The sequence below is a fragment of the Pseudomonas sp. FYR_2 genome (assembly GCF_043106425.1).
Lineage (GTDB): Bacteria > Pseudomonadota > Gammaproteobacteria > Pseudomonadales > Pseudomonadaceae > Aquipseudomonas > Aquipseudomonas monteilii.
This window is the reverse complement of sequence record NZ_JBICMM010000015.1, coordinates 1-55,892: the sequence shown is the minus strand read 5'-3', so window position 1 is coordinate 55,892 and position 55,892 is coordinate 1. Positions and strand designations below refer to the sequence as shown.

The window sequence follows — 55,892 nt, the reverse complement described above, 5'->3', positions numbered from 1 at the left end:
CATCGACCAAGCGTTCCAGTTGGCTGCGGCGCTCGTGCTGCGGCCGGTTGCGCCAGTCTTCGCCTTGCCACTCCAGCAGGTCGTAGGCCTGCAACACCACCGGCGCGTCGGTCAGCAATTTCTTGCCCAGCGTTTTGCGCCCCAGGCGCTGCTGTAGCAGGGCAAAAGGCTGCACGGCCAGTTCAGCCCCCGTATCACCTGGTTTCCAGACCAGAATCTCGCCGTCGAGCACCACGCCATCGGGGAGCGTCTGCGCCAGGGTGTGCAGTTCGGGGAAGCGCTCGGTCACCAACTCTTCGCCGCGCGACCACACCCACAGCTGGCCCTCGCGCTTGACCACCTGGGCGCGAATGCCGTCCCACTTCCACTCGATTTGCCAGTTGCCTGGCGGCCCGAGCAGGGTATCGAACTGATCGGTAGAGGCTTGTAGCGGGTGGGCCAGGAAGAATGGGTAGGGCTGGCCGCCGCGCTGGCGATGCTCATCGGCGGACTCCGGGGCGATCAGCTTCTGGTAGCTGGCTGCGGTAGGGCGATGGCCAATGTCGGTGTAACCGACCAGGCGCTGGGCCACGCGCTTGGCGTCCAGCCCGGCCAGTTGCGCCAGGGCGCGGGTGACCAGCAACTTCGATACGCCCACGCGAAAACTGCCGGTGATCAGCTTCAGGCACAGCATCAGGCTGGGGCGATCCAGCTGCGCCCAGAGCGGCTGCAGGCGCTGCTGCACCTGCTCAGGCGGTAGCCCGCGCAGGGGCAGCAAATGCTGCTCCACCCAGGTGGCAAGGCCTTCATCGCTGCCATCGGCGTGTATGGGTAGCAACAGCGAAATGGTTTCGGCCAGGTCACCCACTGCCTGATAGCTTTCTTCGAAGAGCCAGTCCGGCAACCCGGCCTGAGCCGTTGCCTGTGCGCGCAACACGCGAGTGGGCACCAGCTGGCGCGGGCGCCCGCCGGCCAGAAAGTACACGGCCCAGGCGGCATCCTCGGCGGGGGCATTGGCGAAATAGTCGCGCAGGGCCTCAAGTTTGGCGTTGCTGGACGTGGTCGCATCCAGGCGCAGGTACAACGTGGCGAAGGCTTTCATGGTGTGGGTTCGGCCGTGACGACGTCGTCTTCGTCGCCGTATTCGGTGGCGAAGGCGCGGGCATCGAGGCCTTGTTCGTTGAGGTAGCGCACCAGCACGTTGACCGAGCCGTGGGTGACCATCACCCGTTCGGCGCCGGTCTGGCCGATTGCCCACAGCAGGCCGGGCCAGTCGGCATGGTCCGAGAGGACGAAGCCCCGGTCCACACCGCGCCGCCGGCGGGTGCCGCGCAGCAGCATCCAGCCACTGGCGAAGGCATCGCTGTACTCGCCGAAGCGGCGCATCCAGCTACTGCCGCTGGCCGACGGGGGGGCCAGGACCAGCGCTTGGCGCAGCAGTGGGTCGTTGCGCGGTATATCCCCGGCGTAGAGGGTTTTGGGCAGGTGGATACCGGCGTCCCGGTACACCCGGTTGAGCGGCTCGACGGCGCCATGTACAAGGATTGACCCGATGCTGGCGTCCAGCCCATGCAAAATCCGCTGGGCCTTGCCGAAGGCATAGCAGAACAGCACGCTGGCCTTGCCCTGGTTGCTGTTGGCCCGCCACCAGGCGTTTATGTCGGCAAAGACCTCAGCCTGGCTGGGCCAGCGATAAATGGGCAGGCCGAACGTCGACTCGGTGATGAAGGTGTGGCACGGCACGGGTTCGAAAGGCGTACAGGTGCCATCGGGCTCTACCTTGTAGTCACCGGACGCGACCCAGACTTCACCTTGGTACTCCAGGCGCACCTGTGCCGAACCCAGCACGTGCCCGGCCGGGTGCAGGCTCAGGGTCACCCCATGGTGAAGCAGGCGCTCACCGTAGGGCAGGGTCTGCAAATCGATGCCCTGGCCCAACCGACTACGCAGAATGCCTGCACCTGGGCTGGCGGTCAGATAATGGCCATTGCCGGTACGTGCATGGTCACCGTGGCCATGGGTGATCACGGCGCGGTCCACGGGCCGCCAAGGGTCGATGTAGAAATCACCGGGCGGGCAGTAGAGGCCTTCGGGGCGGGCGATGACAAGGTCCATGGCGCGGGCGCTGGTTTGGAGTTACCAGTTATGAGCCATGCAGGAGGAAGGAAGTTCGACCGGAAATGGCTGGGGCTGCAATGCAGCCCCAAAACAGGCGATGCCCGTTATTTGCCAGGTACCAGCGTGAGCCGCTGGCTGCCATACGCCCGCCCGAAGTTCTGCTGCTGCAGCGGCAGGCTCATGAACCGGCCTTTGAACCAGGCATCCAGCCCGTCGCTGTAGTGCGTGCTTGCCGGGTTACCGGACTGGCCGCTGCTGGTCAGCACCTGCAAGGGTTCGGCCTGGCCGAAGTCGACGATCATCCGCGCCGAGGCCGGCAGGCGGGTGTCGAAGTCGCTGCCCCAGGCGTATGGCGTCAGGGCCAGGGTGGTGAAGTCGCCACCTGCAGCCAGCGGTGAGCGGCTGATGGCTTCGCCCAGGCCATGGTAGGCCGGTGCTGGCCAGCGGTACTGGTGCAGCTTGCCCCATTGCCAGGCGCGGCGGTCGGCGCCCAGTTGCGCGATCCCGGCGTCCATTGCTCCCGCCAGGCTGCGGGCGAGAATGGCAGGCTTGTCTTCTTTTTGTGGGGTGTTGCGGTCATCCCAGAACGGGCTGTCGTCGCGGCCCAGCAGGTGATCGGCCTGGGCCGAGAACGACAAGCGGGCATTGCTCACGAACGCCTGCCAGGCCGGGCCGGATTCCGGACCCAGGTCGTCTAGGAAGGTTTGCCGCGTTACCTCCTGCAGAAACAGCTCGTACAGCGCTGCATCCGCCGACACCGGGCTCAGGCGGCCATCGAAGGCCTTGAGACGGGCCAGCGTGTCGCGGGCTTTGTCCCGTTGGGCGGCGGGCAGGGCATCAATCGCCTGCTTCAAGGGCTGGGCCATGCCGGGGGCGTCGAACATCTGCTTGAGCTTGTCGGCCAGCAGGGTTACCTGGTCGTTCTGCAGGGCCATCAGGCTGCGGCTGTCGTGACGGCCATTGCCGGCCAACTGGGCCAGGCGTTCGGCGCGTTCGGGGTAGTACCAGGTGCTGGACAGCTGCATGCCGTAGCCGCGCGGCAGGCTGCGCTGGTTGGCGTGGCCGATCCAGCCAGCGGTGGGGTCCTGGTCGTACGGGTGCAGCATCGGGTCGGCATAGCCGTCCCAGTCGTAGCGCCCGTCCCAGCCCGGCGAGGGCAGCAGGCCCTGGCCTTCGCGGCGGTTGGGGTAGCGGCCACTGACTTGCCAGCCGATGTGCTCCGGCTCGGCGAAGACAAAGTTGAGGGCCGCAGCGGTCACTTCGCGGGTGCTGTCGAAGGCGCGTTCCACATTCCTGGCCCGGGTCAGGTCGAACAGCGCATCCAGGCTGCGGTCGCCCTTGAACTGCGGCAGGTTCAGCGCCAGGCCCAGGCTGGCGTTGTCTGGCTGGGACAGCAGGGTGCCGTGGCGGGTGTCATACATCACCTCGCGCAGCGGGCGCTGGCCTCGGATGAAGAACGTTTCGCTACGGGCGCGGGCCGGCAGCCATTTGCCGTCGGCCAGGTAGCTCAGCTGGCTGCCTTGACGACGCAGTTGTTCCAGGAACAGGTCTTGGTTGTCGGCCATCACGGCGCTGCTGCTCCAGGCCAGTTTGCCGTTGTAACCGGCCAGCACGATCGGCAAACCCGGCAACGACAGGCCGGCAACCTGGTATTTGCTGGTGTGGATCTGTATCGGGCTCAGGGCCCAGGCAGCGCGGCTGTCGCTGGCCAGCAGGCTCTTGCCACTGCGGCTGCGCTGCGGGGCCAGGGCCAGGTTGGCCGAGCCCGGGCTGCCGAGCAGGTCGAGGTCGGCCAGTTTCTGGCTGGCGGCTGCCAGCGCTGGCAGGCCAGGCAGCTGACTGGCCAGGTTCAGGCCCTTGAGCTTGTCCACCTCGCCTTCGGCCAATGGCTCGTCCGGGGCGCCTGGCAGCAGCCAGGCCAGCTTGTCGCTGCCGGCTTTCTGCGCCAGGGTCAGGGCACTCAATTCTTCCTGCAGGTTCACTGATTGGCTGAACGCGTACAGGTTGAAGATCAGCGCCGAGTCTTCGGGCTTCCAGTATTCCGGGCGATAGCCACTGCTGGCCAGGCCGGCCGGCAGCTTGTCGCGATAGCGGAACAGGTAGGCGTTGACCCCGCGTGCGTACACTTCGAAAAAGCGCTTGAGCCGTGGCGAGGCGTCGGCGTACTGCTGGGCGGCGCTTTGCTTGAGGTTGGCCGCGCGCATCAGGCGGTCGATGTCCAGCGCTTCGCTGCCGGCCAGTTCGGCCAGGCGGCCTTGGGCCAGCAGGCGCATGGCGACCATCTGCTCGATGCGGTCTCCGGCATGCACATAGCCCAGGCTGAAGAGCGCATCATGGAAGCTGCTGCTTTCGATCAGTGGCGCACCCATGGCATTGCGGCGTACTGAAACATTCTGCGCCAGGCCCTTGAGCGGTTGCACGCCACGGGTCGGTGGCACGCTGTCCTGGTAGCCGCCCGTCTGGCAGCCGGCCAGCCCGAGCATGCCGAGCAGCGTGGCAGCGGTTGCGAACCGCGGGCGGAAGGGAGGAAAGGCGGGGGCGGCCATGACAAGGGCTCCTGCAAGGCGTGGCGGGTTTCGAAAGGCGCTAAGGTAGTAAGCGCGCAGGCGCCATGCAAGGTCCCAGGTCGGTTTATTTGCCAGCGCTGCCTCAAACGTTGAAGTGGTCTGCCAACGTCTCGGAAAAGTGCGTGCAATTGATGCGGGCATAGCGCCGGTAGTCACGGGTAACGGCGAACGCCGAGCCGGGCATCAGCAGGATCTTGTTTTGTTCCAGTTTGCGCACCAGCGGTTGCAGGTCTGGCAGGTCCGGGTGGTAGACCCAGAGGAACATCCCCCCTTGCGGTGCGATTTCAAACTGCCAGCCTCGCTCGATCAGAAGCCGCTGGGTCTGGACCTGCTGCCTGATCAGGCGCTGCTGCACATCATTCATGTGCCGGGCATAGGTGCCATCCGACAATATGGTGTTGACGAAGCGTTCGCAAAACGCCGGTACGGCAACACAGGTCAGCAGTTTCAGGCGTGTCAGCGGTTCGATCAGGTCTTGGGAGCAGGCGATGAAACCCACGCGCAGCGATGCTGACAGGCATTTGGAGAAACTGCCGATGTAGATAACCCGGTCAAGGTTGTCCAGTTCGGCAAAGGTCTGGCGTACGGCCGGGCTGAAGTCGCCATACACATCGTCCTCGACCACGAAGAACTCGTGCTCTACCGCCAGGCGCAGGACGCTGAAGGCGTTGTGCGGGCTGATGTTGCTGCCGGTCGGGTTGTGGAAGGTGCTGTTGCAGAAAAATGCCTTGACCTTGTGCCTGGCCAAGTAGGTTTTCATCTCTTCCACGTCCGGCCCGTCCTGGGTTCGCCGTATGCCGACAACGTGCCCGCCCGCCAGCTGGATCAGCTTGATCAGGTTGCCGTTACCCGGCTCGTCGACGAAAACGTGGTCGCCTGGCTTGATCAGCAGCCGCGCAACCAGGTCCAGGCCTTGTGTAGCGCCCAGTGTGGTCAGCAACTGGTTGGGGCGAACATCGACACGGGTCAGCCGTTTCATGTGTACGCACAGCTGTTTGCGCATGGGCAAGTAGCCCTGGATGTCGCCGTATTCGGCCAGCGAACTTTGCTCCAGCCGCGCCGTGCGGCGAATGGCCTTGGCCAGCAGCTCGGTGTCACGCCAGGCGGGGGGGAGCCAGCCGCTGCCCAGCTTGGTGTAGTGCTGGCCACCTTGCAGCAGCTTGAAGAGCGGGTCGCCCGCCATGCAGTCGGGCTCGTGGATCACACTGGTTTGCCGTGACCGGGTCGCGACGAAGTAGCCCCTGCCCGGTGAAGCCGTCAACACACCTTCGCTGACCAGCTGGGCGTAGGCCGAAACAACGTCGTGGTAACTGAAGTCGACCGCAGCCGTCAGTTTCCGGATGGAGGGCATGCGCTGCCCGGGCAGCCACTCCCCTGCATCCAGGCGTTGTCTTAACTGGTGATGAAGGCTGCTGGCGTTCATGGCAGGTCTCAAACCGTTAGAAAAAAAAGCCTAACAGTTAACGGAAATGCTTGTCGACTGTTCGTTTTCAAATGGCCAGTACATGCCACTATTCCCTTGTCGGAAGTGTTGGTTGCCCGCAAAGGCAACACCTTAAGCGTCTGTTCAACCAGACAACTGGATATCGAGCCCATGCACTCTATGGATATGCAATCAGCCGTCATTGCCAGGCTACCTGTGCCTGATGAACCGGAAACATTCAAGGTTGTAAGGAACCTTGTTACATCGGCGCTGTTGGAGTGTTGTTCAGTTGAAGAATTCGAAGCGTTAAAAGAAACTTCGGTTATTCAGTGTGTCACCGAACAAGCCCATGCCGATTTGCAGGCCTTTGCCCTGAAAGATCCGGCAGCTGGCCGCGACCTGGTATTCATTGCAAGAACGTACACCTCTTATTCTGCCGTTCTGCATTATCGGCTCGCCCATTGGATCTACACCAATACCGCTGCTGCCTATGGTGCCGGCGGTCAATGCCTGGCGGCCATGATCTCCAGGCGCGGCAAAATGCTCTCCGGGGCGGAGATCCACTTCCGCAGCCGTATTGGCGCGCGCTTCATCATCGATCACGGCATGGGCACCGTCATAGGCGAGACCTCGACCATTGGTGACGATTGCTACGTGCTGGGCGGCGTCACCCTGGGCGCCCGTGGTATCAGCGGCAACCCTTCAAGCCCCAGGCACCCGACCTTGGGCAACCGGGTACAAATCGGCGCGTTCGCCAGTGTGCTGGGCGCTATCCATGTGGGTGACGGCGCATTTATCGGGCCGGGCTGCATTATTACCAAAGATGTTCCCGCTGCTGCCCGGGTACAGGTTAAAACATCATTGCAGGTGGTACTGGAATCATGAGCGCTCTGAACTATGAAGTGTTACGCAATACCGAAAAGCTGTATTACAAAGACCAGTACCTGGCCGGCGTTGATACGCAAGTAGCACGCGTGCACAGTGATGGCATTGAATTGCAGAGTACCGTGGCTTACCCGGAAGGTGGCGGCCAGGAAGCGGACTTCGGCACCATTGAATTACCGGTGGGAACTGTGCGGTTTGTCTGGGTGAAAAAACTGTATGGCAGCCCGATTCGCCTCGAAGGTTTCAAGGGCGGGAAACTGGGCGGCATCATTATTCACAGCCTGCACCCTGATGACCTGCACTTGCTGGATGACGTCACGCCAGGCATGCCGGCCCGCATCACCATCGATATCGAACGGCGCGAACGGCTGACGCTGTCTCACAGTGCCAGTCACTTTCTGTATGCCGCTGCTATCGGGCTGCGTGAAGAGCTGCAGCAATGGACCATCGGCTGCCACATCAAAGAGGATTCGGCACGTTTCGACTTCCTGGTCGAGGACGCTTTCACGGCCGAAGAGGTGGATGAAATAGAGCGGCGGGCCAACGAACTGATCGGCTGCGATGCACCCATCGAGCACTACGCGGTCGAGGGCCTGGAAGACGCACGTTTGTGGACCTACAACGGCATCGAAATTCCGTGCGGTGGCACACACCTCGATTCACCAGGGCGTATCGGGCGCCTGAGCGTCAGGCGCAAACGCCTGGGCAAAGGTAAGGAACGACTGATCTGCGCGTTCCCCGATGCCGAAATCGACCTGTCCACCTACCACGGGCACGCACTATGAACAGCACGTTACCGCGGCGCACGTACCTCTATTTCACCGCACAGTCGATCAACCTGACCACCGCGGTCATGTCCGTGACCATGGCCGCCATTGTCGGCGCGGCGCTGGCGCCTGATGTCGCGTGGTCCACGGTGCCGTACGGGTTTCAGTTTCTGAGCCTGATGCTGGCAACCTACCCGGTCTCCAGGCTGATGAGCCGCATCGGCCGCAAGAAGGCTTTCATGCTGGGCGCGATTCCTTTGGCATTGTCGGGCGTCAGCGGCTTTCTGGCTGTGGAGCACCAGCATTTTGCAACCCTGGTCCTTAGCCATTCTGCGTTGGGTGTGTATATCGCCTTCGCCAACTTCAACCGCTTCGCGGCCACCGACAATCTGTCTCAGGCCCTGAAACCCAAAGCCCTTTCCCTGGTTGTGGCGGGGGGCGTCATCGCCGCGGTGGTCGGGCCGACGCTTACCGAGTGGCTGCGAGATGTGGGCGGCTATCCACTGTTTTCGCTCTGTTATGCCGCGTTTGTCGGCCTGGCGCTGCTGTCACTGCTGATTGCCCTTTGCCTGCCAGACGATGGCGGTGTGACCACCACGGTCAACGGCGCCGCCCAGTCGGCCCGCCCACGCACCGAGCCGTTAAGCCCGAGTGTGGTGGTAGCAATGGGCGTTGCTGCACTGAGCTACGGGATCATGAACCTGCTGATGATCCAGGCCTCGATGCACATGAAGCACATGCACGAGGACTTCTCGGACGTACGCCTGGCGATCCAGTGGCATGTGATTGCCATGTTTGCTCCGTCGTTCTTCACCGGTGCGATCATCCAGCGGTTGGGTATCAGGACCACCATTTGCGCGGGCCTGGCCCTGCTGATCGGCTGCTCGGCCCTGAATATCTGGTCGCACAGCTACGCCATGATGACCCTGGCACTGATTGCCCTCGGGCTGGGTTGGAACCTGACGTATGTAGGCGGCGGCGCCTTGCTGGCCCAGTCGCTGCAGAACAGCCCGGCAGCGATGCAGATGCAGGGCAAGAACGACCTGGCCATTGCCATCTTCGCCACCCTCGGCGCGTTCAGCCCTTCGCTGTTGCTGAGCACGGTCGGCTGGGATGGCACCAACGCCATCTGCATGGCCCTGTGCATCGGGCTGCTGGTTGCCACTGCCGGCCTGCTGCAGAACAAGGCCTGCCTGCATACTTCAATGGAAGGTAGCCGCAAATGAGCGAGCTCATCAGTGTCAGCGATCGCATCTACACCAAGCTGGAAATGAACAACCCGGGGGGAAGCCACAAATACCGGGCGGCCCGGCGCATTGTCGAGCATGCCGTAAGCAACGGCGACATCATTCCCGGTGTGACAACCGTCATCGAGAAAACCGGTGGCAGTTTCGGCTTCGGCTTGCTGGCGGCCTGTCACAAGTACCAGGTCGCGGTGGAGCTGGCGGTCGGGCTGAGCTTCAGCCAGACCAAGCGGGATCTGCTCGAGTGTTTCGGTGCCCGGCTGATCGGCAAGGAAATGCTGATGGCCGGTGCCACCCCCAAGGATGTGGTCATGCACCACCTGGATAACCAGGTCGCGTTGGGCAAGTCATACTTCTACACCGACCAGTTCAACAACCCGGTGGGTATCGAGGCCCACCGTTACCAGACGGCCAGCGAGCTGGCCGTGCAACTGACCAACGCTGGGGCAGGGCGGGAAGTCCTGTTTGTTGGCTGTGCGGGTACGGGTGCAAGCTTCACGGGCATTACGCTGGGGCTGAAAGATCACGGTTTCGAGGTGTCGACGGTGTTGGTCGACCCCTGTGGGTGTGACTCAAGGACAGGTGTGTTTGCCGACCATCGCTTCGAAGGCATGGCGGTGGGGGTTTGCCCGCCCTTCATGGACTGGTCGCTGGTGGACGAGCGGGCCCAGGTACAACACGCAGAGATGCTGGCTGCGCAGCGCTGGTTCTACATGCAAAGTGGCATTTTCGTGGGCAATACCGCTGCCGCCTGCCTGGCTGTTGCTCAGCGCATGGCCCAGCATCCGCGGTATGCCGGGACCACTGTGGTGACCATCGCCTATGACGCCGGCCTGTGGTACCAGGACCTGCTGGGGGCGACCCGGCGCAAGGCCGCATAGGCCAAGGCCCTCAGCAGGGGGCAACGTCAGATCAGGCGCCGTGGCACTTCTTGAACTTCTTCTCGCTACCGCATGGGCACGGGTCGTTACGGCCAACGTCCTTCAGGGCGTTACGTACCGGCTCCTGGTGGCCGTGGTTGCAGTGCGGGCCGTGAACATGGCCATGGTCATGGTGGTGATCATGGTCGTGGTTGCAGTCAGGGCCATGAACGTGGGGTTGCTGGGACATTGCAGGGTTACTCCGGGATGTTATCGCCGGGGATTATCTCACCACTGCGCGATAAGTGCAGGTCCCGCTGGATAAGCAGCCCGGTCGCTAGTTCGCCCTGCAGGGTGTAGTGCAGCGGTTGCTTGCTTCTGAGCAGCTTGGCCAGCGGCTTGAGGTGCTGCCATAGGTTGGTACGCGCGGTGATCTTGAAGGTACGCTGGGCATGCCCGCCCACGCTGCGCCATACGCTGGTTTCATCCTGCACCAGCAGCAAGTCGTTCAGGCGCACGGCATACGACAGGTTGCGGATGAACAGACGGCTGTCATTGGGGTTGTCGACTTGCAGGTGCAGCACGAACTCCTGTTCCAGCAACCTGGCCTTGACCGTTTCGACTTCGACCAGGCGCACCTCGGGTTCGCGCCAGTCTTCACCGCCCCAACTGCTGCAGCCCGCCAGCCATGCCATCAGTGTACCGAGCAGCAGCAGACGGGCGCGGGCGTTCATGTTCAGCTCCCGACGTAACTGGCGCAGCATTTCTTGAACTTCTGCCCGCTGGCGCAGGGGCAGGGGTCGTTGCGCCCGGCCTTCAACCCGACCGTAGGGTCGATGAAGTACCAGCGCCCGGCATGCTGGACGAACGCCGAGCGTTCACGCTGCTGGTGGTCGCCCTCCTGGTCGTGCCAGCGTGCGGTGAAGGTGACAAAGCCGTGTTCCGGTTGGCCGCCGAGTACTTCAGCGCTTTCTACCTCCAGGCCCAGCCAGGTGCTCTGGGCGCTCCAGGCGGCCATGGCGGCACGGTCCAGGTCGGCTTGTTGCGCGGGCAAAGTGGTGGCCACCAGGTAGTCGACCAGGCCCAGCACGTAGGCACTGTAGCGTGAGCGCATCAGCGCCTGGGCATCGGGTGCCGGGGTGCCGGCATGGTAATGCCCACAGCAGGCATCAAGCAGGTTGCCACTGCCACAAGGGCAGACCGAGACACTCATCATCACCACCAGTACTTGCCGAAGTTTTCAGGGTTGGCCCAGAACTGAGTGGGGTATGGCGGCAGGCCAAGCGTAGCGGGCTTCATAGAGGACCTCAAGGAGTTTGGTGACAAAGCTGGTGACAGTGTTGGTGACAGACAGCAAGACCGCAAGGGTGAATTAACCGGGGTCCTTAACGCGCCCACCGGCACCCATGCGAGGGCCTACGGGGGAGCCAGCGCGGGAAGTCTTGTAATGGTGACCTTTCAGATTTTTCTGTCAGATTCTCAAAGGGCCTTAGGGTGGTCTATGCGACCACAACCAGAACCCCAGTTGCACGGCCAGACAGACCCAGTAGAGGGCCTGTAGGTGGTCCATGGGGTTCTCCTTGAGGGATTAGAGTGACTTGTGAAAGCGAACGTCTGTGAGTTCGTGTTGCAGGGCTACCTCAAGGAGGCGCTCATATGAATGCGGCCAGCTCCCTTGGGATTGGTCGTCAGAGGCGCCTGATTGAAGCAAGGCATAGCATAGCGCCGCATGTGGTGTCAGAGACTCGACAGGCACCTTAGTGACTACCCGTTTGCCCTTGTAGGTGTAGCACAGTGTGACACTCATCGCGGGACCTTTTTGTGGGCAACTTAGCTATTGAGCATAGCCCGTCACGCTTCGTTTGAGGAAGTATCAATCAACGGCCTCAGCGGGCCTTGAGACGCCTTGCAGCGGTCCTGATGTCCCTCATTGCGATTCGATAGTTGTCCTTCTCACGCTCGATCAGGTGGACCACAGCGGCCTGTACCGACACACGTTCAAAGCCTGAGCCTTCCAGTTCAAGCCAGCGCTTGACGATCATATTGGACAGCTTGAAGGAATACCGGGAGAGCAGCGTAAAGGTCAGCTCCTTGTCGAGGATGGTCAGCGGCTGGAAACGACCATAGCCATCTGGTGCCTTGGTCTCGACATACTGACATTGGTCCAAATCTGGGCCGATCTCGTTGAGCATCTTTCGGATGTCCCGAAGGACGTGCTTGTGGTTCTTCCCGGTGATCTCCGCGATCTCCAAGGACGACATACCGGGTAAGCCGTTGAGGGTCGTTGGGGAGACCGCTCCAGTCTTGGAGATTTTCTCGAAGATGGTTGCGGTGCTGTTGATCATGTTCATAGTGTCGATTTCCTTTTGGTAGTGCCCTTCAGGTCGCACCCACAGCCGAGCATCCAGACCCCGACAAAGGGACCCGGCGTGGCATGAAAGGCACTATCAGAAAGACTGGATTGGGTGATGCCCAGCGACGGGCGAATAGGTCTCCCCAGATTTGGGGCGTCCTCTTTAAGGAGAAGCTTCACGAAATTTCGGGAAGGTGGAGCGATATGCAAATCTGCACATCGTCTGATAGTGCCCCTGCCGGTCCCTCTTGGATCGGCCTTACGGGGCTCACAGAGGTGCCCTCAGATCTGAGGAGTCCTCCTTAGGTCAGCTTGATGTTGGTGATCATCGGGAACGCCACCATCTCGGTCTGGAGACCATCGGCGGTCAGCTTCACCTTGACCTTGCCGTTAGCCACGATGTCCACCACGGTCATGATCTCAAGGTCCCATGCCTGACGGCCAGCGTTACGGGTCGCTTCGATCTTCCACACGTTGCCATCACGGCCTTCGCGGTAGCTCAGCGAGGTGAAGTGTTTGGGCAGCAGGAAGATACCGTAGTCAGTCCCGCTGTAAGGCTGCACAGAGGTCCCAATGAGGTCCTCAATGTCACCCACGCCAGCCCGTTGAGCAGCACGGTTGAGCACTCCCACGAGGCTCACAGGCAGCAGGACCACGAAGTCGGAAAGCTCGTGACCTACGGTCTGGTTAATGTGAGCCGTCAAGATGTCGATAAGATCCTCAGCGATCTCCATGGGCTTGCCAGTTGGCTTGGCCTCAGAGACCGGCTCAGTGCTCGGAGCAGTCGAGAGGATTCCGGCGATCTTACCCGCAGCGCTCAATTGGATGTCCTCAAGCATCTTGTCAGCGGTCTGAGCCAAAGATCCTACTGTCCAGCCTGCTTGAATGTTGTGATCAAGGATGGTGGCACGGTGGCTAATGACCAGAGCGGTATCGGTCGCCTCAGTGAAGATCACAGACCCGGCCAGGACTTCGCCTTTGCTGATCTTCTGGTTGTCCCAGTTCTTGCGAGGGTCGAACTTAACGGTACGGTCTGCCATGGTGATGATCTGTTGACCAGTGGCCTCAGAGCCAGCCGGGCGGAACTCACAAGGGGTTGCCTCCATGGCAGCCTCTCGCCACTCATCGCCGTTCAAATAGTCCTCAGCGGCCTCCACGAGGGCAGCCACGTAGACAGACGGATCGGTGGCCGCTTCGGTCTCACTGCGAATATCGCCAGTGTTGAAGCGGATGGACCCAGCCTCGTGGCCCGGAGTAGTGTTGAAGATGGATGTGGTGTAGTCGGTAGGCTTAGTGTACTGATTCGGTTTCATGGGTAATGGTCTCCTGAATTGGATTGAATGAAGTAGGGATTGACGGTGCGTGATTACCAGCCAGAATTGCCACGAGAGGCAGCGCGTACTCGCATACCGTGCTCCTTAATGGCAGCCGCTCGGGCTTCCTTGTCGGCTTTCGCTTGGGCAAGTTCACGAGGGGTAGGCTCACGGAAGCGCTCGGCGCGCTCATTGGCCTCACGTTGCTCACGGGCCTTACGCTCGACCTCTTGGCGCTTGGTCTCGAAGTAGGTCAGAGCGTCCTCTTGGATGGCCTTGAGGGACAGACCGGCTTCGTCGAAAGCCTTGACCACTCCGAACTTAGCGCCGTTGTTCCGGCCACATTGGGCCATCAGCAAGGGCAGCATTACGTTCTCGACGTACTCACGGCTGAGGGTCTGGCCCGACACAGTTACTTCGTTCTTCAGGACTTTGGTGATGGTGATGTTCATGGGTTTGGATCTCCTATAGGCGACCCTTTGATTCGACCTTGGCGCCATAGACGCGCACGACCAGACGGCCAAGGAGGGAGCCTCATGGGCATCTTCCAAGGTCGATCAAAAGGTTCTGGGGTTTGGGTATTGGTGATGCTGGATCACAGGACATGGCAAGCCTGAGAGGGCATCTTTAAGGACAACCGTGGCGACGGTCGTTTGTAGCTGGGAGGGAATCTTTTGCAGGTGATTCGGTGTGGTCCCAATAGTGAGGGGTTTTAACGTCACCTTGACGATGGAGCTAAAGCCTGATCGAAATTGGTTCTTTTCCGGCCATTGGGATGCTCAAAGGCGTCTTGGCGAGAGCTTGAAGGCTGACCCCAAGCGAGACCAGTTCGGAGACCCTTGAGGCCGTCCTTGGGGAGCCTCGAAAGGACACCTCTTTGATCAAAGCGTCAACGTCAAAGCAGACCATTCCATTCTCATAGGTTCTGTAGGTGGCGTGTCGATCATTGAGCAGGTTCTTAACGATGACCAACTGGGGACGTGAAGGCGTGGGGAAGACACGAGACAGGGCAATCAGGTCGTCTTCAGTGAGCGTATCGGTGGCTTGATAGCAGGTCATGTAGGTTCTCCTTAATGATGTCTATGAGATGGATGAAAGGGAGGGGTGATTATTATCACTACCCCTCTCACTCTGAGGCTGGTCGATCAGGTGTCGATAAGCTGAAAGGGTCGTTAAGATTTATCTTTATATTATCCGGCGTTAAGTCGAAGAAGCCCGGAATAGGGCCTCCAAGCCAATCTCAGCACCAATCTCTGCCTTGATCCCAGGATGTCTATCCACATACAAAGCGATCCCATGGGCAGCATGTCGGGCAGCCTTGGCAATGCGCTGGGCGGTCCTCAAGCTGATCTCACTGGTCTTACAGGCTTCCGCTGTGATCTCCGAAAGGAACAGCGCACCGATGACCGCTCGGGCCTTGACGTTTATCTTCCCGTTGGTGACTCCGGCACTGGTGATGATCGACCCAGTAACGATGTCGTCTATCCATGGCAGAGGATCGGGAATCGCAAGGAGGTGCATGTAGGCAGCGACCGGATTCACATAGCTGGTCTTGGGACGCCCACGGCCTCGCTTGGGGGCTTCGATAGGGGGATCGCTGGGCTTGGCTCGGGCTGCCTTTTCGGCTGCCGTTTGGTGGTCCTTAGAGAGGGACTCATCGGCTCGGCGTTCGGCTGCCCATGCTTGATACTGCGCTTCAGGATTTTTGAGTCGGACCATCTCTTTGCGAGTAACGGCCTCGCCAGTGATTGGGTCGATATGAAGGATGTGGCCCGTCTCGTGATCGACGTGGCGGTGCAGCGGTCCCGGTTGGGTAAGTAGGGTCATTGGATCGGTCCTCATGTTGTTGGTCGCAACAGTGAGGGGTTTTAACGACACCGATCCAATGACCAGCAAACACAGCGCTTTATAGCAGCCTTCAGGTTGCCTCAATAGGCTCGCCAGACCTTCGCCACAACATAAAGGATGAACCCTAAGGCCATGAATAGATTCCTGAACGTGTAATTAGACACAGTACGGTTCGCATACTTTTCCGCAAGCTGCTTGCCTCCGAGGTAGGAGACTGGATCACCATCATTACGTCCTTGTAGAAACGTGGTATTGAATTTCAGGACTTGGATCGTATTTTCAATGCGCTTATGAGCGAAAAACGCAGCCAAGCCAAGCACGATAAGGTCGATTAGGAAAAGGGTTTCTGGATTGAGACCGATCTTTCCATATGGGTTGCTTTGCGCGAGATACGCGCATGCTGCTGCTATTGCACCCAATAAGAAATGGTCCGATTTGGATGACGCATCGAGATATGCCTTGTGTAGCTCCGTGACTTGCCCCATTTCTAATCCCTTACAGAGTTTGTGGATGTGGTGATACCGATCATTTTGTTCATATTATCCAGCCACTAAACGCCTTAACGAGCGCCTCATGGAGTGTCCCCACAGGAAGCCTCTGAGACCCCGCATACAGGTCATATGTGATGTTCCCTGCACTGTGTCCAGTGATGCCCTGCGCGATTACCTCAGGGGTCGCAGCGGCCTTCAGAAGACCCGACAACGAGTGTCTCAGGGAGTGAAACGATTGGTCGCCCCCAGAGGCCAGCCCCAGAGGTTCCCTTAGAGCCTCATTGAGCGGCTTGTTGAAATAATGTTCCTTTGCCTTGAACAGACGGCCTTCGTTGGCATTGACCCACTCAAGGAAGGTCTGAAGGGAGAACCCATAGGCCCCATCAACCAGAGGGACTTGTCTCACAGAGAAGCTATTCTTCAGGGTCTTGCCACCGTTCTCATCTTTGTTGATGTCGATAACGGTGATTCCGTCCACCTGCTTGATGTCCTCTTTGTTCAACTGGTAGATCTCGCCAATACGGGCACCTGTAAGAACCCCAAGGGACAACGCCCAGCGCTTCCAGTCGTCAATAGCCAGACCATTCGCGTGATCCATGATTGTGATCACCTGATCCTGAGTCAGGGGCTTGCGAGTGCTCTCAGCGCCTCGCTCAATCTTCAAGCCCTTATCAAAGGAGCGCTCAAGGAAACCGTTATTTACCGCCCAGCTCATCACCGTTGATAGCTGAGTTAGTAGCTTGTTAGATGTCAGAGGTTTGCGACCATCAATGATTTTCTCCTTGAGCGCCACCATATCGGCCCGAGTGTGGGTCTTGAGGTTCAAGTCTCCAAGGAGCCCGCTGAGGGTTCGGCAAGCTGACGTAACTGATTTGTGAGTGGTGGCGGTGACGTTGCCTTTGCGCTCAGCCAGATAGAGCCCTGAGAGGGTCTCAAAGGTTGTCGGCTCGCCAGACGGTAATACAGATAGGGACACAGAAGGGGCTACAGACGTGCCACAAGATAGCTCCCCAATGATCTCCGTGAGGTCCTGCGGGCGACCATCAAGGCGGTCTTGAGCAGCCCTGAGCATACGTTGACCGGTGCCTATGGCTCGTTGTTGACTCGCATTGAACCGACCGGTTGAGGCTGCCTCTGCGAGGTGGTTGCTCATCTGGTCATAGATTTCCATGTAGAGGCCCCGTGAGTCCTCGCTATGGCCCTGTAGCGCGTCCTCAGCGATCTCCTTGAGACGTTCCTTGAGGTCCTCCCACGAAGCCTCAGGGCGGTCGAGGTGGAAGACAGCCAGTGTCTTGAGGATGTCCTTGGAGAACTGCATAGCGGTCGGCCTATCGGTAGATCTGAGAGAGATGGTGAGACTACGGGCGGAACAGCCCCGTGGACGGACCCTCAGGTAGTAGATCCCTGAGCGCCTGTAATGCCAGACAGATAGGTGCTGATCTGGTCTTTGGTGACAAGGCTGGTGACAGGCTGGTGACACTTGGCCCTGCTCGGGCATAGCAATGCTGGTGGTCATGGTGAGGTAAGCCCTTGATATTCATGGGTTTACCACCAGTACTTCCCGAACATTTCCGGGTTGGCCCAGAACCTGGCGTTGAGCCAGTCCGGGACCTGCTTGTAGTCATGTAGATCATAGGTGAACAGGCTCAATACCTGTTGGTCACGGCAGAATTTCTCGCTGGCCGACAGGGCCAGGGCGAAAAAGTCGGTGTCTTGCCAGCCGCAGGCGGCCAGGTCGGCCAGCACGGCAACCCGGCTGGCATTGAGGTTGCGGATGCCGCCGAGCAGTTCCAGGCCCGTGCGTTTGGGCAGGTGCTCCAGGCAGTCCACCAGCACCGCCAAGTCAAAACGCTGGGCCGCAAGCTCGGCCGGAAGCGGGCCAGGGGCCGCCGTGGCGATGCTCACCTGCGGGTGTGCCGCGGCGAAGGCGTCGAGCGCTGGGAAGCGTGTGCCCACCAGCAGCAGGCGTTGCGGGGTGAAGCGCTCCAGCAGGGCTGCCAAAGCCTGCTGCGGCGTACGTTGGGAGAAACCTTCGGTCATTGCCAATCCTCGTTCAAGTCGTCCAAGACTAGCGGGCCGCAGCCTGCGGGCAAAGAGGCATGTGACCGCGACGTGGCTTATTGCTGGCAGGGTTGGAATGCGCGGTCTTTACTCCCAGAGATCGGCCTTATGCCGATTCCCCCTAGGAGAAGCAATGAAATGAGCATAGTACGCACAGCGATACCCCTGGTACTGCTCACCAGTGTGTTGACTGGTTGTGCAGGTTTGCAAAAAACCGACTGGCCGAAATGTGCCGCCGTCGGGGGTGTAGGCGGCGCCGCCTTGGGCGCTATTGAAAGTTCCAGCTGGGCTGGCTGGGGCGCGTTGCTGGGCGGTGGCCTGGCGGCGGGTTACTGCTGGGCCCATGGAGATGGCGACGAGGATGGCGACGGCGTGCCGGACAGCCGTGACAAGTGCCCTGGCACCCCGCGTGGGGTGCAGGTCGATGCCAACGGGTGCCCGCCTGAGCCGGCAGCCGTGGTCGAGGAAGTGGTGGTGCAGAAAGAAGAGGTCATCGTCATCCGCGATGTGCACTTCGAATTCGACTCTGCGAAGCTGACCGCCCGCGACAAAGAGCGCCTCAACACCATTGCCACGCGCCTCAAACAGGAAGCGCCATCCGCCCGCCTGAGTGTCAGCGGCCACACCGACAGCGTCGGTTCCGACAGCTACAACCAGAAACTGTCCGAACGTCGTGCCCACTCGGTGACCGATTACCTGGTCGAGAGCGGCGTACCGCGCAGCAGCTTCGTTTCGGTGGTCGGTGCCGGTGAAACCCAACCGGTGGCTGACAATGCCACGGCCGAAGGGCGTGCCATGAACCGTCGTACCGAGATCAAGATCCAGCGGTAACACGGCATGCGCCCGTGCCTTGAGCGGTGGCACGGGCGCGTGTTGATGCCGGTCAGCCGTTTGTGGCCAATGACACAGGAGCATTCAGCATGAGTGTGACGTCGAAGGCGGCATTGCCGCTGTTGGTGGCTGCCAGCCTGCTCGCGGGCTGCGCTACCCATAGCGATGGCAGCGCGCCCCTCAACCAAAGGACCTGGCCCATCTGCAGCCTGTTGGGCGGCCTGGTCGGTGGCGGCCTGGGCGCTATCGAAAGTTCTGCCTGAGCCGCAGGTGGCGGCGCCCTGGGCGCCATTACCGGGGGGCTGATCTGCTATGCCCAGGACGGTGACGAAGATGGCGATGGTGTTTTCGACCGCCGCGATCGTTGCCCCGACACCCCAGCCAACACGGCGGTCGACCACATGGGTTGCCCGTTGAAGGTGTATCCGGCAGCCCCCCCTGCTACCGCACCCGAACCGGCACCTGAAGTCATCATCCTGGATGACAACGGCGCGGTGATGTTCGCCTTCGATTCCGCCGACCTGACCCCGGCGGCCCAGCAACGGCTGCAAGGCCTGGTGGCGAAGCTCAACTCACCGACGGTAGCCAAGGTCGCGGTGATCGGGCACACCGACAGCGTGGGCTCCGACACCTACAATCAGGCGCTTTCCGAGCGCCGTGCCAGCAGTGTTGCTGAGTACCTTATCAGCCAGGGCCTGGAGCCCGGCAAGGTCACCAGCCAGGGGCGTGGGGAAAGCGAGCCGGTCACCGACAACGAAACCGAGGAAGGCCGCGCGCGCAACCGACGGGTGGAGCTGCACCTCAACTGAGCGGTGCTGGCGCCTGCCTTGGCATTGCAGTTAATGTGGGGCGCACGGCCCGCTCGATCGGGCCGTCTCGACATAACAACAATTGATAGGGGCGGGGTATGAAGTTCATCCTGGGCCTGGGCAAGGTCCTGACGGTCGCTTTCTGGGGTGTGGTGTTGTTCAATCAGCTGTTGCCACAACCTTTGCCCTTCAATCTGCTGATCAATGCCGCTGGTATCTTCCTGCTCGGCCTGCACCTGCTCGAAGTACTGTTCTTCAATGGCAGCCTGCGTGGGCGCAGCCACCGCTGGTTCGACCGATTGCAGATCCTGTTGACGGGTATCTTCCATGTCATGTCCATTCCCCGTGCGCAGGAGGCGCCTCGAAATGCGTAATCTGATGTTGCTGGCCATGTTGGCCACTCCCCTGGCTCAGGCAGAAAGCCTGGAAGTCGCCGCCAATTCCATGCTGCGCCTGCCCGACAAATCGGCCAGCGTGCACTTCACGCACTTGCGTGTCGCTGATTCGGCAACCCTGCTGCTGCCTGCCTCGCTTGCGCAATTGAAGGTCGATCAGCTGGAACTGGGGCGTGATGCGCGTATCGCCATTGCACCTTCCGATAGCCCGTTGCTGATCGAGGCGCGCAGCGCCAGGTTGGGCGAAGGCAGTGAGTTCAGTGCTCCAGGGGCCGCCGGTAGCTACCAGCGGCCAGCCCGCTCGGGCCGCAGTCTGGACCTGAAACTGGCTGAGCTGGATGCCGAGCGGGTGGCGATCGATGCCCGTGGCGGCGCCGGTGCGCCGGGGTACGTGGGGCTTGATGGTGCCAATGGCCAGGCAGGTGGTTGCACATGGGGCCAGGCCAGTCGCGGTGCCAATGGCGATAATGGCGGCAACGGGCACGATGGTGCCCCGGGTGGGCGCATTCGTCTGAGCCTGCCGCAAGGGTTCCCGCAGGAGCACATTGTGGTGCGCCTGGATGGCGGCGCACCGGGCAAGGCCGGGGCGGCAGGCAAGGCGGGTAAAGGCGGAGCGAGTAAAGGTTGCCTTGTGTACAGCACCGACGCCGGGGCCAATGGCCGGCCGGGGCAGCCGGGCCAGCCAGGGTTGGCGGGGGCCGCGGGTGAGTTGATCCTGCAGCGCTTGTGAACCTTTTTGAGATGCCTCTCGGCCGCGAAGTGCTCGCCGGGGCGTTTGCAGCGCCTATGCGATCGAGCGCCGCCCGCGCGGCGCATCGCGAGCTGTGCTCGCTCCTACGTTTGTTTCAGGCCACTTACGCCTGTGGCAGGGGCGCGCGACCGCCTGGTCTGTACGGCGCACTATCGAGCCAGGCACCAAGGCGTCCGCGTGTAAATCGCGCAGGATTAATTGGCCCGAAACAAACGTAGGAGCGAGCGCAGCTCGCGATGCGCCGCGCGGGCGGCGCTCGATCTATGCCCCACCGCACAAATCAGCTGTCAGATCATCAGGCGCGAACTGGCCACTGCAACCACAGCCAGCCCCAGCAGCAGATTGATCCCCACGATCCGCCGAATCCGCCCGAGTACTGCCGCACCCGTCGGCCAGTCCTCGGCTTGCACCGCCGTCTTCAGCTCGGGCAACAGCAACGCCTGAATACGCATGAACAAGGCAAACATGGCGATCCCACCGCCGATCATCACCTGCACGTACTTGGGCGCAGTCTCCAAGCCGCTGAAGCGCATGTGCAACATGCCGATACCACTTATCGCCAAGATCGCCACGGCCAGCCAGACCCAGCCGAAGAAGCGTCGGAAAACTTCCACCCACAGGCGCAGGCGCGCAGGCCCTTCAAGGGCTGCAACCGTTGCCGGGCGCAGCACTAGCCAGGCGAAGAACATGCCGCCGACCCATACCAGGGCAGCCAGAACATGCAGTGTGTAGGGCAAGGCAAAGGCAAGCATCCGGATCTCCATGCGGCATAATGGGCAATAGCGGGGTATGATAGCCGCCCCGTGTGAAACACTGAAAATATATCCAGCCCTTCGGGCGCCTGCAGACCATGATCAGCAACGAACTCAAAGCCACCATCCAGGGCGCCTATTCGCGTTTTCTCGAAGCCAAGAGCCTCAAGCCGCGCTATGGCCAGCGCCTGATGATCGCCGAAGTGGCCAAGGTGCTTGGCGACATCGCCTGCGACGATGAAGGCCGCCGTGCCGGCGAGCCTGCCGTGGTGGCAGTCGAGGCGGGCACCGGTACCGGCAAGACCGTGGCCTACAGCCTGGCAGCCATCCCGGCCGCCAAGGCCGCCGGCAAGCGCCTGGTGATCGCCACCGCGACCGTGGCCCTGCAGGAGCAGATCGTTTTCAAGGATCTGCCCGACCTGATGCGCAACAGCGGGCTCAACTTCAGCTTCGCCCTGGCCAAAGGCCGTGGCCGCTACCTGTGCCTGTCCAAGCTCGACATCCTGCTGCAGGAAGGCCATGCCCAGTCGGCCACCGCCCAGCTGTTCGAGGAAGAAGGCTTCCGCATCGAAGTCGACGAGCGCAGCCAGAAGCTGTTCAACAGCATGATCGAGAAGCTCGCTGGCAACCGCTGGGACGGTGACCGTGACAGCTGGCCCGAGGCCCTGGAAGACCAGGACTGGGCACGGCTGACCACCGACCACAGCCAGTGCACAGGCCGCCACTGCCCGAACTTCCAGCAGTGCGTGTTCTACAAGGCCCGCGAAGGCATGGGCAAGGTCGATGTGATCGTCACCAACCACGACATGGTGCTGGCCGACCTGGCCCTGGGCGGTGGCGCGGTGTTGCCCGACCCGCGCGATACCCTGTACGTCTTCGACGAAGGCCATCACCTGCCAGACAAGGCCATCGGTCATTTCGCCCATTATTCGCGCCTGCGCTCCACCGCCGACTGGCTGGAACAGACCGCCAAGAACCTGACCAAACTGTTGGCTCAGCACCCGCTGCCCGGTGACCTTGGCAAGTACATCGAGCAGGTGCCGGAGCTGGCGCGGGAAGTGCGCACCCAACAGCAGTTCATGTTCACCCTGTGCGAGCAGGTGGCAGACTTCCGCCCCAGCGAGGATACCGAAGGCCGCGAACGCCCGCGTTACCGCTTCGAGGGCGGTGTGGTGCCAGAGCAGATCCGCGAAGTGGGCATCGAACTGAAAAAGGGCTTTGCCCGTCTCAACGACCTGTTCACCCGCCTGGCCGACCTGCTCAAGGAGGGCATGGACGGCGAGGTCAATATCGGCATCGCCAGCCATCAGGCCGAAGAGTGGTATCCGCTGTTTGGCAGCCTGGTCACCCGTGCCCAAGGCAACTGGGAACTGTGGACGGCCTTTACCGCCGAGGACCCGGAAGACAGCCCGCCCATGGCTCGCTGGCTGACGCTGGCCGAGAGTGGCGCACTGTTCGACATCGAAGTTAACGCCAGCCCCATCCTCGCCGCCGAAATGCTCCGCCGTAGCCTGTGGAGTGTTGCTCACGGTGCACTGGTCACGTCGGCGACGTTGACCGCGCTGGGCAAGTTCGATCGTTTCCGCATGCGCTCGGGGTTGCCGCGCGATGCCGTCACCTGCGTGGTGCCCAGCCCGTTCGTGCATGGTGATGCCGGCCTGCTGCGGGTTCCCGACCTGCAGGCCGACCCCCGCGATGCGGCGGCGCATACGGCGGCGATCATCCGTGAACTGCCAAACATCGTCGAGGATGCCCGTGGCGCGCTGGTGCTGTTCTCGTCACGCAAGCAAATGCAGGATGTGTTCGACGGCCTGGATCGTGATTGGCGCAAGCTGGTGCTGATCCAGGGCAACCTCTCCAAGCAGGAAACCCTGAACAAGCACAAGGCGCGGGTCGATGATGGCCAGCACAGCGTGTTGTTCGGCCTGGCCAGCTTTGCCGAAGGTGTCGACCTGCCAGGTGCGTACTGCGAGCATGTGGTCATCGCCAAAATACCTTTCTCCGTGCCCGACGATCCGGTGGAAGCCGCTTTGTCGGAGTGGATCGAGGCTCGTGGTGGTAACCCGTTCATGGAAATTGCCGTGCCCGACGCCTCGTTGAAGTTGATCCAGGCCTGCGGCCGCCTGCTGCGTACCGAGCAGGATCGCGGCGTCATCACCTTGCTCGACCGGCGCCTGGTCACCCAGCGCTACGGCAAGGCTATTCTCAATGCGCTGCCGCCGTTCCGGCGGGAGATTTCCTGACCGCCGGAGCACTTGCTCCGGCGCGTTGTCCATTACTCAGTCTTGGGCCATGACGGCCCTGAAGGAGAGCCCCAGCCTTATGGTCCGCCGTACCCTGCCCGCCGTTTTCGCCCTGTTGTTCAGCTCGCCCTTGCTGGCCGGGCAACAGACGCTGTTCAGCTTCGTGCGCCCGGCCTCGGTGGTCAACGTGGCGACCGAAGATGCAGGCATGCCGCAGTACAACGCGGAGCAAACGGCCGAGGGCGAGGTGCTGCGCCGTGTGGTGTTCAACCCGGCCCCGCGACCGACCTTGCGCCTTAGCCCGCAAGGCGGGGTGTGGGACTGGTCGGCCGGGCAGTTCCTCACCTTGCGCCTGCAAAGTGCCATGGACTGGGCACTGACTGTTGATGTTACGGTGCAAGGCAGCGATGGCCGCACCTTGACCAGCCGCATCGACCTGCCGGCCGGCCCTGCGCAAACGGTGATGGTGCCACTGACGGCCAGCTCGCCGTTGAGCCAGGGCATGCGCGCCGGCCCTCCCATGCCCTGGAACCATGGCGGCCAGCGCCTGCTACTGACCAGCAGCGCTGGCGCGGTTGACCTCAAGCAGGTGACCTCGGTCAGCCTGAGCATCCCCAACCCCAAGGTGGCGCAGAACCTGCTGATCGAACGGGTGGGCATCCAGGATGACGACCAGGCCTACCAGGCGGCTTACCACGAGTTGATCGATGCCTACGGCCAGTCCACCCGCGCCAGCTGGCCAGAGAAGGTCGCCAATGACGATCAACTCAAGGCGGCCGATAAGCGCGAGCAGCAACAGCTCAAGGGCTGGCTGGCTGAGCGTGACAAGCAGCAACTGGACAGCTACGGCGGGCTTGTTGCCGGGCCGGCGTTCGAGGCCAAAGGGTTTTTCCGTACCGAAAAGCGTGATGGCCGCTGGTACCTGGTAACGCCCGAGGGGCACCCGTTCTACTCCCTGGGGGTAAATGCGATAGCTGCAGACGGCGGGCGTACTTACGTCGCCGGCCGTGAAGGCATGTTCAAGGCATTGCCGGGTGAGGGCGAGGCATTGGCGGCATTCTATGGCGAAGGCAACAACGACGATGGCAATGCCTCGTCGCAAGGGCGCAATTTCAAGCAAGGGCGCTGGTTCGACTTCTATGCTGCCAACCTGCAGCGTACCTACGGTAAACCCTGCCCACCGGCCCTGGAAGGGCAGCCAGCCAACTGCCCGCCGCTGGTACTGGATGCTGCCCGCTGGCAGGCGCATGCGCTCGACCGATTGCAGGCCTGGGGGTTCAACACGATCGGCAACTGGAGCGAGCCTGCCCTGGGCCAGGCCAAGCGGATGCCCTACACCTTGCCGCTGTCGATCGTGGGAGACTACGCCAGCATCAGCACCGGCATGGACTGGTGGGGCAGTATGCCCGACCCGTTCGACCCACGTTTTGCCATGGCTACAGAGCGCGCCGTGGCCATTGCCGCCCGCGATCACCGCGACGACCCTTGGCTGATCGGCTACTTTGCCGACAACGAGTTGGCGTGGGCTGCCCCCGGTAACGACCCCAAAGCCCGCTATGGCCTGGCCTATGGCACCTTGCGCCTGACCACCGACGTACCAGCCAAACGCGCCTTCCTCAAGCAGTTGCGCGACAAGTACCGTAACCAGGAGGGGCTGTCCAAGGCCTGGGGCATCGAACTGACCGCCTGGGAGCTGATGGAAGACCCGGGCTTCGAGGCACCGCTACCCAACCCGCAACACCCGGAAATCGAGCGCGACTACCAGCACTTCCAGCAGGTGTTTGCCGAGACTTACTTCAAGACCATTGCCGACTCGTTGAAATGGCATGCCCCCAATCACCTGCTGCTGGGTGGCCGCTATGCGGTCAGCACGCCGGAGGCGGTCAAGGCCTGTGCCGAATTCTGCGATGTGCTCAGCTTCAACTTCTATACCCTCAAGCCGCAGGACGGCTACGACTTCGCCCGCCTGGCCGAGCTCGACAAGCCGGTGCTGGTGTCCGAGTTCCAGTTCGGTTCGCGCGATCGCGGGCCGTTCTGGCCAGGGCCGCTGGAGGTGGCGCGGGAAGAGGACCGTGGCCCGGCCTATGGCAACTTCCTCAAGGCGGCCCTGGCGCAGCCGATGATCGTGGGTGCCCACTGGTTCCAGTACCTCGATCAGCCAGCTAGCGGCCGCCTGCTCGACGGCGAGAATGGGCACCTGGGATTGGTCGCGATTACGGATATGCCCTACCCAGGGTTTGTCGACGCTGTGCGCAAGAGCAACCTGCAGGCCGTGAGCCAACTGCGTACCCAGCTGGAAAAGCCGGCGCCTTGAGTGCAGGTTACCGTTCGTCGCGACCATTTGGCCCAAGCCAGTTTGCAAAACACCCAACTACTGAAACAATGCACACCTTTTTTGAACATGGTCGTACGGGGTACAGCGGGTGCAGATCCAGGGTCACTATGAGCTGAAGTTCGAAGCCGTGCGCGAAGCCTTTGCCGCGCTGTTCGATGATCCCCAGGAGCGTGGCGCCGCGCTGTGCATCCAGGTGGGTGGCGAAACCGTCATCGACCTATGGGCCGGCAGCGCCGACAAGGACGGGCAACAGGCTTGGCACAGCGACACCATCGCCAACCTGTTTTCCTGTACCAAGACCTTCACCGCCGTCACTGCCCTGCAACTGGTGGGCGAGGGCAAGTTGGCCCTCGATGCGCCAGTGGCCAACTACTGGCCCGAGTTTGCCCAAGCGGGTAAACAGTCGATCACCCTGCGCCAACTGCTTAGCCACCGTGCCGGCCTGCCTGCCATCCGTGAACTGCTGCCAGCCGAAGCCCTGTATGACTGGCAGACCATGGTGGATGCCCTGGCCGCCGAGACACCTTGGTGGGCTCCAGGTACGGAACACGGCTATGCCGCCATCACCTACGGCTGGCTGATCGGCGAACTGATCCGTCGTGCCGATGGCCGTGGTCCTGGCGACTCGATCGTGGCCCGCACCGCCCGCCCGCTTGGGCTGGACTTCCATGTTGGCCTGGCAGATGAAGCGTTCCACCGCGTGGCGCATATCGCCCGTGGCAAGGGCAACCCCGGGGATGCCGCCGCGCAGCGCCTGTTGCAGGTGACCATGCGTGAGCCCGAGGCGTTGTCGACCCGCGCCTTCACCAACCCGCCAGCCATCCTGACCAGCACCAACAAGCCGGAATGGCGGCGCATGCAGCAGCCGGCGGCCAATGGCCATGGCAATGCACGCAGCCTGGCGGGTTTCTATGCCGGGCTGCTGGACGGCAGCCTGCTCGAGTCCGAACTGCTCGATGAACTGACCCGTGAACACAGCCTGGGCCAGGACCGTACCTTGCTCACCCAGACCCGTTTCGGCCTCGGCTGTATGCTCGACCAGCCCGATGTGGCCAATGCCACCTTCGGCCTCGGCGCACGTGCCTTTGGCCACCCCGGTGCCGGTGGCTCGGTCGGTTTTGCCGACCCGGAGCACGATGTGGCGTTCGGCTTCGTGGTCAATACCCTCGGCCCTTATGTGCTGATGGACCCACGAGCCCAGAAGCTGGTGCGTGTCCTTGCCAGTTGCCTTTGATCGGGTAATGCGGGTATTGCCCCAGCCCTTTGACTATCCTCAATGCCAACGCCCTTTGTGTTTGGGCAAAATTTCTTTTAATTTCATGGTGTATCGCTGATGTCTTCACATAAAACCTTAGCACTCGCCCTGTGCTTGACCGCCGTTACCGGCTGTGCCAGCCACTCCCCGGAAGGCTCCAAGGCAGGTGGCTCCAGCTGGTGGCCTTTCGGTTCGGACAAGGTCTCCGAGCAGGAAGTGAAGGCAGCCGTCACTGAGAACGTGGCCAAAGCCGATGCCAAGTCTGAAAGCGCCAGCCGCTGGTGGTGGCCGTTCGGTGGTGATGACAAGCAAGCCAAAGGGCCTGTGGTGCCGAAGATCGACCAGAAGGCCACTCAGGCCTGGCTGGACGAGTACGAGCCCAAGCTGCGCGAAGCCATCAAGGACAGCAAGCTGGAGCTGGAGCGTCGCGACAATGTGTTGGCGGTAACTCTGCCGGTAGACAGCTCGTACAACCCTGACCGCCCGAACATGCTGCTGCCCATGACACTCGGCCCGATCACCCGAGTGGCCAAGGCCGTCGAGGGTGACCCGAAAACTGCCGTGCTGGTGCTCGGCCACGCCGACAGCAGCGGTGTTGCAGCTGCCAACCAGAAGCTCAGCTTGGAGCGCGCCGCGTCGGTATCGGCCATTTTCCGCCTCAGCGGCCTGCAGCGTGACCGCCTGACCCTCAAGGGCATGGGCTCGGTGATGCCACGTGCCGCCAACGACAGCGCCGAAGGCCGTTCCCTGAACCGCCGCGTTGAGATGTTGCTGACCCCGCAGAACACCATGGTCGCACTGCTGGCCAAATATCAGCAGGCCGGCCCGGCACCTGCGCCGGCTTCGATGGTTGCGGTTCAGGATGCCAAGGCACCGGCTGCCAAGGCCGCCGACAGCAAGCCAGCCGCGAAGAAGCCAGTGGCGAAAAAAACAGCAGCCAAGGCCAAGGCTCCAGCCAAGACCACCGCTAAGAAAAAAGCCGCGCCGGCCAAGCCAGCCGCCAAGAAAGCTACCACTGACAAGAAAGTAGCTGCCAACAGCCCTGCGAAGACCAACTGATCGTCAAGGAACGCAGCAATGACCCAATCCCTGGCCGATATGCGCCGCGACTATACCCGTGATGGCCTGGCCGAAGCCCAGGCTCCGGGGGAGCCGTTCGCCCTGTTTCACCAGTGGTTTGCCGATGCGGTGAAAACCGAGCAGGTACCGGTGGAAGCCAACGCCATGACCCTGGCCACTGTCGACGGCGAAGGCCGCCCGCATTGCCGTGTGCTGCTGCTGAAGGGGCTCGACACGCGTGGCTTTACCTTCTTCACCAACTACGACAGCGCCAAGGGCCAGCAGCTGCAAGCCAACCCCTTTGCAGCCATGACCTTCTTCTGGCCGGCGCTGGAGCGCCAGGTGCGCATTGAGGGGCGGGTGGAAAAGGTCACGGCCAAGGAGTCGGACGACTACTACCAGGTGCGCCCGCTGGGCAGCCGCCTGGGGGCCTGGGCTTCGCCGCAGAGCCGGGTGATTGCCGGGCGTGAAGAACTGGAGGGGCTGGTCAAGGCAACTGAGGCGCGCTTCTCGGACACCCAGCCACATTGCCCTGAGCATTGGGGGGGGTACCGTTTGCTGCCTGAGCGCATCGAGTTCTGGCAGGGCCGGGCGAGCCGCCTGCATGACCGGCTGAACTATCGGCTGGTCGATGGGCAATGGCAGCGCGAGCGTCTGGCACCCTGAAAACGTTGGGGCCGCAAAGCGGCCCCAATACTTGACCGGAGGCTACCCCACATACCCCGCAGCCTCCCGCTCCAACCATCCTGGCAACTGTTTGCGCCCCACCTTTTCCACCCGTGCTTGCTCCAGCCGCTGCAGCATATACGCGCGCTTCCCCGCATCCGCCCCCGCCAATGACAACGCCAGGTCACGGTCCATCCAGCGGCGCATGCGCACATACAACCACCCGTGAAAATACAGCCCTGCAACGGTGGTGACCACGACGATGAAGTAATCCATGGCTATCCTTGGTCTCACTTGAAAGGCCTTCGACACAGCCCGGCGGCTGTACCCTGGCTGAATGAAAACAATTTTATTACGTTTGTACCGTGACAGCCGTCAATGTGCAGCGTCTAATGAGCACCTGACTTATGGAGACTTTACCTATGCGTAAATCCGCTTTGCTGATGGCGACTTTTACCACCCTGTCGCTGCTGCTGGGGGGCTGTGCCTCAAGCCTGACCGGTGATAGCTACTCCCGTGACGAAGCCCGCCGCGTGCAAACCGTGCGCATGGGCACCATCGAATCCCTACGCCCGGTCAAGATCGAGGGTACCAAGACCCCGATCGGTGGTGGCGCTGGCGCCATCGTGGGTGGCGTTGCCGGTAGTGCCGTAGGCGGTGGTCGTGGCAGTATCGTGGCAGCTGTTATCGGTGCTGTTGCCGGCGGCCTGGCCGGGTCCGCTGCCGAGGAAGGCCTGACGCGCACCCAAGGCGTCGAGATCACCGTACGTGAGGACGATGGCAGCATGCGCGCCTACGTTCAGGCCGTGCAGGAGAACGAAATCTTCCGCGTGGGCGACCGTGTACGCATCATGACCGTTGACGGTACCAGCCGCGTTTCGCACTGACCGTAGCGCAGTAAAACAAAACCCCGACCTGGCGCATGCCAGTCGGGGTTTTTTGATGCTTGCAGTTGGCCTCTTCGCGGGCTTGCCCGCGAAGAGGCTCTCACAGGCCATTCAGATTCAAAGGCCGAGCATATCCCGTGCCACTGCCTCGGCAATGCGAATGCCATCGACACCCGCCGACAGGATCCCGCCCGCGTAGCCGGCCCCTTCACCTGCCGGGAACAGGCCTTTCAGGTTCAGGCTCTGGTAATCCTCACCCCGGGTAATCCGCAATGGCGACGAGGTACGTGTCTCGATCCCGGTCAACACCGCGTCATGCAGGTTGTAACCCTTGATCTGCCGGTCGAATGCCGGCAATGCCTCACGGATTGCCTCGATGGCGAAGTCCGGCAGGCTCGGCGCAAGGTCGCCCAGGGTCACGCCCGGCTTGTAGGATGGCTCGACACTGCCCAGCGCGGTCGAGGGCCGACCCGCTACAAAGTCGCCTACCAATTGCGCAGGCGCCTGGTAGTTGCTGCCCCCCATCACATAAGCATGGGCTTCCAGGCGCTCTTGCAGCTCGATACCGGCCAGCGGGCCACCCGGGTAGTCTCGCTCCGGGTCGATGCCGACGACGATGCCGGAGTTGGCGTTGCGTTCGTTCCGCGAGTACTGGCTCATGCCGTTGGTCACCACCCGGCCCGGCTCGCTGGTAGCCGCAACCACGGTGCCGCCCGGGCACATGCAGAAGCTGTACACCGAACGGCCGTTCTTGGCGTGGTACACCAGCTTGTAGTCGGCCGCGCCCAGTTTCGGGTGGCCGGCGTACTTGCCCAGGCGCGCCTTGTCGATCAGCGTTTGCGGGTGTTCGATACGGAAACCGACCGAGAATGGCTTGGCTTCCATGTACACGCCTTTGGCGTGCAGCATGCGGAAGGTGTCGCGGGCGCTGTGGCCCAGCGCCAGGACCACATGGCGCGAATGCAGCTGCTCGCCGCTCTCCAGCACCACGCCGGTCAGCTGGCCGTCTTCGACCAACAGGTCGGTCACCTTCTGCTGGAAGCGTACTTCGGCACCTAGGGCGATCATGTCCTGACGCATCTGCTCGACCATGCCGGTGAGGCGGAAGGTACCGATGTGTGGTTTGTTGATGTACAGGATCTCGTCGGGCGCACCGGCCTTGACGAACTCTTCCAGCACTTTGCGGCCGTGGTGCTGCGGGTCCTTGATCTGGCTGTACAGCTTGCCGTCAGAGAAGGTGCCGGCGCCGCCTTCGCCGAACTGCACATTGGACTCGGGGTTGAGTACGCTTTTGCGCCACAAGCCCCAGGTGTCCTTGGTGCGCTGGCGTACTTCCTTGCCACGTTCAAGGATGATCGGCTTGAAGCCCATCTGTGCCAGCAGCAGGCCGGCGAAGATGCCGCAGGGGCCGAAACCGACCACGATCGGGCGCTCCTGCAGGCCTGCCGGGGCCTGGCCGACGAACTTGTAGGTGACGTCCGGCGCCGGGCCGATGTTGCGATCGTCGGCGAACTTGCTGAGCAATTCGGCTTCGTTGCTGGCTTCCAGGTCGATGGTGTAGATGAACAGCAGTTCGCTGTTCTTCTTGCGCGCATCGTAGCTGCGCTTGAACAGGTTGAAGCTGAGCAGTTGCTCGTCGCGGATGCCCAGGCGCTGGACGATGGCTTCACGCAGGGCTTCGTCGGGATGGTCCAGGGGCAGCTTCAGTTCGGTGATTCGTAGCATGGCAGGGTCCAGTATCCCGGCCATGGGCGGCCGGCGGCTTTACACAAACCGCCAAGTATAAGCTGTTCGCCGCCCTGACTGGCAGGATAAAAGCGCCCGGCGATCAGTTGTCGCGTGCGCCGCCGTAGTAACCGCAGCCCTGCAGGGTCTTGCCGTCGATGCGCAACTCGGCACGCAGGTGGTGGATGGCACCGGTGGCGTTGTCTACACAGCGCTGCGGTGCGACCCACAGTTCCACATGCTGGTTGTTGGCTTCGCTGGTCAGGGTCAGGCCGCCGCCGGGTACTTCTTCTTCCAGGAAGGGTAGGGGCAGGGGCTCCTGGCCGACGCGGTTGAGCACCATGCCCTTGCCACTGGCCTTGATGTCCCACTCCGGTTCGTGGCCATTGGCGCGCAGGGTCAGCTGCTTGAAGTTGGGGTCGTCACAAGCGCGGGTTGAAGGTTCCAGGCGGTACAGGCGGCGCACTTCCAGCTGGCCATCATTGTTGGCCTGCTTGCTCCCGGTAAGGCGCCCGCGCACGTCGGCGAACAGCTTGTCGTTGGCGTCCTTGGCGAGGTTGGCGGCCTCTTGCAGGATGCCAGTCGCACCGACATCGTTGATCACGAAGGTGCGGTTTTCGCTGCATGGCTTGAACAGCAACTGGCCACCGGCGGCACGCAGTTCGCCCTGCATGCGCGTGGTGCCGATGTTCGGGTCGCTTGGCGGGCTAGCCATCAGTTGGCAGCCTGCGAACAGGGGCAGCAGGGCGGTGAGCAGCAGGGTGGGGGTGAGGCGCATGGGGCGGGCTCCGGCGATCTTTTTCAAAGAGCTGGTCACGTTACGCAGGCTGGCGACGGATCTCAAGTTAATGGTTACCAGTGCGGGCCTCTTCGCGGGCAAGCCCGCTCCCACAGGTTCTGCATAGTATTCAGAGCCTGTGCAGTACCTGTGAGAGCGGGCTTGCCCGCGAAGAGGCCCGCACTGGCGATACATTTCTGGCAGGCAGAGAAAAGGGCCCGAAGGCCCTTGTCCATCAACCGCCGAGGTACGCGTCGCGCACCTTCGGGTCAGTCAACAATGCTTCACCCGTGCCCTGCATCACCACCCGGCCGTTTTCCAGCACATACGCCCGGTCAGCAATCTTCAGCGCCTGGTTGGCATTCTGCTCCACCAGGAACACCGTCACGCCATCACGGCGCAGCTGTTCAATGATGTCGAAGATCTGCTGGATGATGATCGGTGCCAGGCCCAGCGACGGCTCGTCGAGCAGCAGCAGCTTGGGCTTGCTCATCAGTGCCCGGCCAATGGCGAGCATCTGCTGTTCACCACCGGACATGGTGCCGCCACGCTGGATGTAGCGTTCCTTCAGGCGCGGGAACAGCTGCAGCACCTTGTCCAGCTGCTCCTGGTAGTCGCCCTTGTCGGTGAAGAAACCTCCCATCGCCAGGTTTTCTTCGACGGTCAGGCGGGCGAACACGCGGCGGCCTTCCGGCACGACGGCAATGCTCTTGCGCATGATGTGCGAGGACGGCTGGCCGACCAGTTCTTCACCCAGGTACTTGATGCTGCCACTGTGCGCCTGCGGCGAGCCGCACAGAGTCATCAGCAAGGTCGACTTGCCAGCGCCGTTGGCGCCGATCAGGGTGACGATCTCGCCCTGGTTGATCTCCACGTTGACGCTGTGCAGCGCCTGGATCTTGCCGTAGAAGGTGGAAACGTTTTCGAACTTCAGCATTTACGCTTCCCCCAGGTAGGCTTTGATCACATCAGGGTTGTCGCGGATCTCTTCCGGCGTGCCGTGGGCCAGGGGGGTGCCCTGGTTGATCACCACGATGTGGTCGGAGATGCTCATCACCAGCTTCATGTCGTGCTCGATCAGCAGCACGGTGACGTTGTGCGACTCACGCAGGTAGGCGATCAGTGCCTTGAGGTCTTCGGTTTCTTTCGGGTTCAGGCCCGCAGCCGGCTCGTCGAGCATGATGATGCGCGGCTGGGTCATCATGCAGCGGGCGATTTCCAGGCGGCGCTGCTGGCCGTAGGCGAGGGTGCCTGCAGTACGGTTGGCAAACTCGGTCAGGTTGACCTTCTCCAGCCAGTACTGCGCGCGCTCCATGGCCTCTTTCTCGCTGCGGCGGAAGCTCGGGGTCTTGAACAGGCCGGCGAAGAAGTTGGTATTGAGGTGACGGTGCTGGGCGATCAGCAGGTTTTCCAGCGCAGTCATTTCCTTGAACAGGCGCACGTTCTGGAAGGTCCGCACCACGCCCTTGCGGGCGATCTGGTGGCCGGCCAAGCCCTGGATCGGCTGGCCATCGAGCAGGATGGTGCCACCGCTGGGCTTGTAGAAGCCGGTCAGGCAGTTGAACACGGTGGTCTTGCCGGCGCCGTTCGGGCCGATCAACGCCACCACCTGTTTTTCCTTGACGGTCAGGCCTACGCCGTTCACCGCCAACAAGCCGCCGAAGCGCATGCTCAGGCCGCTGACTTGCAGAATTTCGCGGCTCATCGACGCAGCTCCATGTGTGGACGTTGCATAGGCAGCAGGCCTTGCGGACGCCAGATCATCATCAACACCATCAGCGCACCGAACATCAGCATCCGGTATTCGCTGAACTCACGCATCAGCTCGGGCAGCAGGATCATCACGATGGCCGCGAGGATCACGCCCAGTTGTGAGCCCATGCCGCCGAGCACGACAATGGCGAGGATGATCGCCGACTCGATGAAGGTGAACGACTCCGGCGTCACCAGGCCTTGGCGCGCCGCGAAGAAGCTGCCGGCGAAACCGGCGAAGCAGGCACCCAGGGTGAATGCCGAGAGCTTGATCACGGTCGGGTTCAGACCCAGCGCACGGCAGGCAATCTCGTCTTCACGCAGGGCTTCCCAGGCGCGGCCGATCGGCATGCGCAGCAGGCGATTGATGACGAACAGCGCCAGCAGGGCCAGCAACAGCGCCACCAGGTACAGGAAGATCACCTTGTTGATCGAGTTGTATTCCAGCCCGAAGAACTCGTGGAAGGTCTGCATGCCCTCGGCGGCGCGGCGTTCGAAGGTGAGGCCGAAGAACTCCGGCTTGGGGATGTTGCTGATGCCGTTGGGGCCGCCGGTCCAGTCGGTGAGGTTACGCAGGAACAGGCGGATGATCTCACCAAAGCCGAGGGTCACGATCGCCAGGTAGTCACCACGCAGGCGCAGCACCGGGAAGCCAAGCAGGAAGCCGAAGGTGGCGGCCATCAGGCCGGCGATCGGCAGGCACACCCAGAAGCTCCAGCCCAGATAATGCGAGAGCATGGCGTAGCTGTAGGCGCCGACGGCGTAGAAGCCCACGTAACCCAGGTCGAGCAGGCCCGCCAGGCCGACCACGATGTTCAGGCCCAGGCCCAGCAACACGTAGATCAGGATCAGTGTGGCAATGTCGACCGCACCGCGCGAGCCGAAGAACGGCCATACCAGTGCTGCAACGATCAAACCGATGATCACATAGCGCTGGGTCTTGGGCAGGGTGAGGTAGTTGCTGACGGCCGGCGGGATCAGTTTGCGATCCGAACGGCTGCCCATCACCACACTCCACTGCTTGTCGAACAGCACGCGCAGGAACATCAGTACCGAACACACGGCAATGATGCTGATGGTGAACGAGCCCTGGCTGTGCACGACCAGGCTGATGCCGTCGATGCTCAGTTTCAAGCCCAGTACCGGGAAGGCCACGGCCCATACCAGCAAGGCGCTGAAGAACGCCTGTTTGAGATTTCTGTTCATACTTTTTCAACCTCCGGGCGGCCCAGGATGCCGGTCGGCCGGAATAGCAGGACAAGAACCAACAAGCCGAATGCCACCACGTCCTTGTACTGGTCGCCGAAGATGTCGGCGCCGAACGCTTCGGCCACACCCAGCACCAGCCCGCCGAGCATGGCGCCCGGGATGCTGCCGATGCCACCCAGTACCGCCGCGGTGAAGGCTTTCAGGCCCACCAAGAAACCGGCGTTGGGGTTGATCACCCCGTACTGCATGCTCAGCAGCACGGCCGCCACGGCGGCCAGGGCGGCACCGATGACGAAGGTGAGGGCGATGATGTTGTTGGTGTTGATGCCCAGCAGGTTGGCCATCTTGATGTCCTCGGCGCAGGCGCGGCAGGCGCGGCCCAGGCGGGAACGGGAGATGAACAGGGTAAGTAGGGTCATGGCCACCAGGGTGACCACGAACACCAGGACCTGCATGTAGCTGATCAGTACTTCTTCAGCACCACCTGGCCCGAAGGAGAAACTGCCGGGGATCAGGTTGGGGATGGACTTGTCCTTGGAGTCTTGCGACAGCAAGACGGTGTTCTGCAGGAAGATCGACATGCCGATGGCGGAAATCAGCGGGATCAAACGGTTGCTGTTGCGCAGGGGGCGGTAGGCAACGCGCTCGATACTGTAGCCATAGGCACTGGTGACGAAGATCGTCGCGACGAAGGCGACGGTCATCAGGATAGGCAGCGAATGGATACCCATCATGGCCAGGCCCGCCAAGGCGATGAAGGCCACATAGGAACCGATCATGTACACCTCGCCGTGGGCGAAGTTGATCATGCCAATGATGCCGTACACCATCGTGTAGCCGATGGCGATCAAGGCATAGGTGCTGCCGATGGTCAATCCATTAACCAGTTGTTGGAAGAAATGGTAGATCTCAGGCATTACAGCGCTCCTAAAAACCTGATTTGCATTTCGCTGGCGGGGGTAGGCCAGGAAACCGCGGGTGACGGTTTTAAGATTTTCAGGTGAGCCTGCCCCCGGATCGCGGGGATCGGGCCCATGAACCTCGTAAAACAAAGCCCACTGCTCGCACAGTGGGCTTCTTCGGTCAGCTATTAGTCACGCAGTTACTGAGGGGAGACTTCGGTCTTCGGCTTGCCGAAGTGCCATTCGTAGACGACGAACTTGAAGTCTTTCAGGTCGCCCTTCTCGTCGTACGACAGGGTGCCGGTCGGGGTCTTGAAGGAGCCGGCGTGGATGGCGGCGGCCACCTTGTCGGTGTCTTCGGACTTGGCGGCCTTGATGCCCTGGGCGATCAGCTCGACAGCCGAGTAGGCAGGGAACACGAACGGGCCGCTTGGGTCCTTGCCGTCAGCCTTGATGGCGTCGACGATCTTCTTGTTCTCCGGGTCGGCATCGAACGACTTCGGCAGGGTCACCAGCAGGCCTTCGGAGGCGTTCTGGGCGATCTGCGAGATCGAGTCATTACCCACGCCCTCTGGGCCCATGAACTTGGCTTTCAGGCCCTTTTCCTGCGCCTGGCGCAGGATCAGGCCCAGCTCTGGGTGGTAGCCGCCGTAGTAGACGAAGTCGACGTTGTTCTGCTTGAGCTTCTGGATGATCGAGGAGAAGTCCTTGTCACCGGCGTTCAGGCCTTCGAACACGGCAACCTTGGTGCCCTTGCTTTCGAGGGTTTGCTTGACCGCGGTGGCGATACCTTCACCGTACTGCTGCTTGTCGTGCAGTACTGCAACCACTTTCGGTTTGACGTGGTCGGCAATGTAGTTGCCGGCGGCCGGGCCCTGGGCGCTGTCCAAGCCGATGGTGCGGAAGATCAGCTTGTAGCCACGGGCGGTGATTTCCGGCGAGGTGGCGGCCGGGGTGATCATGATCACGCCTTCGTCTTCATAGATGTCGGACGCTGGCTGGGTGGAGCTGGAGCACAGGTGGCCGATGACGAACTTGACGCCGTCGTTGACCACTTTGTTGGCGACTGCCACGGCCTGTTTAGGGTCGCAAGCGTCGTCGTATTCCTTGGCTTCGAGCATCTTGCCATCGACGCCGCCCGCGGCGTTGATATCCTTGATGGCTTGCTTGGCGCCGATGAACTGCATGTCGCCGTACTGGGTCACAGGGCCGGTTTTAGGGCCTGCAATCCCGATCTTGATGGTATCGGCGGCAAACGAATGGCTGGCTACCCCGGCCAGTACCATTGCGGCGAACAGCTTGGAAATCTTGATCATAGTGCTCCACTCATTCTGTTGTAATTCTTATAGTCCTGGCGGCCAGGGCTACAGACCGGGCGGGATTTGCGGCGTGGCCATGCCAACGCGCAAGCCCACCTTCCCCCGGAACATGTCCCGGAACTGTACCGGTACAGTGTAGAGCGCTGTTCGAGCGCTTGAAAAGCGGTCGAAAAGTGCCTGTTTCCTGGGTTGTCGCTTGATCGACAGAAAGATACAGAAAGGCGCCATCAAACTGCCTGTATCTGTGACCCCACCCCACAACTTCGGGGTCAATCGACCAAATTACATATTTGAAACCGGGTTTTTCTGCAAAAATGCCGGCCTTTTTTATTGGCCGATTTTTGCGGATACCACCCATGACTGATCAAACAAGCACCCTCTATGCCAAATTGCTTGGCGAGACGGCAATCATCGAGTGGAAAGCGCTGGAGCGTTTCTGGGCCAAGGGTGACCTGATTTGGGTCGATCCCAGCCTGGACCTGATCACCGTTGCCGAGGCGATGGCCGAGAATCGCAGCGAGATCTTCGCCAAGTGGCGTAGTGATGGCACTGTTGGGCCGGTGTCGGCCGAACAAGCGCTGGACCTGCAAAGCCGCGATCCAGAGATCTGGGCGGTAGTGGTTTCGCCGTTCATCGTGATTCAGGTGAAGGGCCCGGACGTGGCGTGATCGTTTTTGGTGCGCAAAAATGCGCAGCGGCCCCTTATTGGTGCTTGAAAGCATTCAAGGCGGGTAGAGGGAAGTAACAATTCGGCGTGGCGGTAACAGTTTACGGGATGCGTAATGTGTCTACCCCTCTGCCAACCTGTAAAACAATTCGAATAGTCGGGAGTCATTGATGAGCACTGCACTACCTTCGCTTGGATTCGCCGGCATCGGCCTGATGGGCCTGCCCATGTGCCGACGCCTGTTGGCAGCGGGATACCCGCTGACCGTGTGGAACCGCAGCCCGGACAAGTGTGAGGCGCTGGTCGAGGCCGGTGCGCGCCTGGCCAACAGCCCTGCCGAACTGTGCCAGGGCAGCGACATGGTACTGCTGTGCCTGGCCGATACCGCTGTGGTGCGCGAGGTAGTGTTCGGCGAACACGGCATTGCCCAGGGTGGACGCAGTGGCCAGTTGCTGATCGATTTCTCCAGCCTGGAGCCCACCGCCACCCGTGAAATGGCTGCCGAGCTGGCCGCACTGTGTGGCATGGCCTGGCTGGATGCCCCGGTGTCCGGCGGCACACCTGGTGCCGAAGCCGGTACCCTGGCGATCATGGTCGGTGGCGAGGCGGTTGACCTTGAGCGTGCCCGGCCGGTGTTGCAGGTACTTGGCCAGCGGGTGACGCATATGGGGGCGGTGGGCGCAGGCCAGGTGACCAAGGCCTGTAACCAGATGATCGTGGCGTGCAACGCCTTGGTCATTGCCGAAGTCGTGGCGTTGGCCGAGCAGTCCGGGGTGGATGCGACGTTGATCGCCGAAGCGTTGGCCGGTGGCTTTGCTGACTCCAGGCCCCTGCAGATCCTGACGCCGCAAATGGCCGAAAGCCGCTTCGAGCCGATCAAGTGGCATGTGCGCACGCTGCTCAAGGACCTTGATGGCGCGGTCAAATTCTCCCGCGAGCAGGGTTCGGCGACGCCGCTCAGTGGCCTCGCCGCGCAATTGATGCGCCTGCACGGTAGCCAGGGTTACCTGCATAAAGATCCGGCGACCCTGGTAGAACTTTACCGTAACAAGGGGGGAGCATGCCGTCCTGACGCTGCAACCGCTCCAGCAGTGGTCGCAGCTCGGCCAGTGGTACCGGGCGACCCAGCAGGTAACCCTGCAGATAGTCGCAGCCGTGGGCTTTGAGGAACGCCTGTTGCTCCGTGGTCTCTACGCCCTCACTGACCACCTGCAAGTGCAGCGTGTGTGCCATGACGATAATCGCCTGGACGATTTCCCGATCTTTTTGGCTACCCGGCACATCCTGCAGGAACGTGCGGTCGATCTTCAGTACATCCAGCGGCAGGCGTTTGAGGTAGGCCAGAGATGAGTAACCGGTGCCGAAGTCGTCGATCGACAGCGCCACACCCAGGGCGCGAACGCGCTTGAGCAGGTTCACCGTGCGCTGGAGATCACCCATGAGGGCGTTCTCGGTCACTTCCAGCTCGAGTTGCCGGGCGCAGAGCCCGGCGTGAAACAGTGCTTTCTCCACTTCGTTGGGTAGCTCGTCATGGCTGAGGGTCACGGCCGAGCAGTTGACCGTGACCTTGACGTCGCCGTAGCCATAGCGCTGCAGGTGGGCCAGATCGCTGCAGGCGTGGCGCAGTACCCACAGGTCGAGGTCGATGATCAGGCCGTTGGCTTCGGCAATGCCGATAAAGCGTTCGGGGCCAAGCAGGCCATGTTGCGGGTGCTGCCAGCGCACCAGGGCTTCCAGCTTGGCCAGTTGCCCGCTGCGCATGTCGAAGATGGGCTGGTAATGGACGCAGAGCCCGCGCTCTTCGAGCAGGGCCATGCGCAGTTCTTCTTCCAGTTGCAATGCCATGGTGGCCTGGGTCTTCAAGTTGTCGTTGAAGAAGTTCAGGCTGTTGCGCCCGTTGTCCTTTGACTGATACAGGGCCAGGTCGGCATGTTTGAGCAGCTCTTCGACGCTGGTGCCGTCGTCAGGGAAGATGCTGATACCGATGCTGGTGGTCATGACCATGCGCCGGCCACCCAGGTCGATGGGCTCTTTCATTCGTTGCATGATGCGCTGAGCCAGATGACGGGCTTCGTCGCGGTTATTGAGGCTGGTGACGATGCAGAATTCGTCGCCCCCGAAGCGCGCGACCAGGTCCTGGCTGCGGGTGGCGGCCTTGATGTGGTTGGCGATCACCTTGAGCAGCTCGTCACCGGCGGCATGGCCGAGGCTGTCGTTGATGCGCTTGAAATGGTCGATGTCGAGGAACATCACTGCCAGGCGGCTTTCACTGGCCTGGTGTTCGGCCAGCCGCTCGGCGAACACCTGGTTGAAGCCACGGCGGTTGACCAGATTGGTGAGCGCGTCGTAATGCGCCGCTTGTTGCAGCGAGGCGCGGGCCTGGTCCAGCTGGCTGAGTAGCACGCTGACCCGGCGCAGGTCGTGCTCTTTACTCTGCAACTTCTTGTCGGCCAATGCGGCACTGATACTGGCACCACTGATGAGCAGGGTGATGAAGCCGATACCCAGCCCAAGTTGCAGGCTGTTGTCGCCAGAAGGCAGGCGCAGTGCGGTATCGGCCGGGATGACCAGTGTCATGGCCGACATCGCAGTGAAATGGGTAGCGACGATACCGGTCGCCATCAGCAGGCTGGCGCCGTACTTCATGGCCTGGTACAGGGTGCCGCTGCCATTACGGAAGTAACGGGCGAGGTACAACGCGGCCACGCTGGTGAGCAGGGCAATGGCAGCTGAGGCGAGCAGCAGGGCGGTCTGGTAATACTGCACGGCGCCGGTTTCCATGGCAGCCATGCCGACAAAGTGCATGAGGACGATGCCCAAGCCAATCAACACTGCGCTTTGCACAAAGTGACGCGTGCGCATTTGTGTGCGTTCCAGGCTGTGCATGGCCAGCCAGGCTACGCCCAGGGCGATGAGCAGCGAAATAATGGTCAGGGAAACGTCGTAGTGCACTTCCACCGGCGCCTGGAACGCTAGCATGCTGATGAAGTGCATGGCCCAGATGCCACCGGCCAGGCAGCACGCGCCGAGCATGTTCCATTGGCGGTGGGCAGTGGGCTCGGGGCTGTGGCATTGTCGCTCGGCCATGTCGAGCGTGGCGAAGCAGGCCGCGCAGGCAACGAAGTAGGCGAGCAGAACCAGGAACGGTTCATGGCGGCAATCAATGACGATACGCCCGGTTGCCGGCAAGTCGGCGAACAGTTGCAGCCCTAGCCACTCCATGGAATGCCTCTTGATCGAGTTTTCACTCGTCTGCGCTACAACCCTGTGCAGACTGTCCAGAGGCAGTATAGGAAGGAGTATTTAAGCCTTCCTGACTAATGGCACATTGATTCCAATGATTTGGTTATCAATGTGATTGCAGCTAGGAATAACGGATTTAGCCCTTGTGCTATCTCTGTAGGAGCGACCTTGTGTCGCGATGGGCTGCTCCTACAAGAGACCGATGTGATCAGCCGGCTACCAGCACGCGAATGGCTTCCAGGCGCAGGGCGGCCTTTTCCAGCATTGCCAGGCCATCTTCACGCTGCTTGCGCAGGGCGTTGATTTCGCTGTCACGCACACTCGGATTGACCGCTTGCAGTGCTAGCAGGCGGGCCAGCTCTTCGTCGGCCTCTGCCGCCAGGCGGCGCTGGGCTTCGGCGACGCGCTCGATGTGGGTCGGCAAGATTTTCTCTTCACCACCACTGATACGCTTGGCCAGCACATCGCGCTGGGCCTGGACGAACTTGTTGGCGCTGGCGCGTGGCACGCTCTCGAGCTGGTCGTTGAGGGTTTCGAAGGCCACGCGCGATGCCAGGTCGTTGCCGTTGGCGTCGAGCAGGCAGCGCAGTGCCGCCGGCGGCAGGTAGCGGCCCAGTTGCAGGCTGCGCGGTGCCACCACTTCGCTGACGAACAGCAGTTCGAGTAGCACGGTGCCCGGTTTGAGCGCCTTGTTCTTGATCAGCGCCACGGCGGTGTTGCCCATCGAGCCGGACAGCACCAGGTCCATGCCGCCCTGGACCATTGGGTGTTCCCAGGTGAGGAACTGCATGTCCTCGCGCGACAGCGCCTGGCCACGGTCGTAGGTGATGGTCACACCTTCGTCGTCGCCCAGCGGGAAGCTGGCGTCGAGCATCTTCTCGCTTGGCTTGAGGATCAGGGCATTCTCGGAATGGTCTTCGCTGTCGATGCCAAAGGCGTCGAACAGGGTTTCCATGTAGATCGGCAGGGCGAACTGGTCGTCCTGTTCAAGAATGGCCTCGACCAGCGCCTGGCCCTCGCCATCGCCGCCAGAGTTGAGCTCCAGCAGGCGGTCGCGGCCAGTATGCAGTTCGGCTTCCAGGCGTTCGCGCTCGCTGCGGGCATCGGCCACCAGCGTATCCCAGGCCTTGCTCTCGCCACTTTCGAGCAGCGGCAACAGGCGCGGGCCAAACTGGTGTTGCAGGGCGTTGCCGGTCGGGCAGGTGTTGAGGAAGGCGTTGAGGCCTTCGTGGTACCACTGGAACAGGCGCTCTTGCGGGCTGTCCTGCAGGTACGGGATGTGCAGCTGGATCGTGTGCTTCTGGCCGATCCGGTCCAGGCGGCCGATGCGCTGTTCGAGCAGGTCGGGGTGCGCTGGCAGGTCGAACATCACCAGATGGTGGGCGAACTGGAAGTTACGGCCTTCGCTGCCGATCTCGGAGCAGATCAGCACCTGAGCACCGAATTCTTCGTCGGCGAAGTAGGCGGCGGCACGGTCGCGTTCGAGAATGCTCATGCCTTCATGGAACACCGACGCCGGGATGCCGGAGCGCACGCGCAGGGCGTCTTCCAGGTCCATGGCGGTCTCGGCGTGGGCGCAGATCACCAGCACTTTGGTGCGCTTGAGCATCTTCAGGGTATCGATCAGCCAGTCGACGCGCGGATCGAAACGCCACCAGCGTTCGTCGTCGGCTACCTCACCCTGGGCCTGGAAGGCCACTTCCGGGTACAGCTCGGCGTGTTCGCCAGCCGGCAGGTCGCGGTATTGCTCGGGCGTGGCCAGTGGGTAGGGGTGCAGCTGGCGCTCAGGGAAGCCCTGGATCGCCGCGCGGGTGTTACGGAACAGCACGCGGCCGGTGCCGTGGCGGTCGAGCAGCTCACGGATCAGGCGCGCGCTGGCCTGGGTATCGCCGTCGCTGACTGCGGCCAGCAGGGCTTCGCCTTCGGCACCCAGGAAGCCCTGGATGGTGGCGTGCGCCTTGGGCGACAGGCGGCCCTCGTCGAGCAGTTCCTGTACGGCTTCGGCGACCGGGCGATAGTGCTCGCTCTCGGCACGGAAGGCGGCCAGGTCGTGGAAACGGTTGGGGTCGAGCAGGCGCAAGCGGGCAAAGTGGCTGTCCTGGCCAAGCTGCTCTGGGGTGGCGGTGAGCAGCAGCACGCCCGGGATCACCTGGGCCAGTTGCTCGACCAGGCCATATTCGGCGCTGACCTGATCTTCGTGCCAGACCAGGTGGTGCGCTTCGTCGACCACCATCAGGTCCCAACCGGCAGCAAACAGCGCATCCTGGGCCTTTTCGTCGTCGACCAGCCACTCCAGGGCAACCAGCGCCAGCTGGGCGTCCTCGAACGGGTTGCTGGCGTCGCTCTCGATGAAACGTTCAGCATCGAACAGGGCTACCTGCAGGTTGAAGCGGCGGCGCATTTCCACCAGCCACTGGTGCTGGAGGTTTTCCGGTACCAGGATCAGTACGCGGCTGGCACGGCCCGACAGCAACTGGCGGTGAATCACCAGGCCAGCCTCGATGGTTTTGCCCAGGCCCACTTCGTCGGCCAGCAATACGCGCGGGGCGCTGCGGTCGGCGACTTCGCGGGCGATGTGCAATTGGTGGGCGATCGGTTGCGCGCGGCAGCCGCCCAGGCCCCACAGTGCCGACTGCATCTGCTTGCTGGTGTGCTGCAGGGTGTTGTAGCGCAGGCTGAACCAAGACAGTGGGTCGATCTGCCCGGCGAACAGGCGGTCGCTGGCCAGGCGGAACTGGATGAAGTTCGACAGCTGGGTTTCTGGCAGGGTACGCGGCTGGTTCTGCCCGTCCAGGCCGTGGTACACCATGAGCCCGTCGATGTCCTCGACCTCGCGCACGGTCAGCTTCCAGCCCTCGAAGTGGGTGATCTGGTCACCGGGCGAGAAACGCACGCGGGTCAACGGCGCATTGCGCAGGGAATACTGGCGGGTGTCGCCAGTGGCCGGGTAAAGCACGGTCAACAGGCGGCCATCCTGCGCCAGGATGGTACCCAGGCCGAGCTCGGCTTCGCTGTCGCTGATCCAGCGTTGCCCCGGTTGATACTGCTGCGCCATACTGCCTGAACTCCCGCGATGAAAAAGCCGATTATGTTAACGGATCGGCCGGTCAGACCAAAGTGCGAACGCACCGAAAGGTGTCGAACGACAACAGGAAGTAAGTCAGTCTAGCTGTTTCATCGCCTCGCACTGCGCAGCCGACGAGGGCACCGCTTCTATATGTCTGCCAAGCACCGCTGGATGAGCGCTTCCATGGCCGTGGGCAGCCTGCTGCTGCTGAGTGCCTGCGAGCAAAAGAATTTCGAGACCTTGCCCCCCATTCCGATGGAACAGCTTGAAGTGCTAGGCGTCCAGACACCGATCAAGAGCGTGCACTACCGTGACCGCGACGGTGAAGGCCTGCTGGTACTGAGCCGCAGCGATGGCCAGGCCAGTGACCCGGAAAGCGAACAGGAAGTGGACAAGGTGGTACTCAAGGCCACCTTGTACGGGCGCACTGCCGAAAGCGATGCATTCAAGGCGCGTTGGCAGATCGAACAGGAAACCACCTGCCCGGGGCTGGACCTGGACGTCGACTTCTACACCGACGTCAGTGATGTCAGCGACTTGAACAAGGACGGTGTCGCCGAGGTGACGGTAGCCAGTCATGCCTTCTGTGGCGGCGGTATCGACCCCCACGACATCGCCATCGAGATGCGCGAAGGGCAGGCCAGCTACACCATTACCGGCCAGTCGCTGATCACCCCGGCGGGCGAGGAACCGGTCGGTGGCGAGCGCGAGGACAGTGCGTCGCTGAAAACCGCGCCGCAGGTATTGCGCGACCATATGGACGCAGTCTGGCAGCAGGTTTACAAGCGGCCCTGGAGCGAAGCCAGCCCGCCAGATGACGACGAGCCTGGCGACGAAACCGAGTAAATGTTGTCCATGACATCAAGGTAAACCCGCACCTGCCGATACAGGGGCACAGGAGAACGTCCATGCTGCCGCCGATCATTCCGCTCAGTGCCGCCCCGGTGACCTCGCAACAGGACCCGGTCAAACCCACCCCCGACATCAAACCGGTGGTGCCGACGCAGCCTGCGTCCGGCGAAAGTGCCATCGACCTCAAGCACCAGCGTGACCCGCAAGAGCAGGCACTGTTGCTGCGCGATGAGCAGCGTCGCCAGCAGCAACGCAGGCAGAAGGGCGATCAGGAACGCTACAGTGCCATGCCCGGTGATGAGGTCAACGCCGACAACACCGTGCCGGTGGCCCCGTTGATGGGCGAACACGTACGCCAGGGGCTGCTGGTGGACATCGAAGTCTGACAGGGGGCTGGTCAGCACCTGCGGCTGGCCTCATCATGCAAGTCTCAGTTGATCGTCGAGCCCACCCATGAGCCAAGACAACCTCATCGATTTCGATGCCGAACGCGCCAAGCGCGTCCACGACCTCAAGGAAAAGCGCCTGAACGACATGCGCAACGCATTCGAGCAGGCCCTGCCGTTGAACAGCAGCAAGAAAAAGAAACCCAAGAGCAAGCCGAAGAAGCGCTGAAATTTGACGCAGGTCAACCTTGCACCCGCCTCGCGTGCCCGGCCTCGGGCACCATTGATCCCGATCAATTTTTCCCCCCGCCACATTGGTTACCTTGCACCCATCGGACAACGGCAAACGAATGGGGAGACCAGCATGTTCTTCGACAACGTGGTTATCGCCGGTGTGGTAACGGTCGGATTGATGTTTGCCTTCTTTGCCGGTCTGGGCATTTTCATCTGGAAGGACTCGAACAAGCGCAAGCCGCGCTGACCTTCCGGGTACACGAGCACGCAAGGCATTTAGGGCGACTTCGGTCGCCCATTTTTTTGCCTGGGATGTGTGCTTTGGCTGCACGTCGATAAAGATGATTAGCTAGCTAATTATTCATTTCCGCTTTATCCTGCTCGCCATTGTCTATCTTTTCTACAAGACCATCCCCGCAAGGTCCGCTTCGTGCCCATTACCTTCCAGGCCCTGTTCGCCCCCAGCAGCCTCGCCCTCAAGTTCGCCCTCAAGACCCTGCTCGGGGGTGGCCTGGCGTTGTGGCTGGCGATGCGTTGGGGCCTGGAGCAACCGGCATGGGCACTGATGACCGCTTTCATCGTCGCCCAGCCGCTGTCGGGCATGGTGGTGCAGAAGGGCCTGGCGCGGCTGGCGGGTACCTTGGTTGGCACCGTCATGTCGGTGCTGTTCATTGGCCTGTTTTCGCAGACCCCAGGTTTGTTTCTGCTCACCCTGGCCCTTTGGCTGGCCCTGTGCACCGCCGCCTCTACCCAACTGCGTAGCGCCTGGGCCTATGCCTTCGTGCTGGCCGGCTACACCGCCGCCATCATCGCCTTGCCGGCCATCGACCACCCACTGCAGGTGTTCGACCAGGCGGTGGCGCGCTGCACCGAGATCTGCCTGGGTATTTTCTGCGCCACCGCCAGCAGTGCCTTGCTCTGGCCCATGCGCGTGGAACAGCAACTGGGCGGGCAGGCCCGACAGGCCTGGCAGAACGGTCTGCAAGCCGCCAGTGCCATGCTGGGTGGCGAGGACGAGGCGCGCAAAGGCTTGCTGGAAAGCCTGGGACGTATCGTGGCCATCGACAGCCAGCGCGAACATGCCTGGTTCGAAGGCAACCGTGGCCGGCAGCGTGCCCGTGCCATTCGTGGGCTCAGCCAGAAGCTGATGGTGCTGTTGCGCATCTCCCGTTCGGTGCGCCGTCAGTGGCGGCAACTGGATGAGCGGGAGGCTGAGCACCTGGCGCCCTGGTTGCACGACGTGCGCACACTGTTGGGCAAACCCGACACGCCCGGCCTGTTGCTGTTGCGCCAACGTATCTGGGATGCCGCCCACGATGAGCAGATCAGTTCGGCGGAGCACTTCTGCCTAGCGCGCATGGCCCTGCTGCTGGATTACGCTATGGCTGCCGGCCAGGCGCTGGAGGATGTGGAGGCGGGCAGGGCGCCCAAGGATGTGTCCCAAGGCCTGGCTGCGCACCGCGACTGGTCGCTGGCCTTGCTGTTTGGTTCGCGCAGTGCGCTGGCCTTTCTGGTAATGAGCGGGTTCTGGCTGGCCACGGCCTGGCCTTCGGCGCCGGGTGGCCTGGTGCTGACCTGCGTAGTCTGTAGCCTGTTCGCCAGCCGTGAGAACGGCGCGCAGATTGGCTTGAGTTTTTTGCGCGGGATTTTCCTGGCCATACCTGCTGCGTTTCTGGTCGGGCAAATTGTGCTGCCGCAATGGAGCAGCTTCGCCATGCTGTGCCTTGCCATGGGTGTGCCGCTGTTTCTTGGCGCGCTGGGCATGGCCCACCCCCGTACCGGGGCCACGGCCACCTCCTATTGCCTGCACTTCATCGTGTTGGTGTCGCCGCTCAACGCCATGCAGTTCGGTGTGGCGTCCATGCTGAACAGTGCGTTGGCCATGTTGGTGGGGGTGTCTGCAGCGGTCATGGCCTTTCGTTTGCTGGTGTTCCGCCACCCGGCCTGGCTGGGCCGGCGACTGCGCGCAGCCACCCAGAGCGACCTGGTGCGCCTGACCCGGCGCGACCTGCGTGGGGCCGACAGCTGGTTTGGCGGGCGGATGGCTGACCGCCTGATGCAACTGGCGCGGCATGCCAGTGAATTACCGGAAGACGAGCGCAAGCGCTGGGACGACGGCCTGCATGGGCTGGACATTGGTGATGAACTGGTACACCTGCGCATGTGCCTGGCGGTCGCCCAGGCCCCCTTGGGGCGTGCCGAGCGCGAGTACCTGCAACAGGTAGAGGCGGTACTGGCCAAAGGGCCTGCCGCCGGGCGCGGGCAGCGCCTGGACACCGCCAGTGAGCAATTCATCGCTGCCCTGCGCCGGCTGCCTGCCAGCGACCCGTTGCGGCTGGCTGAAGGTGCGGTGCTGCAACTGCAAAAAAGCTGGGGCAAATGGTGCCGCTGGCAGGAGGAAGCCCATGGGGTTACGTGAATGGGAAGTGGGCGGCGTGCTGCTCAGCCCGTTTCTGCTTTATGTGTTGCTGGCGCTGCTGCTCACCGGCCTGTTGCGCCTGGTGGTGCAGGCCACGCCGCTGGGGCGCTGGATCTGGCATGAGGCGCTGTTTGATGCGGCGCTGTTCGTTTGTGTGTTGTTCCTGGTGGTACGCCTGCTGGGGCCTTTATGAAGGAGTGTTTCGATGCGTGCGGCCGTACGTACCTTGGTGACGCTGTGTGTGGTGGCCTTGGCCGTGTTGGCCGGCTACCAGCTGTGGCAGTACTACATGCTTACCCCCTGGACCCGCGACGCCCGTGTGCGCGCCGATGTGGTGGTGATTGCGCCTGACGTGTCCGGCTGGGTACGCGGACTCAAGGTCCATGACAACCAGCAGGTCAAGGCGGGCGACCTGTTGATGAGTATCGACCGTGAGCGCTTCCAGGCCGCGTTCGACCAGGCCAGCGCCGTGACCGAGACCCGCGTCCAGCAGTTGCGCCTGCGCGAACGTGAAGCCGCCCGGCGCACGGCCTTGGGGCCCGAGGCGATCAGTGCCGAGTTGCGTGAAAACGCCCAGATCAATGCGGCCATCGCCCGTGGCGAGTTGCACGAAGCCGAGGCGCAGTTGCAGGTGGCCAGGATCAACCTCGCGCGCAGTGAAGTGCGGGCGCCGCGCAGCGGGCATATCACCAACCTGCGTCTGGCCGAAGGCAACTATGTGAACACCGGGGAAGCGGTCATGGCCCTGGTGGATGATTCAACCTTCTATATCCAGGCGTACTTCGAGGAAACCAAGCTGCCACGTATTCGTGTGGGGGATAACGTGAAAGTCTGGCTGATGGGGGCGGGTGAGCCGATGCAAGGGCAGGTGGAGAGCATCAGCCGCGGTATTACCGACCGCAACAGCAACCCGGACAGCCAACTGCTGCCGGAAGTGGAGCCTACCTTCAACTGGGTGCGCCTGGCCCAGCGCATACCGGTAAGGATTCGTCTGGACCAGGTGCCGGAAGGGGTGACCCTGAGTGCGGGGATGACGGCCAGTGTGCAGGTGCATGAGGACCGGGGTCGGCAGTAGCTCCAACCCTACACCCTGAGCGGTGAGCGCTGAAAACCATGGCGCGTTCATGCGCACCTGCGTTAGGCTGCGGCTTGCGAGTTGCCCGGTAGAGGCGACCCATCCCCCGCCAGGCGTGCGTATCTTCCGATATCATTGCGAGGTTACGTCATGGCCATCACTTCCCAGGACATCTGCAACGCTGCCGACCAGCTCAAGGGCTTTGTCGGTTTTCATGGCAAGCGTGGTGTCCATATTGTGCGTTTTTCCGAGGATTCGTTCGGCATGGACGTGGCCGACGACAGCATTACCCCGTGCAACGAGTTTGTCTGGCGGCCCGAGCAAGGGCAGCGCATGGCGTTGTGTCGTGAGCGGCTGGCGCTGTTGCTGGAGCAGCATGTGGATGACCGCTTGAATATTGGTGAGCCTCTGCGTGCTTACCTGCGCCGCCAGGACCTGCCAGAGATCGTGGCCGAGCGCAGCCTGCAACAGCCCTGATGCCCCCTGCAGGAGCTGGCTTGCCCACGAGAACCCAACCCGGTGTATGGCACCGGCTTTGCCGGTGTTCGCGGGTAAACCCGCGCCTACAGAGAGTGTGTGTTGCCTTGGGATGTAGGGTGTAGCAACGCCTCCAGCTCGGCCCTGTCCACTGGCCGGCTCATGTAGTAGCCCTGCACTTCGTGACACCGGTCGTTCTCCAAGGCTTTGAGCTGCTGTTCGCTTTCGACGCCTTCGGCAGTCACCGTCAACCCCATCGCTTCGCCCAGGTTGATGATGGCCTGAACCACCGCTCGGTCGCTGCCGCCGTTGTTGTTCAGGCCACTGATGAAGCGCTTGTCTATCTTGATGCTGTCGAACGGGTAGGTGCGCAGGTAGCCCAGCGATGAGTAACCCGTGCCGAAATCATCCATGTTCAGGCGCACGCCCAGCTCCTTGAGCGACAGCATGGTGCCCAGCGCGCCTTCGATGTCGTTGAGCATCACGTTCTCGGTAATTTCCAGCTCCAGGCGCTGGGCCGGGAAGGCGGTTTCCAGCAGGATTTCACGCACGTCGGCTACCACGTCGCTGCGCAGGAACTGCGCGGGCGACAGATTCACCGAAACCAGAATGTCGGCTGGCCAGTCATGGGCTGTGCGGCAAGCCTCGCGTAGCACCCAGCGGCCCAGCGCGACGATGATGTCGCTTTGCTCGGCCAACGGGATGAACGTGTCCGGCCCCAGCAACCCTTCCTGCGGGTGCTGCCAGCGAAGCAAGGCTTCGACCGCTACGATACGTCGGTCGCTGAGGCGGTAGCGCGGCTGATAATGCAGCTCGAACTCCTGATTGCGCAGGGCCCGGCGCAGGTCGTTTTCCAACTGGCGGCGGTACTGGATCTGCTGGTTCATCTCGGCAGCGAAGTAGCGCCAGGTATTCTTGCCATCGGCTTTGGCCTGGTACAGGGCAATGTCGGCGCAACGGATCAATTCGCCCGCATCGAAACCCTGGGTGCGGGTTTGGGCGACGCCAATACTGGCACCGACATGCAGGGGTTGGCTGTCGAAGGTGATGGGTTGTTGCAGCAGGCTGATCAGGCGCGCGCAGAAACGGTCGATTTCGTTGCGGTTGTCCATGCCGCTTAGCACCACGATGAACTCGTCGCCGCCCAGACGCGCTACCAGGTCACCGTCGCGGGTGGTATCGCGCAGCCGCGTCGCCACCTCTTGCAGCACGGCATCCCCGGCAGCATGGCCGAGCGAGTCGTTGATCGGTTTGAAGTTGTCGAGGTCCAGCAGCAGCAGGCTCAAGGGTGGCGAGTCGGTGCCACGCAACAGGGCTTGCTCCAGGTGCCTGGCGAGCTTGTTGCGGTTGGCCAGGCCGGTCAGTGGGTCGTGCAACGACAGGTGCTGAATGCGCGCGTGGGCGTCGACTTCGTCGGTGATGTCGCTGGCGGTGCCGCGAAAGCCGCTGGGCTTGTCGTCATACCAGATGGCGCTGGCCGAAATCCTGCAGTAGCGGTTTTGGCCATTCTGGTCGCGGTAGGTACAGCGCAAATTGGCCAACTGTTGTGGGTCGGTGCTGGTCAGGGCGTCCAGCCAAGGCGAGAGCGGGGTGGTATCGCAGGCCAGCAACTGGTTGAGCGGTTGGCCCAGCCAGTCGTCCACGGGGTAGCCGGTGACGTTGGCAAAGCGTTGCGACAGGTAGGTCAGGCGTTGTTGCCGGTCGGTTTCCCAGATCCAGTCAGATGCCGATTCGGCCACCGCGCGAAAACGCTGCTCGCTGGCTTCCAGCGCCTGGTTGCTCTGTTGCAGGTGAGTGAGTGTAAGGCCGATTGCCCGCGTGCTGCGCAGGGTGAGGCGGAACAGGTACAGCATGATCAAGCCAAGCATCAGCAGCGCGCCTACCAGTGGCGGCAAGACCGCCCACAGCAGCTGGCGCCCGGGCAGCGGGCTGTTCCAGGCCAAGTGGTAGCCGGTATCGCCCAGCTCGATGCGCAAGTGGCCGTGCTCACCCCTGTTGTCCTTGTCCACATGCATGCCGGTAAGGCCGGCGCCGGTGCCCAGCCGCGTCAGCTTGTCTTCGGTAAGCTGGTCGATGAACAGCATCACCGGGGCCTGGCGTACCTCACTTTCAGTGACATCGCGGTCCGGTCGAACAGCGGCGGCAGTCAGCACGGCCGGCCAGCCGTTGAACAGCACGTAACGGGTGGTCTGTTTCCGTGGCACGGCCGCGGCGCGGGCCTGGTCGATGATCGGCTGCAGGGGCGCGTCTATATAGGTGTTGGCGCCTGCCTGGCTGGGCTGTCCCTTGAATAGCGCGTAGGTGGTGCGGCTGTCCTCTACAACGAACACCCCTTCGTAGCCGCTGGCGCTGTACAGCGACTCGCCTACATTCTTTTCTTCATAGGCCCATTTCCAGTCTACCTGGCCCGCCAGGTGTTCGAAGGCAGCATCCCACACGGCATAGCTGGACAAGAACTGGCGCGAGGCGATCAGTCGCTGCTCCAGCGCCTGGTTCGCATGGAAGGCGCTACGCTGACGTTCCTGGTGATCAAGGGTGGCGGCGATGTTGAACAGTGCGCCCAGCGTAACCAGGCAGGCCAAGCCGAAAATTGCACTGAAACCGGCAATCAGGCGGCGCACGTGAAAGCGCGGTGTGGGGCTGGCGGGGTGGAGTTTGGCAGTCCTGGCCATGCGTCAGCGGCTCCTTCAGGCAGCCTCCCGCCAGGCAGTCAGGAAGGAGGTTCAATCAGGATAGGCCAGCTTGAGCGTAGAAGCCTCGCCACGGGCAAAATTGACCTGGTCGCGGCCTGCGTGCTTGGCGGTGTAAAGCGCCTTGTCTGCCTGGTCGAGCCAGTGCTCGGGTGACTCCAGGGTGGCTTCGAAGGGGGACAGGCCGATGCTCATGCTGATGCGCAGGTGCGGCAACTGTGGGTTGCGGTAGTTGGCGACCCGTTCGCGCAGGCGCTCCATGGCCTGGCAAGCCTGGGCCTCGCTGGTGTCCGGCAGCATCACACAAAACTCGTCGCCGCCATAACGCCCGGCCTGGTCGCCTTCGCGCAGATTACGGCGCAGCTCTGCGCTCAGCTGGCGCAGCACACAGTCGCCGACCACGTGGCCGAAGGTATCGTTGATGGTCTTGAAATGGTCGATGTCGATCAGGGCGATGACCGCGTGCCCCTGCTGTTGTTTACAGCCCTGGAACTTCAGCAGTAGCAGGTCTTTCCATGCGCCATGGTTAAGCAGCCCGGTCAGGCTGTCGGTGAGGCTCAGGGCGCTCAGCCGGCGCTTGTGGTCAGCCAGTTTGATCGCCAACTGGTAGCACACCCAGCCCAGGACCAGCGGGTACAGCGTCAGCATTGGCAGGCAGGCGTACACCTGCAGGGGGGTGGCGGTCAGCTGCAGGCCGGGGCCAAGCAGCAGGATGGAGACAAGCATGCCGGCCAACTGGGCCAGCAGCCCACGAAAAACCATGCGCTTGCCGCCGGCTGCGACGTTGTTCATGGTCATCATGGAAAGGACCGTCACGCTGGGGAGCGGGTTGAAATGCATGGCGGCAGTCCAGAACCCGCACATCAGCGAGTCCAGTAGCAGGTTGCGCTGCTCTGCCTGGTAGGGCATCGCCGAGCGGCTTGCCCACAGGTAGGCCATGTGCGGCCACAGCAACCCGTTGAACAGCACCAGCAGCCATGCCCAGGTGGGGGGAGACAGCGGCGCAATGGCCGCCATGACACTGAACAGACCGATGCCTAGGCCGATGACACGCGGCAGATAGATGCGCTTGACGAATGAAAGGCCTTTGCCGCTGCGGTTGTCCATCGTGTTCATCGCTATTCTATCGGGGTACCGTTTATCGCATAACGCGCATGAATATTGTTGAACAGTGTTTCATCGGCGAAAAATGACCTTACAAGCCAATTCACGGTTGATCTGATCACTGTGGGGTAGCATGAAGGCTTTTCTGTTGCTCGGAGTGTTGCTGATGATCCCTTTGGCCAACGCAGCCGGCGAGCCGGCGCCACAGCGGGATGGGCGTTTTCACAACCAGGCATCGTTGCCGCAGGATGGGGTGCTGAAAAAGCTGCGCATCGGGCTCAAGTACCTGTTCGTGCGCAAGCCCCCGCAAACCCGACCGGCCACCCTGATCAGCCTCACAGCACTTTTCCGGGCGCGGGCTGCTGGACAGCAACCGGACGCTGTGGGCGTCCTGGGTGATCATCGATGACGATGTGCGGGTGTTCTTCAGTGGCGATACCGGGTACTTCGACGGTTTCAAGCAGATAGGCGAGCGTTTCGGGCCGTTCGACCTGACCTTGATCGAAACCGGCGCCTACAACGTCGCCTGGCCCAACGTACACATGCAGCCGGAGCAGAGCCTGCAGGCCCACCTGGATTTGCGCGGGCGCTGGATGCTGCCGATTCATAACGGTACGTTCGACCTGTCTACCCACGGCTGGCAGGAGCCTTTCGAACGCATACTGACGCTGGCCAACCAGGTCCAGGTGCGCTTGAGCACGCCGCAGATGGGCGAGCGGTCAGCCTTGACTCACCGCATGCCGGGCAGAACTGGTGGCAGCCACGGCCTGTGCGTCAGCGGGGCCACGCCAAAGAGCGCAAGATGGCGGCACGCTGAGCTTCAGTTGTGGTCATCCTTGCTGCGCCGGCGCGGGGCTTGGTCGTCTTTCAGCAGTTGCGAGGGTGGCTTGCCACTGTCGCTGCGTACCTGGGCATGGCTGATCAGGGCAAAAATGAAGCTGCCACCAATAATGTTGCCTGCCAGGGTCGGCAAGGCGAATTCCAGCCAGAAGCTGCGCCAGGTTTCTTCGCCGGCCCACACCAGATAGGACACCTCGACGGAGCCCACTACTATATGGGTGAAATCGCCGAGGGCCATCAGGTAGGTGATCATCAGGATGATCCAGACCTTGGCGTGCTCCATGGACGGGATCATCCAAACCATGGTGGCGATCATCCAGCCTGACACGATGCCTTTGGCGAACATCTGGCTCAGGTCGTTCTTCATGACCTTGCGGCCAATCTCCAGAAAAGCCACGTCCGTCTTGCTGTCGAATATCGGCAGCTCCAGCATGACCCAGGCCACTAGCAGGGTGCCGGCCAGGTTGCCGAGCAACACCACACCCCACAGGCGCAGCAGGCGACCGAAGTTGGCCAGGGTGGGGGAGGTCATGACGGGCAGCACGGCGGTGAGGGTGTTCTCGGTAAACAGTTGCTGGCGCGCCAGGATCACGGCGAGGAAGCCGGCGCTGTAGCCGATGCTGGCGACCACCTGGGCACTCTCTCCTTCCGGCAGGCGTGCGTAGAACAGCCCCATGGCCATCAGCGACAGCCCCATGGACAGGCCGGCGGCCAGTGCCGACCACCACAACGCGGCGAGGGTACGTTCCAGTTCCTGATCGCCCTGGTAGCGGATCATCTCGTGCAGCACTGCCGCCCGGGGCGGTTGGTTGTGGCTGACCTCCTGCTCTTCATCTGCAGACAGGCCCGGGGTTTTCTCGCTTTGCGCATCGCTCATGGCCGCTACGCTCCGTGGGGGGTGTTTCTCTACAGATCCGTGGCGCTCTCATTAGTTGCCAGGTGGGGGTAAAACACGCGCGGAAAGTTTTTTCAGATCAAGGTGTTGACTCTGATTTCAAAGCGCGTATTATTCGCCTCCTCGCAGCGATGAACGCTTCGGGGCAAGCGGTAAGTGTTTGAAGTTGTTGGCTTTCGAAAGAAAGTGGTGGTAAAAAACTTCAAAATAAACGCTTGACAGCAAATGAGGAAAGCGTAGAATGCGCGCCTCGGTTGAGATGAAAAGCTCTTAACCAAACGCTCTTTAACAAATCGAATCAAGCAATTCGTGTGGGTGCTTGTGAGTACGGACTGGTAGTCAAAAAGATTATCAGCATCACAAGTG

Annotated in this window: 51 protein-coding genes and 3 pseudogenes (1 of these 54 running past the window's edge); 25 read left to right on the top strand and 29 right to left on the bottom strand. The window is 61.9% G+C overall.

All coding sequences use genetic code 11. The annotated features are described in order from the left end of the window. The 4 genes from ACF8R4_RS05095 to ACF8R4_RS05080 all read right to left on the bottom strand — a co-directional run. A protein-coding gene (locus ACF8R4_RS05095) for an ATP-dependent DNA ligase (RefSeq protein WP_200929142.1) crosses the window boundary here: on the bottom strand, nt 1-1,081 show its 5' portion. The gene continues 578 nt to the left of window position 1, outside the view; 1,081 of the gene's 1,659 nt are visible here — the first part of the coding sequence; its start codon is at nt 1,079-1,081; its stop codon lies beyond the left edge, outside the window. Continuing rightward, complete coding sequence (locus tag ACF8R4_RS05090; RefSeq protein ID WP_060497864.1) at nt 1,078-2,094, bottom strand: ligase-associated DNA damage response exonuclease; 1,017 nt, start codon at nt 2,092-2,094, stop codon at nt 1,078-1,080. Before ACF8R4_RS05090 ends, ACF8R4_RS05095 begins: the two co-directional genes overlap by 4 nt. A 107-nt stretch (nt 2,095-2,201) precedes the next feature. Next, the gene (locus ACF8R4_RS05085; protein ID WP_164524175.1) at nt 2,202-4,643 is read right to left on the bottom strand and encodes a penicillin acylase family protein; all 2,442 of its coding nucleotides are present in this window, start codon (nt 4,641-4,643) and stop codon (nt 2,202-2,204) included. Nucleotides 4,644-4,746: 103 nt separating this feature from the next. Further along, nucleotides 4,747-6,087, bottom strand: coding sequence for a PLP-dependent aminotransferase family protein (locus tag ACF8R4_RS05080; RefSeq protein ID WP_060497862.1), 1,341 nt, complete (start codon nt 6,085-6,087; stop codon nt 4,747-4,749). 171 nt (nt 6,088-6,258) lie between these two features. Between ACF8R4_RS05080 and ACF8R4_RS05075 the strand changes: the two genes are divergently transcribed. The 4 genes from ACF8R4_RS05075 to ACF8R4_RS05060 are packed head-to-tail and all read left to right on the top strand — an operon-like array spanning nt 6,259 to nt 9,864. Continuing rightward, on the top strand, nt 6,259-6,972 hold the full coding sequence (locus tag ACF8R4_RS05075; RefSeq protein WP_060497861.1) for a serine O-acetyltransferase: 714 nt from the start codon (nt 6,259-6,261) through the stop codon (nt 6,970-6,972). After that, nucleotides 6,969-7,757: an alanyl-tRNA editing protein gene (locus ACF8R4_RS05070; RefSeq protein ID WP_060497860.1), complete on the top strand. Its 789-nt coding sequence runs from the start codon at nt 6,969-6,971 to the stop codon at nt 7,755-7,757. The genes ACF8R4_RS05075 and ACF8R4_RS05070 overlap by 4 nt, the downstream gene beginning before the upstream one ends. Beyond that, a complete protein-coding gene (locus tag ACF8R4_RS05065) occupies nt 7,754-8,965 on the top strand; it encodes an MFS transporter (protein WP_392491811.1) in 1,212 nt (403 codons plus the stop codon). Before ACF8R4_RS05070 ends, ACF8R4_RS05065 begins: the two co-directional genes overlap by 4 nt. Continuing rightward, a complete protein-coding gene (locus ACF8R4_RS05060) occupies nt 8,962-9,864 on the top strand; it encodes a pyridoxal-phosphate dependent enzyme (protein WP_060497858.1) in 903 nt (300 codons plus the stop codon). Before ACF8R4_RS05065 ends, ACF8R4_RS05060 begins: the two co-directional genes overlap by 4 nt. 31 nt (nt 9,865-9,895) lie before the next feature. Here ACF8R4_RS05060 and ACF8R4_RS05055 read toward each other — a convergent pair whose 3' ends face one another. The 11 genes from ACF8R4_RS05055 to ACF8R4_RS05005 all read right to left on the bottom strand — a co-directional run bounded on the left by ACF8R4_RS05055 (nt 9,896) and on the right by ACF8R4_RS05005 (nt 17,888). Further along, the gene (locus ACF8R4_RS05055; protein WP_009684590.1) at nt 9,896-10,093 is read right to left on the bottom strand and encodes an SEC-C metal-binding domain-containing protein; all 198 of its coding nucleotides are present in this window, start codon (nt 10,091-10,093) and stop codon (nt 9,896-9,898) included. A gap of 7 nt (nt 10,094-10,100) precedes the next feature. After that, on the bottom strand, nt 10,101-10,577 hold the full coding sequence (locus tag ACF8R4_RS05050) for an LEA type 2 family protein (protein ID WP_060497857.1): 477 nt from the start codon (nt 10,575-10,577) through the stop codon (nt 10,101-10,103). A gap of 2 nt (nt 10,578-10,579) precedes the next feature. Further along, entirely contained in the window at nt 10,580-11,056 is a 477-nt protein-coding gene (locus tag ACF8R4_RS05045; protein WP_060497856.1) for a YchJ family protein, read from the bottom strand. Between the two features lie 673 nt (nt 11,057-11,729). Continuing rightward, nucleotides 11,730-12,194: a Rha family transcriptional regulator gene (locus tag ACF8R4_RS05040; protein ID WP_016488749.1), complete on the bottom strand. Its 465-nt coding sequence runs from the start codon at nt 12,192-12,194 to the stop codon at nt 11,730-11,732. Between the two features lie 304 nt (nt 12,195-12,498). Continuing rightward, the gene (locus ACF8R4_RS05035) at nt 12,499-13,509 is read right to left on the bottom strand and encodes a hypothetical protein (RefSeq protein ID WP_095009694.1); all 1,011 of its coding nucleotides are present in this window, start codon (nt 13,507-13,509) and stop codon (nt 12,499-12,501) included. A 53-nt stretch (nt 13,510-13,562) separates the two neighbouring features. Next, entirely contained in the window at nt 13,563-13,961 is a 399-nt protein-coding gene (locus ACF8R4_RS05030) for a hypothetical protein (RefSeq protein ID WP_095009693.1), read from the bottom strand. Between the two features lie 283 nt (nt 13,962-14,244). Next, nucleotides 14,245-14,568 (bottom strand): hypothetical protein, encoded by a 324-nt coding sequence (locus ACF8R4_RS05025; protein ID WP_041478054.1) that lies wholly within the window; start codon nt 14,566-14,568, stop codon nt 14,245-14,247. Between the two features lie 141 nt (nt 14,569-14,709). Next, nucleotides 14,710-15,336 carry a hypothetical protein gene (locus ACF8R4_RS05020; protein ID WP_041478053.1) on the bottom strand — a complete coding sequence of 209 codons (627 nt, stop codon included), beginning with the start codon at nt 15,334-15,336 and terminating at the stop codon, nt 14,710-14,712. 101 nt (nt 15,337-15,437) lie between these two features. Beyond that, nucleotides 15,438-15,842 (bottom strand): hypothetical protein, encoded by a 405-nt coding sequence (locus ACF8R4_RS05015; RefSeq protein ID WP_041478052.1) that lies wholly within the window; start codon nt 15,840-15,842, stop codon nt 15,438-15,440. Nucleotides 15,843-15,891: 49 nt separating this feature from the next. Further along, complete coding sequence (locus ACF8R4_RS05010) at nt 15,892-17,166, bottom strand: site-specific integrase (protein WP_041478051.1); 1,275 nt, start codon at nt 17,164-17,166, stop codon at nt 15,892-15,894. 227 nt (nt 17,167-17,393) lie between these two features. Further along, nucleotides 17,394-17,888, bottom strand: coding sequence for a DUF6231 family protein (locus ACF8R4_RS05005; RefSeq protein ID WP_156867750.1), 495 nt, complete (start codon nt 17,886-17,888; stop codon nt 17,394-17,396). Nucleotides 17,889-18,047: 159 nt separating this feature from the next. Here ACF8R4_RS05005 and ACF8R4_RS05000 point away from each other — a divergent pair, with 159 nt between their 5' ends. The 4 genes and pseudogenes from ACF8R4_RS05000 (at nt 18,048) to ACF8R4_RS04985 (ending at nt 20,674) form a co-directional block, all read left to right on the top strand. Then, complete coding sequence (locus ACF8R4_RS05000) at nt 18,048-18,740, top strand: OmpA family protein (protein WP_016713781.1); 693 nt, start codon at nt 18,048-18,050, stop codon at nt 18,738-18,740. A gap of 89 nt (nt 18,741-18,829) precedes the next feature. Beyond that, nucleotides 18,830-19,549: pseudogene (locus ACF8R4_RS04995) on the top strand (OmpA family protein). A 98-nt stretch (nt 19,550-19,647) separates the two neighbouring features. Next, the gene (locus ACF8R4_RS04990; RefSeq protein ID WP_060497853.1) at nt 19,648-19,923 is read left to right on the top strand and encodes a DUF1145 domain-containing protein; all 276 of its coding nucleotides are present in this window, start codon (nt 19,648-19,650) and stop codon (nt 19,921-19,923) included. Beyond that, nucleotides 19,916-20,674, top strand: a complete 759-nt coding sequence (locus ACF8R4_RS04985; protein ID WP_060497852.1) for a hypothetical protein — start codon at nt 19,916-19,918, stop codon at nt 20,672-20,674. The genes ACF8R4_RS04990 and ACF8R4_RS04985 overlap by 8 nt, the downstream gene beginning before the upstream one ends. Nucleotides 20,675-20,982: 308 nt before the next feature. Here ACF8R4_RS04985 and ACF8R4_RS04980 read toward each other — a convergent pair whose 3' ends face one another. Further along, a complete protein-coding gene (locus ACF8R4_RS04980; RefSeq protein WP_156867748.1) occupies nt 20,983-21,447 on the bottom strand; it encodes a CopD family protein in 465 nt (154 codons plus the stop codon). 98 nt (nt 21,448-21,545) lie between these two features. Between ACF8R4_RS04980 and dinG the strand changes: the two genes are divergently transcribed. The 5 genes from dinG to pdxH all read left to right on the top strand — a co-directional run bounded on the left by dinG (nt 21,546) and on the right by pdxH (nt 29,005). Beyond that, nucleotides 21,546-23,690 carry an ATP-dependent DNA helicase DinG gene (gene dinG / locus ACF8R4_RS04975; RefSeq protein WP_019096578.1) on the top strand — a complete coding sequence of 715 codons (2,145 nt, stop codon included), beginning with the start codon at nt 21,546-21,548 and terminating at the stop codon, nt 23,688-23,690. A gap of 79 nt (nt 23,691-23,769) precedes the next feature. Continuing rightward, nucleotides 23,770-26,004: a beta-galactosidase gene (locus tag ACF8R4_RS04970; protein WP_392491805.1), complete on the top strand. Its 2,235-nt coding sequence runs from the start codon at nt 23,770-23,772 to the stop codon at nt 26,002-26,004. 109 nt (nt 26,005-26,113) lie between these two features. Then, on the top strand, nt 26,114-27,259 hold the full coding sequence (locus ACF8R4_RS04965; protein ID WP_060497849.1) for a serine hydrolase domain-containing protein: 1,146 nt from the start codon (nt 26,114-26,116) through the stop codon (nt 27,257-27,259). Nucleotides 27,260-27,358: 99 nt separating this feature from the next. Continuing rightward, nucleotides 27,359-28,339, top strand: coding sequence for an OmpA family protein (locus tag ACF8R4_RS04960; protein WP_164524183.1), 981 nt, complete (start codon nt 27,359-27,361; stop codon nt 28,337-28,339). An 18-nt stretch (nt 28,340-28,357) separates the two neighbouring features. Further along, a complete protein-coding gene (pdxH, locus tag ACF8R4_RS04955; protein ID WP_016713790.1) occupies nt 28,358-29,005 on the top strand; it encodes a pyridoxamine 5'-phosphate oxidase in 648 nt (215 codons plus the stop codon). Nucleotides 29,006-29,047: 42 nt separating this feature from the next. On the opposite strand, the gene ACF8R4_RS04950 is transcribed toward pdxH, so the two are convergent. Then, nucleotides 29,048-29,281 carry a hypothetical protein gene (locus tag ACF8R4_RS04950; protein ID WP_104833309.1) on the bottom strand — a complete coding sequence of 78 codons (234 nt, stop codon included), beginning with the start codon at nt 29,279-29,281 and terminating at the stop codon, nt 29,048-29,050. Between the two features lie 146 nt (nt 29,282-29,427). Here ACF8R4_RS04950 and ACF8R4_RS04945 point away from each other — a divergent pair, with 146 nt between their 5' ends. Further along, a complete protein-coding gene (locus ACF8R4_RS04945; protein ID WP_060497846.1) occupies nt 29,428-29,892 on the top strand; it encodes a glycine zipper 2TM domain-containing protein in 465 nt (154 codons plus the stop codon). Between the two features lie 117 nt (nt 29,893-30,009). Here ACF8R4_RS04945 and ACF8R4_RS04940 read toward each other — a convergent pair whose 3' ends face one another. The 7 genes from ACF8R4_RS04940 to ACF8R4_RS04910 form a co-directional block, all read right to left on the bottom strand. Next, nucleotides 30,010-31,617 carry an NAD(P)/FAD-dependent oxidoreductase gene (locus tag ACF8R4_RS04940; protein ID WP_016713793.1) on the bottom strand — a complete coding sequence of 536 codons (1,608 nt, stop codon included), beginning with the start codon at nt 31,615-31,617 and terminating at the stop codon, nt 30,010-30,012. Nucleotides 31,618-31,720: 103 nt separating this feature from the next. After that, nucleotides 31,721-32,395 carry a COG3650 family protein gene (locus ACF8R4_RS04935; protein ID WP_028698538.1) on the bottom strand — a complete coding sequence of 225 codons (675 nt, stop codon included), beginning with the start codon at nt 32,393-32,395 and terminating at the stop codon, nt 31,721-31,723. Between the two features lie 235 nt (nt 32,396-32,630). Then, nucleotides 32,631-33,332 carry an ABC transporter ATP-binding protein gene (locus ACF8R4_RS04930; protein WP_003254879.1) on the bottom strand — a complete coding sequence of 234 codons (702 nt, stop codon included), beginning with the start codon at nt 33,330-33,332 and terminating at the stop codon, nt 32,631-32,633. Further along, nucleotides 33,333-34,100, bottom strand: a complete 768-nt coding sequence (gene livG, locus ACF8R4_RS04925; protein WP_013973920.1) for a high-affinity branched-chain amino acid ABC transporter ATP-binding protein LivG — start codon at nt 34,098-34,100, stop codon at nt 33,333-33,335. Continuing rightward, nucleotides 34,097-35,353: a high-affinity branched-chain amino acid ABC transporter permease LivM gene (locus ACF8R4_RS04920; RefSeq protein ID WP_060497845.1), complete on the bottom strand. Its 1,257-nt coding sequence runs from the start codon at nt 35,351-35,353 to the stop codon at nt 34,097-34,099. Before ACF8R4_RS04920 ends, livG begins: the two co-directional genes overlap by 4 nt. Further along, nucleotides 35,350-36,273, bottom strand: a complete 924-nt coding sequence (gene livH / locus ACF8R4_RS04915; protein WP_003254876.1) for a high-affinity branched-chain amino acid ABC transporter permease LivH — start codon at nt 36,271-36,273, stop codon at nt 35,350-35,352. The genes ACF8R4_RS04920 and livH overlap by 4 nt, the downstream gene beginning before the upstream one ends. 185 nt (nt 36,274-36,458) lie before the next feature. After that, nucleotides 36,459-37,574, bottom strand: coding sequence for a branched-chain amino acid ABC transporter substrate-binding protein (locus ACF8R4_RS04910; RefSeq protein ID WP_104833306.1), 1,116 nt, complete (start codon nt 37,572-37,574; stop codon nt 36,459-36,461). A gap of 359 nt (nt 37,575-37,933) precedes the next feature. On the opposite strand from ACF8R4_RS04910, the gene ACF8R4_RS04905 reads away from it, so the two are divergent. Both ACF8R4_RS04905 and ACF8R4_RS04900 read left to right on the top strand, forming a co-directional pair. After that, nucleotides 37,934-38,245, top strand: a complete 312-nt coding sequence (locus tag ACF8R4_RS04905; RefSeq protein WP_060497842.1) for a DUF2288 domain-containing protein — start codon at nt 37,934-37,936, stop codon at nt 38,243-38,245. 169 nt (nt 38,246-38,414) lie between these two features. Beyond that, nucleotides 38,415-39,290: pseudogene (locus ACF8R4_RS04900) on the top strand (NAD(P)-dependent oxidoreductase); the annotation flags it as partial. Here ACF8R4_RS04900 and ACF8R4_RS04895 read toward each other — a convergent pair. Both ACF8R4_RS04895 and rapA read right to left on the bottom strand, forming a co-directional pair. Further along, nucleotides 39,202-41,466: a putative bifunctional diguanylate cyclase/phosphodiesterase gene (locus ACF8R4_RS04895; RefSeq protein ID WP_392491799.1), complete on the bottom strand. Its 2,265-nt coding sequence runs from the start codon at nt 41,464-41,466 to the stop codon at nt 39,202-39,204. The pseudogene ACF8R4_RS04900 and the gene ACF8R4_RS04895 sit on opposite strands and share 89 nt — an antisense overlap. Nucleotides 41,467-41,695: 229 nt before the next feature. Next, nucleotides 41,696-44,542, bottom strand: coding sequence for an RNA polymerase-associated protein RapA (gene rapA / locus ACF8R4_RS04890; RefSeq protein WP_060497840.1), 2,847 nt, complete (start codon nt 44,540-44,542; stop codon nt 41,696-41,698). Between the two features lie 162 nt (nt 44,543-44,704). On the opposite strand from rapA, the gene ACF8R4_RS04885 reads away from it, so the two are divergent. From ACF8R4_RS04885 to ACF8R4_RS04850, 8 genes are all read left to right on the top strand, one after another. Next, entirely contained in the window at nt 44,705-45,400 is a 696-nt protein-coding gene (locus ACF8R4_RS04885; RefSeq protein ID WP_060497839.1) for a M949_RS01915 family surface polysaccharide biosynthesis protein, read from the top strand. Between the two features lie 62 nt (nt 45,401-45,462). Beyond that, nucleotides 45,463-45,792 (top strand): hypothetical protein, encoded by a 330-nt coding sequence (locus ACF8R4_RS04880; RefSeq protein ID WP_016713804.1) that lies wholly within the window; start codon nt 45,463-45,465, stop codon nt 45,790-45,792. Between the two features lie 67 nt (nt 45,793-45,859). Further along, nucleotides 45,860-46,021: a hypothetical protein gene (locus ACF8R4_RS04875; RefSeq protein ID WP_016713805.1), complete on the top strand. Its 162-nt coding sequence runs from the start codon at nt 45,860-45,862 to the stop codon at nt 46,019-46,021. Nucleotides 46,022-46,156: 135 nt separating this feature from the next. Continuing rightward, nucleotides 46,157-46,273: a cytochrome c oxidase subunit CcoM gene (ccoM, locus tag ACF8R4_RS04870; RefSeq protein WP_008097462.1), complete on the top strand. Its 117-nt coding sequence runs from the start codon at nt 46,157-46,159 to the stop codon at nt 46,271-46,273. A gap of 183 nt (nt 46,274-46,456) precedes the next feature. Further along, nucleotides 46,457-48,445, top strand: a complete 1,989-nt coding sequence (locus tag ACF8R4_RS04865; protein ID WP_060497838.1) for an FUSC family protein — start codon at nt 46,457-46,459, stop codon at nt 48,443-48,445. Continuing rightward, nucleotides 48,432-48,638 carry a DUF1656 domain-containing protein gene (locus ACF8R4_RS04860; RefSeq protein ID WP_016713807.1) on the top strand — a complete coding sequence of 69 codons (207 nt, stop codon included), beginning with the start codon at nt 48,432-48,434 and terminating at the stop codon, nt 48,636-48,638. The genes ACF8R4_RS04865 and ACF8R4_RS04860 overlap by 14 nt, the downstream gene beginning before the upstream one ends. A 12-nt stretch (nt 48,639-48,650) precedes the next feature. Then, a complete protein-coding gene (locus ACF8R4_RS04855) occupies nt 48,651-49,520 on the top strand; it encodes an efflux RND transporter periplasmic adaptor subunit (protein ID WP_392491796.1) in 870 nt (289 codons plus the stop codon). A 150-nt stretch (nt 49,521-49,670) separates the two neighbouring features. Beyond that, entirely contained in the window at nt 49,671-49,997 is a 327-nt protein-coding gene (locus ACF8R4_RS04850) for a DUF2025 family protein (protein ID WP_016713809.1), read from the top strand. A gap of 86 nt (nt 49,998-50,083) precedes the next feature. Here the strand turns inward: ACF8R4_RS04850 and ACF8R4_RS04845 are convergent, their stop codons facing one another. Together ACF8R4_RS04845 and ACF8R4_RS04840 are read right to left on the bottom strand one after the other, a co-directional pair. Continuing rightward, on the bottom strand, nt 50,084-52,669 hold the full coding sequence (locus ACF8R4_RS04845; RefSeq protein ID WP_392491793.1) for an EAL domain-containing protein: 2,586 nt from the start codon (nt 52,667-52,669) through the stop codon (nt 50,084-50,086). A 51-nt stretch (nt 52,670-52,720) separates the two neighbouring features. Next, nucleotides 52,721-53,794 carry a diguanylate cyclase gene (locus ACF8R4_RS04840; protein WP_104835380.1) on the bottom strand — a complete coding sequence of 358 codons (1,074 nt, stop codon included), beginning with the start codon at nt 53,792-53,794 and terminating at the stop codon, nt 52,721-52,723. A gap of 130 nt (nt 53,795-53,924) precedes the next feature. Between ACF8R4_RS04840 and ACF8R4_RS04835 the strand changes: the two are divergent. Beyond that, nucleotides 53,925-54,608 (top strand): annotated as a pseudogene (locus ACF8R4_RS04835) (MBL fold metallo-hydrolase). A gap of 3 nt (nt 54,609-54,611) precedes the next feature. Here the strand turns inward: ACF8R4_RS04835 and ACF8R4_RS04830 are convergent. Continuing rightward, complete coding sequence (locus ACF8R4_RS04830) at nt 54,612-55,508, bottom strand: formate/nitrite transporter family protein (protein ID WP_104833302.1); 897 nt, start codon at nt 55,506-55,508, stop codon at nt 54,612-54,614. Nucleotides 55,509-55,892: the final 384 nt, after the last annotated feature.

Bases quoted from the DNA above. Each gene is read 5' to 3' on its own strand.
- ACF8R4_RS05090 (WP_060497864.1), bottom strand. From the start codon at position 2,094: ATGGACCTTGTCATCGCCCGCCCCGAAGGCCTCTACTGCCCGCCCGGT.
- ACF8R4_RS05085 (WP_164524175.1), bottom strand. From the start codon at position 4,643: ATGGCCGCCCCCGCCTTTCCTCCCTTCCGCCCGCGGTTCGCAACCGCT.
- ACF8R4_RS05080 (WP_060497862.1), bottom strand. From the start codon at position 6,087: ATGAACGCCAGCAGCCTTCATCACCAGTTAAGACAACGCCTGGATGCA.
- ACF8R4_RS05075 (WP_060497861.1), top strand. From the start codon at position 6,259: ATGCACTCTATGGATATGCAATCAGCCGTCATTGCCAGGCTACCTGTG.
- ACF8R4_RS05070 (WP_060497860.1), top strand. From the start codon at position 6,969: ATGAGCGCTCTGAACTATGAAGTGTTACGCAATACCGAAAAGCTGTAT.
- ACF8R4_RS05065 (WP_392491811.1), top strand. From the start codon at position 7,754: ATGAACAGCACGTTACCGCGGCGCACGTACCTCTATTTCACCGCACAG.
- ACF8R4_RS05060 (WP_060497858.1), top strand. From the start codon at position 8,962: ATGAGCGAGCTCATCAGTGTCAGCGATCGCATCTACACCAAGCTGGAA.
- ACF8R4_RS05055 (WP_009684590.1), bottom strand. From the start codon at position 10,093: ATGTCCCAGCAACCCCACGTTCATGGCCCTGACTGCAACCACGACCAT.
- ACF8R4_RS05050 (WP_060497857.1), bottom strand. From the start codon at position 10,577: ATGAACGCCCGCGCCCGTCTGCTGCTGCTCGGTACACTGATGGCATGG.
- ACF8R4_RS05045 (WP_060497856.1), bottom strand. From the start codon at position 11,056: ATGAGTGTCTCGGTCTGCCCTTGTGGCAGTGGCAACCTGCTTGATGCC.
- ACF8R4_RS05040 (WP_016488749.1), bottom strand. From the start codon at position 12,194: ATGAACATGATCAACAGCACCGCAACCATCTTCGAGAAAATCTCCAAG.
- ACF8R4_RS05035 (WP_095009694.1), bottom strand. From the start codon at position 13,509: ATGAAACCGAATCAGTACACTAAGCCTACCGACTACACCACATCCATC.
- ACF8R4_RS05030 (WP_095009693.1), bottom strand. From the start codon at position 13,961: ATGAACATCACCATCACCAAAGTCCTGAAGAACGAAGTAACTGTGTCG.
- ACF8R4_RS05025 (WP_041478054.1), bottom strand. From the start codon at position 14,568: ATGACCTGCTATCAAGCCACCGATACGCTCACTGAAGACGACCTGATT.
- ACF8R4_RS05020 (WP_041478053.1), bottom strand. From the start codon at position 15,336: ATGACCCTACTTACCCAACCGGGACCGCTGCACCGCCACGTCGATCAC.
- ACF8R4_RS05015 (WP_041478052.1), bottom strand. From the start codon at position 15,842: ATGGGGCAAGTCACGGAGCTACACAAGGCATATCTCGATGCGTCATCC.
- ACF8R4_RS05010 (WP_041478051.1), bottom strand. From the start codon at position 17,166: ATGCAGTTCTCCAAGGACATCCTCAAGACACTGGCTGTCTTCCACCTC.
- ACF8R4_RS05005 (WP_156867750.1), bottom strand. From the start codon at position 17,888: ATGACCGAAGGTTTCTCCCAACGTACGCCGCAGCAGGCTTTGGCAGCC.
- ACF8R4_RS05000 (WP_016713781.1), top strand. From the start codon at position 18,048: ATGAGCATAGTACGCACAGCGATACCCCTGGTACTGCTCACCAGTGTG.
- ACF8R4_RS04990 (WP_060497853.1), top strand. From the start codon at position 19,648: ATGAAGTTCATCCTGGGCCTGGGCAAGGTCCTGACGGTCGCTTTCTGG.
- ACF8R4_RS04985 (WP_060497852.1), top strand. From the start codon at position 19,916: ATGCGTAATCTGATGTTGCTGGCCATGTTGGCCACTCCCCTGGCTCAG.
- ACF8R4_RS04980 (WP_156867748.1), bottom strand. From the start codon at position 21,447: ATGCTTGCCTTTGCCTTGCCCTACACACTGCATGTTCTGGCTGCCCTG.
- dinG (WP_019096578.1), top strand. From the start codon at position 21,546: ATGATCAGCAACGAACTCAAAGCCACCATCCAGGGCGCCTATTCGCGT.
- ACF8R4_RS04970 (WP_392491805.1), top strand. From the start codon at position 23,770: ATGGTCCGCCGTACCCTGCCCGCCGTTTTCGCCCTGTTGTTCAGCTCG.
- ACF8R4_RS04960 (WP_164524183.1), top strand. From the start codon at position 27,359: ATGTCTTCACATAAAACCTTAGCACTCGCCCTGTGCTTGACCGCCGTT.
- pdxH (WP_016713790.1), top strand. From the start codon at position 28,358: ATGACCCAATCCCTGGCCGATATGCGCCGCGACTATACCCGTGATGGC.
- ACF8R4_RS04950 (WP_104833309.1), bottom strand. From the start codon at position 29,281: ATGGATTACTTCATCGTCGTGGTCACCACCGTTGCAGGGCTGTATTTT.
- ACF8R4_RS04945 (WP_060497846.1), top strand. From the start codon at position 29,428: ATGCGTAAATCCGCTTTGCTGATGGCGACTTTTACCACCCTGTCGCTG.
- ACF8R4_RS04940 (WP_016713793.1), bottom strand. From the start codon at position 31,617: ATGCTACGAATCACCGAACTGAAGCTGCCCCTGGACCATCCCGACGAA.
- ACF8R4_RS04935 (WP_028698538.1), bottom strand. From the start codon at position 32,395: ATGCGCCTCACCCCCACCCTGCTGCTCACCGCCCTGCTGCCCCTGTTC.
- ACF8R4_RS04930 (WP_003254879.1), bottom strand. From the start codon at position 33,332: ATGCTGAAGTTCGAAAACGTTTCCACCTTCTACGGCAAGATCCAGGCG.
- livG (WP_013973920.1), bottom strand. From the start codon at position 34,100: ATGAGCCGCGAAATTCTGCAAGTCAGCGGCCTGAGCATGCGCTTCGGC.
- ACF8R4_RS04920 (WP_060497845.1), bottom strand. From the start codon at position 35,353: ATGAACAGAAATCTCAAACAGGCGTTCTTCAGCGCCTTGCTGGTATGG.
- livH (WP_003254876.1), bottom strand. From the start codon at position 36,273: ATGCCTGAGATCTACCATTTCTTCCAACAACTGGTTAATGGATTGACC.
- ACF8R4_RS04910 (WP_104833306.1), bottom strand. From the start codon at position 37,574: ATGATCAAGATTTCCAAGCTGTTCGCCGCAATGGTACTGGCCGGGGTA.
- ACF8R4_RS04905 (WP_060497842.1), top strand. From the start codon at position 37,934: ATGACTGATCAAACAAGCACCCTCTATGCCAAATTGCTTGGCGAGACG.
- ACF8R4_RS04895 (WP_392491799.1), bottom strand. From the start codon at position 41,466: ATGGAGTGGCTAGGGCTGCAACTGTTCGCCGACTTGCCGGCAACCGGG.
- rapA (WP_060497840.1), bottom strand. From the start codon at position 44,542: ATGGCGCAGCAGTATCAACCGGGGCAACGCTGGATCAGCGACAGCGAA.
- ACF8R4_RS04885 (WP_060497839.1), top strand. From the start codon at position 44,705: ATGTCTGCCAAGCACCGCTGGATGAGCGCTTCCATGGCCGTGGGCAGC.
- ACF8R4_RS04880 (WP_016713804.1), top strand. From the start codon at position 45,463: ATGCTGCCGCCGATCATTCCGCTCAGTGCCGCCCCGGTGACCTCGCAA.
- ACF8R4_RS04875 (WP_016713805.1), top strand. From the start codon at position 45,860: ATGAGCCAAGACAACCTCATCGATTTCGATGCCGAACGCGCCAAGCGC.
- ccoM (WP_008097462.1), top strand. From the start codon at position 46,157: ATGTTCTTCGACAACGTGGTTATCGCCGGTGTGGTAACGGTCGGATTG.
- ACF8R4_RS04860 (WP_016713807.1), top strand. From the start codon at position 48,432: ATGGGGTTACGTGAATGGGAAGTGGGCGGCGTGCTGCTCAGCCCGTTT.
- ACF8R4_RS04855 (WP_392491796.1), top strand. From the start codon at position 48,651: ATGCGTGCGGCCGTACGTACCTTGGTGACGCTGTGTGTGGTGGCCTTG.
- ACF8R4_RS04850 (WP_016713809.1), top strand. From the start codon at position 49,671: ATGGCCATCACTTCCCAGGACATCTGCAACGCTGCCGACCAGCTCAAG.
- ACF8R4_RS04845 (WP_392491793.1), bottom strand. From the start codon at position 52,669: ATGGCCAGGACTGCCAAACTCCACCCCGCCAGCCCCACACCGCGCTTT.
- ACF8R4_RS04840 (WP_104835380.1), bottom strand. From the start codon at position 53,794: ATGGACAACCGCAGCGGCAAAGGCCTTTCATTCGTCAAGCGCATCTAT.
- ACF8R4_RS04830 (WP_104833302.1), bottom strand. From the start codon at position 55,508: ATGAGCGATGCGCAAAGCGAGAAAACCCCGGGCCTGTCTGCAGATGAA.